A 52,649-nucleotide genomic window follows, 5' to 3' on the forward strand; every position below is an offset into this window, starting at 1 on the left:
CTCGCCAGGCTCAGGCTGCCGAAGCTGCTCGTCGCTTCGTCGAGCGTGATCGCGGCGGCGTTCAGCGCCTTGAACGTCGCCGCACCCGTCACCGTCAGCGGGCCGTCGTCGCTGATCGCACCCCCGGCGGTCACCGCGAGATCGCCACTGACCGTGGAGCTGCCGAGCGCCAGCGCGTTGGTGTCGCGCAGCGACACACCGGCGGCCGTCAGCGAGACGGCACCACCGAAGTCGTTGGTCGACGTCGTCAGCGTGACGTCGCTCGCCCCGGCGTTGGCGCTGAACGATGCGGTGCCGCTGACGACGAACTGCCCGCTCTGGATGATGTCGCCGCCGCTGGTGACGACGAGTCCGCCGGCACCGATGCCCGACGCGCCGAACTGCAGCGCGTTCAGGTCATTCAGCGTCGCCCCTGAAGCCGTCAGCGAGATGGCACCGCCGAAGTCGTTGCCCGCGGCCAGCGTGATGCTGCTCGCCCCGCCGTTGGCGTTGAACGATGCCGTGCCGGTGACGCTGAGCGCCCCGCCCTGCGTGATGTTGCCGCCGCTGGTGACGACCAGGCCACCGGCGCCGATGGTCGAGGCGCCGAGCGACAGCGCGTTCACGTCGTTCAGCGTCGCACTCGAAGCCGTCACCGAAACGGCACCGCCGAAATCGTTGCCGTTGCCGAGCGTGACGGTCTGCCCGGCAGCCGAGAAGCTGCTGGTGCCGAGGATGTTGAGGATGTTCGACTGCGTCACCGCACCGCCGGCCGTGACCGAGAGGCTGCCCGCCGCCAGTGCGCCCAGGCTCACCGTGCCGGTGTGGTTGAGCGTCACGAGCCCCGTGGTCACGATGCTGCCGGGGCTGGCGAAGGTGGTGCCGCTGCTGCTGAAGCTGCCGCTGCCGAGCGCGAGCGTGCCCCCCACGCTGACGCCCGCGCCGGCGCTGAGGATCAGGTTGAGCGCATCGCCCCCCGGCACGGAGTCCTGGATCGTGCCGTTCAGGCTAATGCTGCCGGCCGCCGACAGGGTCAGCGCACTGGTGCCCTTGCCGTTGAAGTCCAGCGTGGCGCCCGAGCCCCAGACGATATTGCCGTTCTGTGTGCCGGTGCTGCCGGTATTGACCGTGACGCTCACGCCGTCGCTCAGCGCGTCCCTGATCAGGTCGACGCCGAGCGGAGCGTTGTCGGCCGTCGGCGAAAAGGTGAAAGGGTCGGAGTTGTCGATGTTGGTACTGGAGGAGCCGGCGACGATGAACACGTTGTGCGGGTCGAGCAGCCATGCCCCGCCCGCCCCGGCGGGCGCCGACAGGTCGGGCGTGCGGGACACGTCGAGCAGCTCCTTGCCCGAGGTTTCGACGAAACCGCCGTCACCGCCCTCGGCCCCGCCGTGGGCGGCGATGCCGCCGTAGACGCGCGCGACCTCGTCGGCCCAGACGATCACCCGCCCGCCGTTGCCGTTCTCCAGCGCGCTGGCGTCGATCGTCACCTCGGGGCCGACGTAGGTGCGCCTGGCGTTCGGTACCGCCGCGTTGCTGCCCCGGTAGTCACCGCCGATGCGCACCTGGCCGCCACCGCGGGCGCCACCGGCATCGAGCCTGGCCTTGTCCATCAGGCCGACGCGCTCGCCGAGCACGTCGATCTGGCCGCCCTTGCCCTTGGGCGCGCGCGCGTCGAGCCGCGCGTTGCCGGTGACCAGCGTGTCGCGGTCGGAGCGCAGCTCGATGCGCCCGCCGTCGCCGGCACCGCGCGCGGCGGCGTCGAGCGTGCCGCTGTTTTCGACCTTGCCGCCGCTGCCGACCAGGCGGATCACGCCGCCGCTGTCGTCGATGCGCCCGGCACGGACCACGCCGTCGTTGTTGACGACCTTGGCGAACACGTCGCGCGCGGCGCGCGCCGTCAGCAGCACCTGCCCGCCCTCGGCCTGCACGCTGCCGGTGTTGTTCACGGCGACGGCGCTGCCGGGGTTCTTCAGCACGTCCTCGGTGACGGCGAAGCGCATCAGCCCGTCGCCGTCGAAATCGAGCGTGGCCTGGCGACCGGCGGCGAGCGTGACGCTGCCGTAGTCGGCGACGATCGCCCCGGTGTTGGCGACGGCGCCGCCGACCAGCACCACCTCGCCGCCGCGCGCCGCGGTGATGGTGCCGGCATTGACCACGGTGCCACCGGCGCCGCCGTTCGCCGCGGCGAAAGCGAGCCGCCCCTGCATGAACGCCGACGGGTCGACGTCGAGCCCGCTCGCCACCAGTGAGCCGACGTTGAGCCGCGCACCGGGCGCGAAGTAGATGCCGCTCGGGTTGACCAGGAACACCCGGCCGTTGGCGTTGATCGCGCCGAAGATCTGGCTCGGCTTCTGGTCGAGGATGCGGTTCAGCGCCACCGCCCGCGCGCCCGGCTGCTGGAAGTTCACCCGCTCGTTGCCGGCGACGTTGAAGCTCTGCCAGTCGACCGCGAGGCGCTGCGAGGCCTGGCGCACCACGGTGGTGGTGGCGTCGGGGCGCAGCACGCTGCCGCTGCCGCCGACGATGCGCTCACCCTGCGGCCCGGCGAGGACCGCGCTGGGCAGCGTCAGGCCGCCGGCGAGCACGGCGCGCAGCGCGAGCCACAGCGGGTGCGCTGCGGTGAGGGGGAAAGCGGGGCGAGGACGGCTGTTCTTGTTCATGTTTTGCCCCCTGCGCGACCGGCTAGAAGTTGTAGACGAAATCGAAGAAGTACTGCGGATTGCGGTCGTTGCTCGCGTCGTGCGAGCCGAGCGGCGTCGCCACCTGCAGGCGCGCCTGCCACTCCCCCGGTACCTGGAAGCGCAGGCCGATACCGGCACCGGACAGGCGCACCGGCGAGTCGGACGGCTGCAGCGGCTCGTTCAGCCAGCCCTTGGCGTAGTCGGCGAACAACGACAGCTGGAACACCTGGCCCCACTTGAGGTCGCGGAACGCCGGCTCGTCGGCGAAGCCGGGCGCCGGGATCGACCACTCGGCCGACACGAACACGCCCTTGTCGACCAGGAACTCGGCGCGCGGGTAGGCGCGCACGCTGTCCGGCCCGCCCATGCTGAACTGTTCGAGGCTGGTCAGCGGGTCGGCCGAGTACTGCGAGTCCAGCCGCAGCAGCAGTTGCTGCCCGGCGAAGGGCAGGTTGTGGACGCGCGCGAGGTGCAGCTCGAACTTGTCGAAGTCCGACCCCACCCCGCTGCCGTCCGCCAGCTTGCGGCTGGCATCGAGTGAATCGCTGGGCATCGCGCCGAGGAAGTCGGGGAGGCCGTGGCTCCAGCGGAACTGCGCGACGTTGATGCCGGCGGCGTCGACGCGGTCGTAGTCGAGCTGCAGGCTCAGCACCGAGAGGTTGTCGATCTGGTCCGGCTGGTCCTCCTGCTCGGTGACGGCGTGCTTGCGCGCAAGCCCGAGGCGGCCGGTGAAGTTCTGCTGGCGGCTGCGCACGAACTTGCGCGCGACGAACAGTTCGGCGATGTCGCTGATGCCGGAGATGCCGAGCGCCTGGAACTCGCCGCCGACGTCGTACTGGTTGTGCGAGACGTCGACGCCCCAGTAGGTCGCCGCGTCGAAGATCGGGCGCTGGTAGACGAAGCCGCCGAACAGGCTGTTGAGGGGGTCGAAGGTCTGCAGCAGGCTGAGGTCGAGGCGGTCGGCGGCACCGGTCGGGTTGTTCCACGACAGGTCGCCGCGCAGGCGCCACTCGCCGCTGACCTCGGAGCCGCCGTTGTCCAGCGTGACCGTGCCGATCCAGGGCCTGTCGCCCTGCGGCTTCACCACCAGCTCGGTCTCGCCGGTGCGGCTGCCGCTGCGGAAGATGCCGAGGCCGTCGAAGCCCGGGTAGTCGCGCAGCAGCAGCAGGCCGCGTTCGAGCCGGTCCTTGTGCACCACCTGGCCGATGCTGTCCTCGAAGGGCCTGCGCAGCAGTTCGTCGGAGTAGCCGGTCTCGGTGCCCTTGTCGACCGTCACCCGCCCGAGCCGGCCTTCGAGCACGGCGATCTCGACCTCGCCGTCCTTCACCTCCTGCGCCGGCACGTAGGCCTGCGCGACGATGAAGCCGCGTTCGCGGTAGAGCTTGGTGACGCGGTCGGCGACGTCCTCCAGGTCGCCGATGCCGAAGCCCTCGGGCTTGGCCTGGCGCGCGGTTTCGAGCAGCTCGCGCACTTCGTCGAGGCGCAGCCCCTGCTCGGGATGGTCCTCCGCCCCGGTGAGCTTGAACGCGCGCACCGGCACCCGCAGCTGCCCGGCCTCGACGCTGCCGCGCTCGGGCACCGCGGGCACCGTGTACAGCTCGGCCGGCACCGCCTCGGGCAGCGCCAGCGCCGGGCGCTCGGGCATCGCCCCGCCGGGCGTGGCCGCCCCCGGCAGCGACGGGGCGGCGGCGACGGCAGCGGTGGGGTCGAATCCGGCACACAGGGCGTACGCCAGGGTGAACAGGCGGCGGCGATCCATGATGCGCTCCGTATCGGGAAGGTTCGTGATGACGCGGGTTCGCGGCCTCGCACCGGCACGACCGGCCGTGTGCCACGCTGACACGCAGTCTCAGAACTTAGCAGGCCGCTCGGCGCTTCGCCGGCATGGGCACTGGCGCACCGTCACCGGCCGCCGCGCTGGCCGACGTGGATGGTGGCGGCAACGCCCCGCGGGAGGGGCCATGCGCCATGGAACGCCCGTGGACGCCGGCCCGACGCGGCGTCTACTTGAGCGCGCGGGCCACGCGCAGCCCGGTGCTGTCGGCGTCGGCCGCCTTCGACAGGCTCGCCGAGCAGGTCGAGAAGCTGTCGGTGAACGCCCCGCCCATCGCCGCGCCGCCCTTGACCAGTTCCTGGGCGTTGCCGAGCACGTTGACCAGCCCCCAGCCGTTCGACTGCCCGGTGCGCGCCGGCAGCAGTGACTGCCCCTTCAGCACCTTGGTACCGTCGGACAAGCGGCAATTGTAGTCGGCCGGCGGTAGCCCGCCGGCTTCGGCGGCGAAGCGCCACTCCGCCGCGCTCGGCACGCGGTAGCTGAAGCCGCTCTGCTGCGACAGCCACTGCACGTAGCGCTCGGCATCGCGCGCACTGACCCCCACCGCCGGCAGCCCCGGCCCGCCCTTCACGCTGCAGCCGGCGCTGCGGCAGAAGGCGCTCATCTCCTCGTAGCTGACTTCGTACTTGCCGATCGCGAACGGCGTGCCGTTGCCGCCGCCCGCCGGCACCACCACCAGGTCGGGGCCCTTGCCGCCGCCGTTGAGCGCGTCGGTGCACACGCCGTAGGGGCGGCGGCCCTGCCCGGCGAGGCGCGCCTGGCAGGGGTCGGCCCCCGGCGGCGCCGGCTTGCCGGGGGCGGGCTTGGCCACCTCGGGCGCTACCGGTTGTTCCTCGGGCTTGGCCTGCAGCGCCTGCTGTTCGCCGAGCCAGGTGGTGTTGTCGACCCACAGCGCCAGCGCGGCGTCGAGCTGCTGCTTCGCGGTGTCGAGCTCCTTGCGCTTGAAGGCGCGCAGGTAGGCGTCGTGGGCGGCCTCGGCCTTGTCGCGCTTCTGCGCGATGGCGTCTTCGAGCGCCTTGAGCTCCGGGTGGTCGCCCTCCGCCTTGCGCCCCTGCGCGAGCACGCGGTCGGCCTCGCCGAGCTTGCCGGCGGCGACCAGGTCATTGCCGCGCGGCGCGAACTTCGACGGCTGCACCTGCACCGTGATGGTGATCGCGGCGAGCTCCTTGGCGTCGGGGAAGAGCTTGCGCCCGGCGTCGAGCAGCGCCAGCGCGCCGCCCGGGTCCTTCTCGGCCTGCTTGTTGACGCGCTTGGCGAAATCGCGCGGCCAGTCCGCCGCGCGCCGCGCGTATTCGTCCGGGAACAGGCGCTGCGCATCGCGCAGCTTGCGGTCGAGGCCGGCGAGCGCGTCGGGTGCGCCCTTGTCGAGCGCGTCCTCGATCTCGCCGAAGGCGCCCTCGCGGCGGTACTCGTCGACCTTGGCCTTGAGCTCCGCCTGGTCGGGGAAGGCGTCGAGGCCGCGGGCCAGCGTGGCCAGCGCGCGGTCGTAGCGCTTGCGGTCGGCGTCGCGCGCGGCCAGGCGCAGGTAGGCGTCGATCAGGTCGCGCGGCGCCTGCTGGGTCAGGAACGGGTCGGTCGCGGGCAGCAGCGGCCCGAGCTGGGCGAGCGTCCTGCGCGCCGCCTCCGGGTCGTTGGCCTTGATGCGGGTGGCGAAGTCCTGGCGCAGGCCGTCGATGGTGGCCTGCACGCGGCGCTTCTCCTGGTCGTCACGGAACGCCGTCTCGGCGCCGTCGATGCGCGTGCGCAGCGCGGTGAGGTTGGCCTCCGGCAGCAGCCGGCCGGCTTCGGCGAGCTGGCTGCGGGCGTCGCTGAAGCGCTGCGCGGCGAGGGCGGCGTCGATCGCCGCGGCGTAGGCCTGCAGCAGCTGCTCGCGACGCCTGGCGAGCTCGGGGTCGCCGGCGGCGACGCGGCTTTCCAGCTCACGCAGGTCGGCGTACACCCCGCGCCCCCAGTCGGTACCGCTGAAGGGCTTGGCCAGGCGCGTGTCGAGGCGCGCGTAGGTATCGCTGATACGCCGCGCCTCCTCGGCACCACGCGCCGCCTGGCGCGCACGCTCGACCTGTGCCTGCGCCTGCACCAGGCGTTCGGACTCCGGCAGCAGGCGCAGGCCGTCGCGCAGCGACGCCGCCGCCGCATCGAGTGCGCCACTGTCGACCTGCGCCTGGGCGAGCTCGGCGAGGCGCCCGGCGATGCGCTCGCGGCCGCTGCTGACCAGCGGGTCGGTGGGTGCCAGGCGGGCGAGATCGTCGAGTGCGGCCAGCGCCTCCGACGCCCCGCTGCCGCCGCTCTGGATCGCCGTTACGGCACTGTCGAAGCGCGTGCGGGCGGCGTCGAGCGCCTGCGCGCGGGTCTGCTCCAGGCGCTGGCGTTCGGCCTCGGCGAGCTGCTGGCGCGCCGCCTGCTCGGCCTGTGCCACGTCTTCGGCTTCGCGCGCCAGCGCCTCCGACAGCGCCGCGCCCGGCGACAGCTCGCGCGCCTGCGCGAGCGCCTGGCGCGCGGCGTCGAAGCGCCGCGCGGCACGGTGCTGGCGCGCGCTGTCGAGCCAGCCACGGGCGATAAGGTCGCGGGTACGCTCGATCGTCGCCGCCGGGGCGGCTTCCGCCACCAGCCGGTTGAGGCCCTCGCGCGCGGCGTCGAACCGCCCGCCGCCGACCTGCCGGCGGATGTCCTCCTCCAGCGCGCCGAAGCGATCGCGCAGCGCGTTCTCGGCGTCGCTCAGGGTGCGCGCGCGCTCGGCGAGCCAGCCCTGCGTGAGCAGCGGCTCGTACTCGGCGAGCAGCGCCCGCGCGCCCTGCCAGTCGCGGCTCGCCTGCGCGGCCTTCAGCGCGGCGTCGAGGGCGTTCTGCAGCGCGGCGTCGAGCGCCTGCCGGCGCGGGTGGTCGGGGGCGAGGCGGGCGAGGCGGATCAGGTCGTCGCGGCGGCTGAGGAAGTCCGCCAGCGTGCGCGGCTGGAAGCCTTCGAGCGAGGCGACCAGGTTCGCCACCTGCTGGTCGCGCAGCGCCCGCTCGGTGGCGAGCCGCAGCCGCCCGCCGATCTCGGCGAGCGCCGGATCGTCCGGCACCAGCGTCGCCGCCTCGGCGAGCAGGTCGCGGGTCAGGTCGAGGTCGTTGCGCGCCAGCGCCGCCTCGGCCGCCGCGGCGTAGGCCGGCGCGATGCGCGGGTCCTTCAGCAGCGGGTGGGCGGGGTCGACGCCGGCGAGGCGCTCCAGCACCCCCTTGACGCCGTCGGGCCCGGCTTCGGGGCCGAGCAGGTTCTCGTCGAGCGCACGGGTGAAGGCCTGGTTCAGCTCGTTCAGCAGGCGGTCGCGACGCTCTTCGAGCGCACGGCTGCGCTGCACCAGGTCGGCATCGCGCGGGTACCACGCCAGCGCCTGCTTGAGCCGCGCCGCGGCGGCATCGAAGTCGTAGCGGCCGGCGGCCTCGTCGACCTCGGCGTCGGCCTGCGCAAGCACCAGGCGGATCAGTTCGTCGCGCAGGGCGTCATCGGCGAGCACCTGCCGGCGGGTGTCGTCGGACAGCTCGGCGAGGCTCGCCAGCGCCGCCTCGGCGCGCCCGTCGCCGGCGGCGATCTCCTCGCGCAGGGCGGCCACGCGCCGCTCGTTCAGGTAGTTCTGCAGCGGCCCGGTGGCGACCAGCGCGATGATCGCCACCCCGGCACCGGCGGCGCCGATGATCAGGCCGCGCCTGCTGCCGCCGCCATGACGCTGGACGTCGCCGTCGAGCCCCTGCAGGAAGGCTTCGCAGGTCGGCGTGCGCGCGGCACGGTCGAGCGCCAGCCCGCGCTCCAGCGCCTGCCACTGGCGCTTGCTCAGGTGCTTGATCGGCAGGGGCTTGAGCCCCGCCTCGCGCACCTTTTGCGCCGACTTGCGCTCGAACGGATGCCTGCCGCCGAGCAACTCGTAGCTCACGCAGGCCAGCGCGAAGATGTCGTCGCGCGGGTCGGGCTCGGCTCCGTCGAACATCTCCGGGCTGGCATAAGCCGGGGTGCGGGCACCGAGCCCCCCGGCGTCGAAGGTCTCGCGCCGCGCCTGCTCCTCGTTCGCGATGCGCGCAATGCCGAAGTCGAGCACCTTCACCTCGCCCTTGCGGGTGATGAAGGCATTGCCCGGTTTGAAGTCCGAGTGCACCAGACCGCGGCGGTGCGCGTAGCCCAGCCCCTCGGCGAGCGCGGCGATGATCGGCCGCGCGGTGGCGTAATCGAGGCCCTCGCGCGGCACCTCCTGCTTGATGTAGCGGTCGAGCGGCTCGCCTTCGAGCAGCTCCATGGTCATGAAGCTGATCGTCGGGATGCGCGTGGTGTCCTGATCGAAGTCGTAGACGCGGATGACATGGTCCGACGCCAGGTTCTGGACCTTCTTGGTTTCGCGCTGCAGCGTGATGACGGCGTCGGGATGGCGCGAGAACTCCGGCGACAGCACCTTGACGGCGACGTAGGGATCGATGTCGCGGGCCGCCTCGCGGCGCATGTCGAGCGCCTTGAACACCTGTCCCATGCCCCCCTCGCCGAGCTTGGCTTCGAGCAGGAAGCGGTCCTTGAGGACGTCGCCGACGTCGAGCGGGCGGTCGTTGAACACCGGCGCACCGGCGTAGCCGCCGCCGCTGCGCGAGCGCACCTGGGTGCGGTCGGCGCCGGTTCCGGTACCGCCGGAGATCGCCGACGCGCCGCCGACGCCCCCGCTCACGCCGCTGCCGGAGATGGCCGAGGTGCCACCGGTACCGCCGGTGCCGCCGGTCAACGGCGAGCCGAAGCTGCGCCCGCTGATCGGCGCCGCCGGGTGCGGCGCGAACACCACGGTGATGTCGTCGCCGCCGGCCGGCGGTGGCGTCTCGGCCGACGCCGGCGGCGCCGGGGTAGCGCCCGGCAGCACCACGGCCGGGCGCTGGCGGGTGGGCGCATCGCCAGCCGTGGCGCCTGGCGGCGGCGGCGGCGCGTCGGGGCGCGACACCACCGCTTGCAGCGGGCGGGTCGATGCGCCGACATCCGCCGCCGGCGGCGTAGCCGGACGCGGTGGGGTGAACGCGGTCACGCCCCCATCCACCGCCGGCGGCGTCGGTGGCGGGGTCGGTGATGCCGGGGCGGGAGCCGGCGTCACCGCGGGCGGCACGGCGATCAGCGTCAGGTCGGGCTCGGGCTCACCGGGTGACGGCGGCACCGGCAGCGTCGGCGCGCGCGCAGCCGACGGGCCCTCGACCGCCTGCAGCACGGCAGCGGGCACGCGCGCGCGCAGCAGCGGGCCGAGCTCGGGGTCGAGCTTGCCGGCGGCGATCGCGCGATCGAGCAGCGCGAGCATCGGCCGCAGCTCGGCACCGGCGGCGCGATCGGCATCGAACGCGTCGGCCAGGTCGCGCGGATCGGCCTGGCCGAGCAGATAGGCCCTGAGGGCTTGGTCGAACGCGGCTCCCAAGACGTGTGGCTCCTGGTGGTCGGCCCCGCGCACGGCGGCACGGGGCGGTATTCGGGCGTCGCCGTGCGCGGGGCACCTGCGCCTGGCGCTACCTCAGAGTCAAGCACAAGACGGTCGCCGGCGGCCGCGGGCTACAGCGGCGGTGGCGGCGCCAGCGGGCGGCCGGCCACGGCGGCGCGGCGGCACGCCTCCCAGCGCGATTCGAGGTCGAGGCGGCGCAGCGTGTCGGCGTCGCAGCCGGCACTCAGGTCGAAGCCGCGGCACCAGCGGGTGCCGCCGCGCAGGCGCTCGGCGTCGCGCGCCCACACCGCGCGCGCACGGCCGCCGTCGGGCAGCGTGACCTCGTCGGCGAACTCGGCGGCGAAGGCATCGTCGGGGTCGTGGTCGGTGCAGCGCGCGCGGCGCTCGCCGCGCACGTCGACCCCGGTGAGCTTGGTGAACGCCGCGCCGGCGGCGGCGGCGAGGCGCGGATCGGGGACGACCATCGCCGCGATCAGCAGCTCCACCACGGCGGGGTGGCCGTAGGCACCGAGCAGCCCCGGCCCGTCGGCGCCGAGCGCCGGCTGCGCGGCGAGGTGCAGGATCTCGTCGCGCGCCTGCGGCCCGGCGAGCACCGCGAACAGGCGCACGGCCTCGCGCTGGGCCGCCGGGGCGGCGAGCGCGAGGCGCCGGCACACCTGGAGCAGCCAGGGCTGGCCGGTCCAGGCCGCGGCTTCGAGCGCAGCGGCGCGTACCCCCGGATCGTCGCCGCGCAGCGCGGATTCCCATGGCCGCGGCGGCACCCTGCCCGGCGGGTCGACGCGGGCGACCACCGCCCAGGCCTGCGCGCGCACGCCGGCGTCGGCGTCGTCGAGCAGCGCCTGCAGCCGCGGCGCCAGCGGGTCCATCGCCTTGTGCGCGGCGAGGGCGGCGGCGGCGGCGATCGCGCGCGGCGCCGTGCCGGAGGCGAACTGCTCGCGCAGCGCGATCACCGTGAGGTCGACCGGCGCGGTGGCGAGGGCGTCGCGCAGCCCGGCGAGCGCCGCCCCCCCGGCCTCGGCGAAGGCGGCGGTGACCTGCGCCGCGGCGCGCGGCTCGCGCAGGCGCAGCAGCGGGAAGGCGGCGGCGAAGGCATTGCTGCGGCGCGGTTCGAGGAGTTCCGGCGCAAGCAGCTCCGGCAACATGGAACGCGCCAGCAGCAGGCCCTGCACGTGCGCCTCGATGCGCTCGTTGAGTTCGGCGACGTCGCGCAGCGTGTGCACGCTCGAGTTCAGGCGCGCACAGCGCTGCGCCCAGAGGAATTCGAGTTCCTCGACGTGCTCGACCAGGATGTCGTGGATGAACAGGGCGCGCGGGGCGCTCATGCCGGTGGCGCTCCAGGCGGCTGCCTCAATTGATCGATACCGTGCCGGCCTTGATGCGCTGCGTGCGCTGCGCGCGCAGCAGGATGTCCTCGCCGCGGATCGCGAGCTTGCCGTCGGCACGCAGCTCGACGGCAGCCTCGCCGCACTTGAGCACGAGTGACTGACCGGCCTCGATGACCACGCGCTCGGGCGTCGCCGGCGGCTGCGGCGCGCGGTAGCGGCCGATGCGCCCGAGCACCACGCCGGGCGCATCGCCGGCCGGCGGCTGCACCAGCAGGCGGTCGCCGGGGGCGAGCTCGATGCCGGCGGTGGCGGGGCCTTCGAGCCAGTCGCAGAGGCTTTCGCGGCCGTCGGCCAGGCGCACGCGCAGGCGGCCGTCGGGCTCGATGGCCAGCAGGGCGGCGGGCTGCGCCGTCGCCGACGCGGGAAAGTCGAGCAGCGGGGTGGTCTGCGCTTCGGCGCTCATGCGGTCTCTCCGGTTCAACCGGCCCAGTCGGCGGGCACGGTGAAGCTCAGGCTGTCGATGCCGGCCGCCTCGACGGCCTTCCTGACGGATTCATGCACCACGATGCCGCTGACCGACTCGGCGAGGCGGAACATCAGCGCGCCGCGCGCCCGCGCCGCGTCGAGCGCCAGCGAATCGAAGTCCACCGACACCATCGGTCCGTCGGGCGCGACATAGATGGATTTCGCCAGATCCGCCGCCGCGATCACGCCGATGATGTTGAAGGCCAGATGGTCGGCGTGGATCTGGCCGCTGTCCTCGTCCTTGATCTCGGCCCGGTAGACGTCGAGGTTGCTGACCCCGGCTTCCTGCAGCGCCCGGTGCAGGCGGGCGCTCATCAGCGGCAGCGGCACCTTCACCAGTTCGGTCAGCACGCTCTTCCTGCGCATCTTGACCGTCGCCCGCACCGGCTCGGGCATCGGCGGATCGAAGCGGCGACCGAGGATCCAGCTGCGACCGGGCCGATCGGGCCGGTAGGTGACCATCGCCGGGTAGTGGCCCGCCGGCGCCCGGCAGTCGAGCATGTAGTACATCACGCCCCTCCCGCGCAGCCGCCGGCCCGCACCGCGCACCCGCTCATCCGCCGCCCCCCTGGCGGTTGCGCACGTGGGCGAGCACCCAGTCCGAGGTGTAGAGCTTGTCCGACCAGCGCCCGCCGCTCAGGTAGCCGCGCAGCGAGGCCGACAGCCCGTTCAGCCGCGCCACCAGCCCGAACGGCGTGGGGACACCGAGATCCTTGATCTTCTTGGCTTTCTCCTTGCAATCCGGACAGTTCTTCTCGTCCACCTGCTTTTCCTTCAGCAACAGGTAGTTGGCGTGGATCTTCTCGAGGTGCTCGAGGACGTAGTTGCTGTAGGGCTCGTGACGGTCGTGGAACTGCGCGCGCGTCAGCTTCATCGCCAGGCTGACGTAGCGCCACTTGCGGTTGTTCGGGTCGGCCTGGAAGTTGGCGCCGCTCAGGCGGTTGGAGCTCGGCGCGCCGTCGATGATCGGGCCGCCGTCGGCGAGCCCGTCCATCGCACCGACCGCCCCTTCGTTGAGATCGACATCGACGCCGACGTCGTCTGGGTATTCGACGTCGTCGTCCTCGTTGCTGTCGTCCCCCTCCCACACGCCCATGCCGCCGCGCCCACCGCCGACCGCGTAGTTGCCGGGCAGGAAGACGCCGTTCTCGACGCCATTGACGTCATAGCCGACGTCCGCCCACACCACGCCGTTGCTGAAGCTGTCGTCCTTGAGGTCCTCGCTGTCGTTCTTCTTGACCATGAACTCCAGCAGCTGCGAGCGCTTGAGCGATTCCTGCGCGGGGATGCAGTGGTGCGCCGCACAGGTGACCGGGTAGGCGTGCTGGTAGAGCTTGCTGGTGGCGTCCTTGCGGATGTTCAGCAGCACCGGCCGCGGCTTGCGCGAGCCCTTCTTGTGCAGCGCATGGCCGGGGATGTCGCGCGGATTCAGGATCGGCGACTGGTCCTCGCGCAGTTTCGAGTACAGGTGCGTGCTGGAGCCGTTCTTCATCTTGCGCGCGAGCGTGCCGCCGACACCGATCAGGTCGTTGTCGACCTTCGGCGGCGTCGGCGTTTCGTGGTCGAAGGGACACTTGGTCTCGTCCTCGTTGACCATGCCGATCGCCACGCCCTCCACGACCTCGGTCATCGCCGCCTCACCCGCAGATGTTCTTCTTGTTGTGCCAGAGCATGTCGCCCATGCGGCAGACGTTCTTGCCTTCCAGCATCACGTTGAACGAGTACAGCAGGAACTCGCACTCCTGCTTGAAGGTGCTGCTCATCACCCCGCCGGCGACGCCGGCCTCGTCGCCGGCGCTCATCATGTACTTGGCACCCTTGACCATGATCATGTTGCCGCCGTCGGCCTCGACCGTGGTGGTGCCGCCGCTGGTGTCGGACGACTTGCCGATGTTCGGGTAGGGGATCGGCACCGGCGGCGCCGGCGGCGCCGGCGTCTTGCAGACGTCGGGGAACACCATGCTCATGCCGCCGCTGCCCTTGTGGGCGAAGCCGGTGATGTTGTGGACGGTACACGGCATCGGCGGGGGCCTCCTGCGTCAGGGATATCGCGCAACGCGCCTGAGTCTAGCCCAGCCGCCCGAGCAGCGCGGCGGCGCGGTCCTCGCGATCGGAGGAGGCGTACACCAGCACCGGGCCGCGCCGGTAGCCGTGGCGCAGGCCGTGCGCGGCGAGCGCGAACATCACCGCGCCATGGGCGGCGCCGAGGTCGCCGAAACCCTCGGCGGGGTGCTCCATCTGGTGGTCCTCGGCGAAGGCCGCACGGTTGCGCAGGAAGGCGGTACCGAACTCGCGCCCCCAGTAGCGCTCGCCGTTGAAGCTCGCGTACACGCAGCCGATCGGCGCCGGCGGCGGCGCCTCGGCGAACAGCGCGGCGAAGGCCGCGGCGAGCCCCTCGCCGAGGTACGGCGCCTCGGCGTAGAGGTGGCCGGGCTCCTGGCCGACGCCGTTGCCGAGCACCTGCGCCAGCGGTGCGAGTGCATGCCGCTCGGCGGCGCGGCGGCTCGCCAGCAGCGCGAAGCCGGCGCCCTCGCCGGGAGTGAAGCCGTCGCTGACGGTATCCCCGCGGATGCGCCCTTCCAGGTCGAGCGTGCCGAGCACGTAGAGGTCGACCAGCGAATCGACGCCGCCGACCAGCACGAACTCCGCCTCGCCGCGGGTGATGCGCGCGCACGCCTGGCGCACCGCGGCGAGGCCGGCGGCGCGCCCGCGCGCGACCGCGACGCTGGCGGCGATGTCGAGCGGGATGCCGGCCTGGCGCGCGAGGCGGCTGAGGAACTGCGGCGGGCGCAGCGGCTGCGTGGTGTGGTGCTCCGGCAGGCCGAGCAGCAGCGGCACGCGCACGCCCGCGGGCAGGGCGGCGAGCGTCTCGGCGAGCGCGACGTGGCCGAGGCGCAGCATGCGCGCCTCGCGGTACTGCAGGCGCTCCCCGGCGAAGGCGGCGTCGAGCGGCGGCAGGCCCTCGTCGGGCACCACGGCGACGATGAAGCGCTCGAAGCGCCGGTCGCGCCATTCGATCGCGCGCTGGCGGGCGATGCGCGCGCGCGCCGACATCGCGGTTTCGGCGAGGCTCAGGCCGATCGACGTCACCACGCCGGCGCCGACGACCAGGACCGCTTCGGCCATCGCTCAGCCCTCCCCGCCGTGGCCGTACTCGGCGCAGCGCACGTGCACCTCGCTGAGCCTGAGCGCGTGCTTGTCGACCGGCTGGCAGGCGCGCCACACCAGCTGCAGCCGCGCCAGATCGGGTTCGAGCACCACGGTGTCGAGCGCCGCCGGCTGCGGGATCTCGCGCCCGGCGAAGTGGAACACCGTCGCCAGCGTGCACACCGGCAGCTTGAAGCGCAGCGGCGCCTCGGCCGTGACGCCGCTCAGTTCGACCGGCTCGCCGCCCTGCAGGTAAGCCGGCGCGACCAGTTCCGGCGCCGCCACGTTGAGGAAGCGCGGGTCGAAGTCGAGCGGCAGATAGGGCGCGCGCGTGGCCTGCCAGGCCGCATCGTAGGTGCCGGCGTAGGCGCGCCGCGGCAGCCAGGCCGGGGCGACCGGGGCGACGCCCGCCGGCGGCGGGCGGTCCTGCGGGCGGGCGATCAGCGCGCGCGGGTCCTCGATGTTCGGCAGCGGCCGGCCATCGGGGTTGCGCAGCGTCGGCCCCGCCAGCAGGCCGCGCCCGACCGGGTTGCGCGGCTCGGACTCGGGCGGCTTGCCCTCGTCGGCCGCGGCGATGCCGCCGAAGGCGAGTTCCCAGCGCAGCGGCAGGCGCTCGAAGGGCTCCGGCGCCGAGATGCGCGCGCCGTCGCCGGCGCCCTCCCAGCGGCGCTCGCCGAACACGCGCAGCGTCCGCGCCACCGGCCCGACCCGCAGGCCGACGTCGAGCACGCGCACCGGGCGCGCTGCGACCGCGTGGCCGAGCAGCATGATGTCGGTGGCGGGCTTGGTGAGCGTGAAGTCGGCCGCCGCGCGCAGGCCGCTCGTCGCCGGGTCACCCCAGTAGACGTCGGCCGCGAGCAGCGGCACCGGCTTCGGCAGCAGTTCGGGGCCCTGCGGACCGAGGCGGAAACTCGCCTTCACGGTGAGGTACACGCACTCGATGCCGGCGGGGTTCGGGAAGACGGCGATCGCCGCCGCGAACGGGGTGTGATTGCGCAGTTGCAGCACGAGGCATCAGTTCTCGGCGATCTTCGAGCCTTTCAGCACCATGTCGCCCGAGGCCTTGACGCCGATCTTGCCCGAGCCGGTGATGGTGATGTCCTTGCCCTTGATCTGGATGGTGCCGTCCTTCTTCATGATGATGCTGGCGTCGCCGGTCTTCAGCGTGATCTCGTCGCCGGCCTCCAGGTAGAACTTCTTGGACACCTGCAGCTTGTCGTCCTTGCCGATCGAGGTCTCGCGGTTCTCGCCGACCTCGCGCGTCTCGTTCTTGGCGACGCTGGTCTTCAGGTGCTGGCCGATGTCTATGGTCTCGTCCTTGCCGACGCTGTGGGTGCGGTTCTGGCCGACGGTGAGCGCCTCGTCCTTGCCGACATCCATCGTGCGGTTCTCGCCGATGCTGACGGTCTCGTTCTTGCCGACGCTCTCGGTGCGGTCGACGCCGATGCTGATGGTTTCGTTGTGGTCGACCGACTCGGTGCGGTCGTGGCCGATGCTGACGGTTTCGTCGTTGTCGACGGTCTTGCTGCGATTGTGGCCGACCCAGTGGCCTTCGTCGTTCTCGACCTCGATGTCCTGGTTCTTCTCGGCATGGACCAGCAGGTGCTCGGAGCCCTTCTTGTCCTCCATGCGGATCTCGTTGCAGTTGGCCGCCGCCCCCTGCAGCGTCGAGCGGCTGCGCAGGCCGCTCTGGGTCTTGTTGTCGGGCAGCGCGAAGGGCACGGCGTTGGTGCCGTTGTAGACGCGCCCGGTGATGATCGGCCGGTCCGGATCGCCCTCGAGGAACTCGACGATGACCTCCTGGCCGATGCGCGGGATGTGCATCGCGCCCCAGCCCGCGCCCGCCCACACCTGCGACACGCGGATCCAGCACGAGCTGTGCTCGTCGCTCGCGTCATGGCGGTCCCAGTGGAAGTGCACCTTCACGCGGCCGTACTCGTCGGTCCAGATCTCCTCGCCGGAGGGGCCGACCACGATCGCCGTCTGCGGGCCGTACACCAGCGGCTTGGGGGTTTCGAGCGCGGCGCGGAACGGCGTCTGCGCGTCGATCGCCACCAGCGTGACGTCGAAGGTGGCGTCGCTGCCGCCGCTGCGCTCGCCGACCTCGTAGCTCGGCAGGCGCAGCGCGTAGCGCGCCTCCACCGCCAGGTGCTCGATGTTGCGCTCGCTCGCCGGGCAGCCCTTGATCTCGAACAGGTCGCCGCAACCGACGGCGCGCGCGTTGCCGCGCAGCACCACCTGCTCGCCGCGGGCGTTGACCGCCTCCAGGCGCGCCCGCGCGTACTGCTCGCCGTCGGCGTTGACGCTGTACTCGCCGGGGTAGTCGAACAGCTCGAACTGGCTCGCCGTCGCCTCGCCCTGCGACACCGCGTCGAGCGGCGTCGACGGCGTGATGAAGTGGAAGTCCTTCAGCGCGACCGCCGCGGTCTGCACCTCGTTCTCGACCGACCAGGCGTAGAGGTGGTCCTCCTTGCGCCGCTCGACGTTGTCCTGGGGAAAGTACGGCAGCACCCCGCCGCCGGCGGGGCGCGCGTGCGCGCTGACGCCGTCGGCGAGCACCAGCGTGTGCTTGCCGGCCTCGTGGCGGAAGAAGTAGTAGATGCCCTCGCCTTCCAGCAGCCGGTTGACGAAGTTGAAGGCGGTCTCGCGGTACTGCACGCAGAACTCCCACGTGCGGTAGCTGCCGTTGAGCTCGATGCTGACGTCGCTGAAGCCGTGGTCGTCGAACACCTGCTTGACGATGTCGGGGACGGTCATCTCCTGGAAGATGCGGCAGTCGGCGCTGCGCGTCAGCAGCCACAGCCACGGCCGCAGCCACGCGCGGAAGGCGGGCAGCCCGGCGTCGTTGCCGACCCGCACGAAGCGCACGACGCGACCGTGGAAGTAGCGCGTGCCGCCGGCGGTGGTCAGCTCGACGCAGAGTTCCTTGCCGAACACGTCGGCGAGCGCCAGCGCGGCGTTCTCGCTGACCAGGTCGAGTTCGTACTCGAACGGCGTCGACAGCCGTTCGCGCCCGCTCATGCCGCGCAGCAGCAGGGTGCCCTCGGCCAGGTCGGGCGAGGTGACGGTGGCGAGACGATGGGTTTGCGTGATCGGCATGTCCGTTCGTCCGGAGGTCTCGGCAGGGTCGATCGCAACGCGGGGACAGGGCGGCCACCGGCGGGTGGGCCGCGCCCGGCACGGGCGCCGCAGGGCGCCCAGCAACTATAGCCGGCGGCCGCCGCGCTGCGCGCGGCGCCGTTCAAACCGCGCCCGGCACCCGCGCGCGCACCAGCCAGCCCGCGACCGGCCGGCCGCGCTCCACGCGCAGCACCGTCGGGGTGAGCTCCGCGGCCTCGAAGCCGGCATCACACAGCACCGCGCGCACGTAGTCGGCCGCGTGGCTGTAGCGGCCGTGCGGGTTGATGCGGTAACCCCCCGCCAGCGCCTCGTCGGTCCGCTCCACCGTGAAGCCGAACCAGCCCCCCGGACGCAGCGCCCCGCGCGCGGCGCGCGTCACCGCGCCGAGCTCGCCGAAGTAGCACAGCGTGTCCGCCGAGGCGATGACGTCGTACGCCCCCGCCTGTGCTGCGCCGAGGAACGCCGTCAGCTCCGCCTGCTCCAGTTCGTCGTACACACCGCGCGCCCGTGCCTTCTCGAGCATCCCGCCCGACAGGTCCACGCCGACCAGCCGCCGCGCCCACGGCTTCAGCAGCGGGCCGCACAGCCCCGTGCCGCAGCCGGCATCGAGCACCTCCAGCGCGGCCTGCGGTGCGCCGAGCACCCCGCCCAGCGCCTCGGCGAGGCGTTTGGGCACGTCATAGCCGAGCCGCCCGCACAGGTGCGCGTCGAAATGCTCGGCGTAGCTGTCGAACAGCCCGCGGACGTAGGCATCGTCGCAGCGCGCCGGCGCAGGCGCGCCGCCGCAGGCGGCCAGGCGCGCCTGCGCCAGGGGGTGGCCGGGTTCGCGTTCGAGCCAGGCGGCGTAGGCCTGCGCCGCCTCGGTGAAGCGTTCGAGCTTGCTCAGCACATGGCCGAGCGCGCGCAGCGTGCCGAGATGCCGGGGTTCGAGCGCGAGCGCGCGGCGGTATTCGGCGAGCGCCGCATCCCATTCGCGGCTGCGCTCGAGCAGGCTGGCGAGGTTGTAATGGTCGTCGGCGCTGCGGGCCTCGAGTTCGAGCGCACGGCGGTAGGCCGCCACCGCCTCGCGTTCCCGCCCCTGCGCGCGCAGCACGACGCCGAGGTTGTTCCACGCCGCGACGTGCTCGGGCGCGGCATCGAGGGCGGCACGGTACTCGGACTCGGCGGCCTCGGGCTGGCCGAGCGCCTGCAGCACGTTGCCGAGGTTGCTGCGCAGATCGGCATGCCCGGGGGCGAGGCGCGCCGCGGCCCGCAGCACGGCGAGCGCGCCGTCGCCGTCACCGCGCTGGAAACGCAGCAGGCCGAGGAAGTGCAGCGCATCGACGTGTCCCGGGCACTGCGCCAGCACCTGTCGGTAGATGCTCTCGGCGGCATCGAGCTCGCCGGCACGCTGCCAGCCGACCGCCAGTTCGAGCGCCTGCGCCGGCGTCAACCGGCGCTCGACCTCATCTTCGTCGACGGGCATCGCTCACGCCTGCAGCGGCAGGCGGTCGAACGCCGTGCCGAGGCCGGTGGGCGGCACCGGGCGGCCGGCGCCTCCGGCGGCCGGCCCGGTCGCACGCATCCGCCCGCGGCGGCAGGGCGGGGTCGCGTCGACCGCAACGGCGGAATCGGGCATCGGGCCCTCCGGGTACGGGTCGGCGGGGCTCACGCGAAGCTCACCGAATAACGGCCGGCGGAATCGCCGTAGGAGGCTCTGGCGCCGGGCTCGGCCCAGTCCGGAAAGAAGCGCGGGCAGCGGACCCGGATGTGGCCGATGGTCGCGCCGAGGAACAGCCCGAGCCCGTTGCCGTCAGTGCTGACCTTGCCGTAGTCGGTGCCGTCCATGCCCTGGACCTCGAATTCGAACTCGCCGGAGTCGTCCTTGTACGGGCTGTAGACGCAGATGCGGGTCGCCGGAAAGGCGCTCCAGAAGCCGTTGACGGCGCCGTCGATATCGCGCATCTGGTCGACCTGGTCGAAATCGGCCTTCAGCGTCTGGTCGTTCTCGATCTTCGGCGCGCCGAAGATCGGCTGGGCCGCCGCCACGTCGGACACGTAGCGCTTCGGGTAGCGCCCCTTGTTGTGGTTGGCCTGGCCGCTGCGCGCGCACTGCTTCCGGGCCAGATTGAGCTTGTAGTCGAAGGCGTAGACCAACTGGTTGCAGACGACCTGCGGGCCGTTGATGGCCACCTGCCGGGTCGCCGTGCCGCGGGTCGTGTAGTGGAAATCGCCGTCGCAGTCGGCGTTCGCAGCAGCCCGGGCGAGCTGGAGGGTCAGGTGATCGAACGCCGGCCGGTTCCAGGCCGGGTTCGTCCATTTGTAGACCCACTGCTGCGGATTCTGCTGGGCCTGCCGGGCCCAGGCACCGACGACCGGGGGATAGAACATGGGGGGCTCCTTGTGCGTGGCTCGGACCGGCGGGCGATGGCCTGGCGCCGGCGGCGGCCGGGCGCGCGGCTAGCCGGAAAGCGTAGCTGAACGCCCCGCACCCGCCGCGTTCAATCGCGGCGCAGCGCTCACACCGCCGGCGGCACGCGGGCGAGCACGACCCAGCCCTGCACCGGCTCACCGATCTCCAGGCGCAGCACCGCCGGGGTGAGCTGCGGCGCCTCGAAGCCGGCATCGAGCAGCGCCGCGCGCACGTAGTCGGCCGCGTGGCTGTAGCGCCCGTGCGGGTTGATGCGGTAACCCCCCGCCACCTCGCCGTCGGCCCGCTCCACCGTGAAGCCGAACCAGCCCGCGGGGCGCAGCGCCCCGCGCGCGGCGCGCGTCACCGCGCCGAGCTCGCCGAAGTAGCACAGCGTGTCCGCCGAGGCGATGACGTCATACGTCCCCGCCCGGGCACCGAGGAACGCCGCCAGCTCCGCCTGCTCCAGGTAGTCGTACACACCGCGCGCCCGTGCCTTCTCGAGCATCCCGCCCGACAGGTCCACGCCGACCAGCCGCCGCGCCCACGGCTTCAGCAGCGGGCCGCACAGCCCCGTGCCGCAGCCGGCATCGAGCACCTCCAGCGCGCCCGCCGGTGCGTCGAGCACCCCGCCGAGCGCCGTCGCCAGCAGGTCGGGCGCGTGATAGTCGAGGCGCTGCAGCAGCATCTCGTCGAAGCTCTCGGCGAAGGTGTCGAAGGTGCTGCGGATGTAGTCGTCGGAGGCGCGCGCGGGCACGTCCTCGCCGCTGCACGCCGCCAGCATGTGGCGGGGGATCGGGTTGCCGGGTTCGACCTCGCTCCAGGCGCGGAACACGCCCGCCGCCTCCTCGTGCTCGCCGACCAGATAGAGCGTGTAGCCGAGCAGGTAGTGCGCCCGCGCGTGGCGCGGGTTCAACGCCACCGCGTGGCGATAGGCGGCGAGCACTTCGTGCACCTGGCCGCAGACGCGCAGCGCGTTGCCGAGGTTGAAGTAGGCCTCGGCGTAGCTCGGCGACAGCCTCAGCACGTGCCTGAACGCCTCCACCGCCTCCTCGGCGCGCCCGTGCACGCGCAGCAGGATGCCGAGGTTGTTCCAGGCCCCGCCGTGCTCCGCGTTGAGCGCGAGCGCGCGGCGGTACGCCTCCTCGGCCTCGGCGAGGCGCTCGGATTCCTTGTACAGGTTGCCGAGGTTGTTCCAGGCGTCGACGTACTCCGGCGCCTCTTCGAGGGCCCGGCGCACCAGCGCGATGCCCTCCTCGGTGCGCCGCTGCTGGTGGCGCAGCACGCCGAGGAAATGCAGCGCGTCGGGCTGGTCGGGGATCGCTTCGAGCAGGCGCAGGTAGATCGCCTCGGCCTGTTGCAGTTCATCGGCCTTGTGGTGGCGGATCGCCAGTTGCAGGGCCTCGGCGGCGTTGATGTCGACCATTTTCTTCTTGTGGCTGGCCGCGGTGCGGCGGGAATGACGGTTCATGGAAACCTGCTCCGAACTTCGACGGGCGCAGCACGTCGCTGCTCCAGACGCCCGCCCTCAGCCCGCCCTGGGGTCACGGGGCGGGAGTGCGGCCGGCACCGGACGGCGGCCGCGCGGTTCATCCCGGATAAGCGGGCAGTCAACCGAAGTCGTAGGCGAACTCGCCGTCCTTCACGCTCACCGCCACGCGCGACACCGTCCCGCCCTCGATCATCCGCACCAGGAACTCGCGGCTGATCTCGGGCAGCAGGGTGTTGGTGAGGATGGCGTCGATCATGCGCCCGCCCGACTCCACCTCGGTGCAGCGCGACACGATCAGCTTCACCACGTCTTCGCCGTACTCGAACGGCACCTTGTGGTGCTCCTCGACGCGCTTCTTGATGCGTCCGAGCTGCAGGCGGACGATGCGCGCCAGCATCTCGTCGGTGAGCGGGTAGTAGGGGATCACCACCAGGCGCCCGAGCAGCGCCGGCGGGAACACCTTCAGCAGCGGCTCGCGCAGCGCCTTGGCGATGGCATCGGGCTCGGGCATCAGCTCCGGGTCGCGGCACATGCCCATGATCAGGTCGGTGCCGGCGTTGGTGGTGAGCAGGATCAGCGTGTTCTTGAAGTCGATCACGCGGCCTTCGCCGTCCTCCATCCAGCCCTTGTCGAAGACCTGGAAGAAGATCTCGTGCACGTCCGGGTGGGCCTTCTCGACCTCGTCGAGCAGCACCACGCTGTAGGGCTTGCGGCGCACCGCCTCGGTCAGCACGCCGCCCTCGCCGTAGCCGACGTAGCCGGGGGGCGCACCCTTGAGCGTGGAGACGGTGTGCGCCTCCTGGTACTCGCTCATGTTGATGGTGATCACGTTCTGCTCGCCGCCGTACATCGCCTCGGCGAGCGCCAGCGCGGTCTCGGTCTTGCCCACGCCCGAGGTGCCGGCGAGCATGAACACGCCGATCGGCTTGTTGGGGTTGTCGAGGCCGGCGCGCGAGGTCTGGATGCGCTTGGCGATCATCTGCATCGCGTGGTCCTGGCCGATCACGCGCTTGCCGAGGTTCTCGGCGAGGTGCAGCACGGTCTCGACCTCGTTGCGCGCCATCCGCCCGACCGGGATGCCGGTCCAGTCCGCGACCACGCTGGCGACGGCCTGGTAGTCGACCGTCGGCAGGATCAGCGGCTCGTCGCCCTGCAGCGCGTGCAGCCGCGTCTGCAGTTCGCGCAGTTCGTCGAGCTTGGCGGCGCGTGCGGGGTCGTCGGCGACGGGCGCGGCGGCGGCGGCGGCGCGTTCGAGCGAGGTGCCGGTGCCCTCCACCGGGCCGAGGGCGCCACGCAGTTGCGCGCGCAGGTCGAGGATGCGGTCGACCAGCGCCTTCTCGTCGGCCCAGCGGGCCTCCAGCCCCGCCAGCCGCTCGCGCTCGGCGTGCAGTTGCGCCGCCGCCGAGTCCTCGCGCGCGGCGGTGTCGATGCCGATCGCCGCCTCGCGGGCGATGATGCGCAGCTCCGTTTCGAGCGCCTCGATGCGCCGGCGGCAATCGTCGACCTCGGCCGGCACCGCGTGCAGGCTCACCGCCACGCGCGCGCTGGCGGTGTCGAGCAGGCTCACCGACTTGTCCGGCAGCTGCCGCGCCGGGATGTAGCGGTGGCTCAGCTTGACCGCCGCCTCCAGCGCCTCGTCGAGGATCTGCACCTGGTGGTGCTTCTCCATCATCGAGGCCACGCCGCGCATCATCAGGATCGCCTTGTGCTCGCCCGGCTCGTCGACCTGCACCACCTGGAAGCGGCGGGTCAGCGCCGGGTCCTTCTCGAAGTACTTCTTGTATTCGGCCCAGGTGGTCGCCGCCACGGTGCGCAGGGTGCCGCGCGCCAGCGCCGGCTTGAGCAGGTTGGCGGCATCGCCGGTGCCCGCGGCGCCGCCGGCGCCGACCAGCGTGTGCGCCTCGTCGATGAACAGGATGATCGGCTTCGGGCTCGCCTGGACCTCCTCGATGACGTTGCGCAGGCGCTGCTCGAACTCGCCCTTCATGCTCGCGCCGGCCTGCAGCAGGCCGATGTCGAGCGTGCGCAGGCTGACGTCCTTCAGCGACGGCGGCACGTCGCCGGCGACGATGCGCTGGGCGAAGCCCTCGACCACCGCGGTCTTGCCGACGCCGGCCTCGCCGGTGAGGATCGGGTTGTTCTGGCGCCGGCGCATCAGGATGTCGACGACCTGACGGATCTCCTCGTCGCGGCCGACGATCGGGTCCATCTTGCCGCTGCGCGCCTGCTCGGTGAGGTCGACGGTGAAGCGCTTCAGCGCCTCCTGCTTGCCCATCGCCGCCGGCGGCATCGCGCCGCTGGCCTCGCCCGGCGCCGCGCCGCCGCCGACCTGGAAGCCGTCGGTCGCCGACAGACCCTCCTCGGGCGAGCCGCTGACCACCTCGGCGAAGCGCTCGGTGAGGGTGTCGGCCTTGACCTTGTCGAACTCGCGCGAGATGCCGAGCAGCGCGTTGCGCAGGCTCGGCGTCTTGATGCAGCCCACCACCAGGTAGCCGCTGCGCACCTGCGACTCGCCGAACATCAGGCTGCCGTACAGCCAGCCCTCCTTGACCGCCTCCTCGACGTGCGAGGACAGGTCGGTGATCGAGGTCGAACCGCGCGGCAGGCGGTCGAGCGCCTCGGTGATGTCCTTCACCAGCACCGCCGGGTTGACGTTGAACTGCTTGACGATGCGGTGCAGGTCGGAATCGGGCACCTGCAGGAGCTGATGCACCCAGTGCACCAGCTCCACGTAGGGGTTGCCGCGCATCTTGCAGAACACGGTGGCGGCCTCGATGGCCTTGTAGGCGAGGCTGTTGAGCTTGCCGAACAGGGCGACGCGACTGATTTCCGCCATGGGTACTCCTTGGGCCAAGAGGGTTGGGAGGCGCGCCGGCGCGCGCCGACTGCCGCAGCCTAGTCGACGGGCACGGCGTTTTCGCGTCGCGGCGGCGGCTGCAGGTGCAGGTCGCGCGGATCGTCCGTGCGCGTCCGCGTGCCGCCGAGCCAGCTCGTCCAGCCCAGGCGGCCGGTGCCGCCGAGCGCGAGCCGCGGCACCTCCGCGCGGGCGAGGATCAGGTTCACGTCCCAGGCGAATTCGTCGCCGACGTAGCTCTGCACCCAGGCGCGCAGGCAGTCGAGGCCGTCGCCACCGGGCAGCAGGCGTTCGTAGTCGGCGAGCGTCAGCGGCCCCATGACGATGCGGAACTTGTACTGGCGGTCCCACACCCGCGCGCCGATGCAGGCGTTCATGCCGAGGGTGCCCGAGGCGCGCGACTCACCGAGCCGGCAGCGGCTTTCCTCCGGCAGTTCCAGCCAGTGGCCGACGTATTCCTCGATGCGCACCGGCAGGCGGAAGTAGTCGGCCAGGATCGCGCACAGCCCGTCGGGGTGGCGCGCCGGCGCCGCCAGCAGCCCGGCGAAGTGCAGCCGCGGCCGGTGCCCCAGCGTGTCGCGCTCGCGCAGGCCGGGCGTGCCGTAGCCGCACAGCGCGCCGGCGTAGGTCGCGAAGCGGTCGCGCGCCGGCCGGTCCAGGCTCACGGTGGGCTCGGCATCGGCCCAGGCGCGGTACAGCAGCGACATCATCCGGTGGTGGAAGATGTCGGCGAAGCGCGCGAAGGTCGGGTCGGCGTTGTTGCGCGTGCGGTCGCGGGCGTACTCGGTCAGGTGCAGCGGCAGCGGCCCGTTGGGGCCGAACAGCCCGTAGGCGTAGACCTCGAGCCGCGGCGCGCGGCCGTCGTGACCGGGCCTGAGCGCGGCGAGCGTGGTCTGGGCGAAGGTGCAACTCGGCTGCTGTGCGAGCCGCACCGGGTCGTCGGCCACCCGTGCCGACTCGCCGAGGCGCGGGCGCTCGGCATAGGCGCATTCGAGCCGGCGCAGCGCCTGGAACAGGTCGAAGTCGTAAGGCGCGCGCGCGAGCTCGGCCAGCAGTGCCTGTGCCGGCGACGGCTCCGCCGCCGGCACCGCGCCGGCGGGAGTCGCCGCGGGCGGCGGCGCTACAGCGTCGGGCGCCTGCCCATCCGCACCGGCCATCGCATCACCTCGCCGCGCTCGTGCGAGCGCACCACGGTCTGGGTAAAGCTGTTCAGCGACGCGTAACGCGCGACGAAGTGTTCGAGCACCGCGCCGAGCAGGAACACGCCGGTGCCGCCGAAGGCGGCATCCTCGAACAGCAGGTCCACCTCGGCGCCGCGCCCGAAGGCGATCGGGCCGGGCAGCGGGATGCGCCGCGTCGCCGGGCGCGCGCGCACCGACAGCAGGCCGTCGATCTGCTTCTGCACCGCGGCATCGTTCGGGTCGCCGTACAGGCGCAGCAGTTCGCGCAGCGCCACCGCCCCCTGCTCGGGGTTGCTGTCGGCGAGCGTCAGGTAGTTGAGCGACAGGTGGCTGATCAGGCGCCAGGCGTTCTCGCCGTCGGCGAGGCTCGGCCGCGGCCGGCTCGGCCCCGCCACGCAGCGGATCGCCGCCACCGGGGCGCCGGTTTCCAGCACGAAGTCGGTGCGCCCGCTGCCCACCGGCATCTGCATCGGCAGGTCGCGGTTGGTGCACAGCAGCCGCAGCGACAGCTGGCGCAGGTCGTGGCGATAAGGCGCGGCGCGGGCATCGACCAGCGCGATGAACACCTCGTGGCCGATGTAGCCCGAGCGCGGCCCGCGCAGCCGCGCCTTGGTCGACAGCACCCGCTTGACGCGCCGCAGCGTGTAATAGGCGCTGTCGCCGCTGCGCCGGATCAGATCGTGCGAGGCGTAGAAGGGCAGGAACGGCTGCTCGCCGTCCTCGGCGGTGCCGTGGCCGGTGATGCCGTCGACGCGGTAGACCTCGAAGTCGAGCGGGCGCGTGCGGTCGGGCACCACGTGGTACTCGGTGGCCTTGTCGTTCAGGTGGATGCGATCGGCGCGCCGCGGGAACAGGTTGACCGCCGGTGCGCAGTACAGCGCGAAGTGGCTCGGACCGAGCACCCCCTCGAACAGCGGCTCGACGCGGTCGAACAGAACGATCAGTTCGAGCTCCTCGCCGCGGCTGCGGCGCATCGCCGGCGCGAGCCCGCCGAGCTCGACGAACAGGTAGCGCTGCGGGAAGGCGAAGTACTCGCTGAGCAAGCGGTAGCCCTGGAAGCTCGGCGGCGCCGGCGGCAGCAGCGCCTCGTCGTCGGTGAAGCCGAGCGCGCGCAGCGCCCCCGGCTCCAGCCACTGGAACCACGGCGACGGCCGCCCCGGCGCGCGCGCGAGCACCGCCACGCTGTGTCCGAGCAACTGTTCATAGAGCCGGAACGGCAGTTCGTCGGCGCCGCGCAGGAACAGCGGCAGGCGCTCCAGCGGCAGTTCGGCGAGTCCGATGCCGCCGGTCGCGCGCAGGCGCAGGCGCAGCCCGGCGCGGGCCCGCGGCGCCGAACTCGCCGCCGGCCCGAGCACCGCGGTGACGTTGACGAAGTACTCGGCCTCGGTCAGTTCGAGCGGCCACAGCGTCACCGGATGGCCGGTGCGGTACTCGCAGGCGGTGGCATCGCCCTTGCCGAGCGGGCTGCGCAGCCCGGTGCCGCGCGGCACCACGAAGCCGGTGTTGAGCGAGCCCTCGTTGGGGTTCGGCTGGAACTGCACCACCGCCATCGACGGCACCGGCGCCAGGTAGTGCGGGTAGACCATCTCCAGCAGGTGCTGGGCGAAGGTGCCGTGGGCGGTGTCGAGCTTGAGCTGCACCCGCGCGGCGAGGAAGGCGAAGCCCTCCAGCAGGCGCTCGACGTAGGGGTCGGCGCACTCGAAGCCGGTCAGGCTCAGGCGCCCGGCGATCTTCGGGAACTCGTCGGCGAACTCGCCCGCGCTGTCGCGCAGGTGCTGGAGTTCGCGGTTGTAGTAGTGCAGCAGCCGCGGGTCCATCGGAAGTCGTCAGGTGCTCCAGGGTTCGACGTGCACGGTGCCGGACTCCAGGTCGAGTTCGGTCTTCAGCCAGAGCTTCAGCGGCACCGGCTGCGCCCACAGCTCGCCCTGGATCTCGAAGGCGATGGCGTTGTGACTCATCTGGTCCGACACCAGTGCGCGCACGCTCACGGTATGCGCCAGGATGCGCGGCTCGAAGCGGCGGATCGCCTCGACCAGGGTCTGTTCGAGCTGGTCGATGTTGACGCCGCTGGCGGTGTTGCCCGCCAGCGCCGGCAGGCCGTAGTTGAGCACCGAGTTGGCCACCTGCGGCAGGGCATCGAGCGGCACCGCGCTGGCGAGGTCGGTGGCGTTGAACAGCCAGGCGAGGTCGCGCAGCACGCTCTCGCGCAACTGGCTCATCGACAGCACGCGGTTCTCGCGCGACTCGCGCGGGTTGTGCGGATCATCGTCGGTGAGGCGGTCGAGCAGCGCCGGCTGCAGACGCTCCTGCGGGGTGAGTTCGGCCACGCCGCGCCCTCCGCTCAGCCGTCGGCGGGCGCCGCCGCGGCGGCGCCACCTTCGACGTCGAGGGCGATCTCGCGCACGTTGAGCAGCGGGTACTCGCCGGCGTCGGTCGCGAACATCCGCTGGCCGTGGGCGAGCACCAGCCCCTCGGCGGTCTCGCTCCAGTCGGTACGCCGTGCCAGCTGCAGCGCGCCGTCGGCGGCCGCCTCGGCACCGGGATAGCGCGTGGGGATCAGCGCCACGGTCGTGCCGCCGTTGGCGAAGGTGAGCTCCGCCGGCGCCCACACCAGGTCGCGCAGGTCGGCGGGCGGCTCGATGCGCACCGCGGCGAGCCGGACGAACGGCACCCAGTAGTAGCGGCCGTTGACCACGGCCTCGAGCACCGGGCCGAGGCGCCCGTCGCTGTCGGCGATCCACGCGAAGGCCTCGCCGTCGATGCGCCCGGTGCTGGCCGGCGCCTGCTCGAAGGCCTGCGCACGCAGCGCCTGCGCCGCCGCCGGCGCGGTGGCATCCTGGGCGAGCGCCTCGATCAGCCAGGCGAGCCATGGCGCCGGGTCGCCGAACACCAGCGGCGCGCGCCGGCCGGCGAAGACCTCGCGCCGCAGCACCTCGCAGCGCAGCGCCTCGCGGTAGGTCTGCACCATCGGCATCGCCGTGCCGTCGAGTTCGCCGACCACCTGGAGCTGGTTGAGCGCGCGGTCCCACTGCCCGTGCACGGCGAGCAGCTGGAACAGCAGGATGCGCCAGCGGACGCTGCCGGGCTCCTTGCGCACCTGGGCCTGCAGTTCGGCCAGTGCCTGCTCGGTGTTGCCCTCACGCAATCGCTCTTCAACGCTCATCGTCCGCCCCCCGAGATTCCCGGCCCGCGGGCCGCCGCCGCAAACGAAGGGCCCCGCCGCGACCGCGTCGGGGCCCGTGGCACCGCTTCACGCCGCCGCGGCGGACGTCAGATCTTCGCGTTCTCCTCGATGTTCCACTTGAACTCCTTCGCCGTGTCGCCGGTGCCATCGTCCTTCTGCTCGGTGTAGGCGAAGTTCACCTTGGCGAAGTTGAGGGTGACGTTCTCGGTCAGCCGGTCCTCGCCGCCGCTGCCGCCGGTCGACACCGAAGTGACCATGACCTTTTCCATCTTGATCACGATGTACTCCAGCGGCGCCTTGCCGCCCGCCTTGCGCACGTACAGCGTGGCGTCGTCGATGTGCGTGCCGTTGGCCAGCGCGTCCATCAGCGCGTAGCTGGCCACGTCGACCCACTTGGTGACCGATACGTCCTGGAAGTTGGCCTTGCCGGCGCCGCCGCCGCCGCCGGTGTGGAAGGTGCCGCTCTGCGACATGCCCCAGCTCCAGGCGAGCACGTCGATCTCCTTCGGATGGGTCTTGTCTTTCGATTCGCCCTTGATGTTCGCCGAATCGGCGAACTTGAGAAACATGTCGACAGCCATCGTTCAACTCCTGCGCTTGCGCACTCGATCTACGAATCCGGCCGCGGCCGGAACCCTCAATGCAAACGGCCGCCCGCGCCGCGGGCGGCCGCCCCTCACCCACCCTTGGCCGAAGGCAGCTTGGACACCAGTCGCAGCGACACGGTGAGCCCTTCGAGCTGGTAATGCGGCCGCAGGAAGAACTTCGACGTGTAGTAGCCGGGGTTGCCCTCGACCTCCTCCACGACGACCTCCGCCGCGGCGAGCGGCTTCTGCGCCTTGGTCGTCTCGCTCGACCGCGACGGATCGCCGTCCACGTACTGCTTGATCCATTTGTTGAGCCACACGGCCATGTCTTCCTTTTCCTTGAACGAGCCGATCTTGTCGCGAACGATGCACTTCAGGTAATGCGCGAAGCGGCAGGTCGCGAACAGATAGGGCAGGCGCGCGGCGAGGTTGGCGTTGGCGGTGGCGTCGGGGTCGTCGTACTCGGCCGGCTTCTGCAGCGACTGCGCGCCGATGAACGCCGCGAAGTCGGTGTTCTTCTTGTGGATCAGCGGCATGAAGCCGTTCTTGGCGAGCTCGGCCTCGCGCCGGTCGGAGATCGCGATCTCGGTCGGGCACTTCATGTCGACGCCGCCGTCGTCGGTCGGGAAGGTATGCGCCGGCAGCCCCTCGACCGAGCCGCCCGACTCCACGCCGCGGATGCGCGAGCACCAGCCGTAGAGCTTGAACGAGCGGTTGATGTTGACCGCCATCGCATACGCCGAATTCGCCCAGGTGTACTTCGAGCTGTCGGCGCCGGCGGTGTCCTCCTCGAAGTCGAACTCGTCGACCGGGCTGGTCTTGGCGCCGTAGGGCAGGCGCGACAGGAAGCGCGGCATCGCCAGCCCGATATAGCGCGAATCCTCCGACTCGCGCAGCGACTTCCAGGCGGCGTATTCCGGGGTCTGGAAGATCTTGGTCAGGTCGCGCGGGTTCGACAGCTCCTGCCAGGAGTCCATCTGCATCACGGTCGGTGCCACTGCGCTGATGAACGGCGCGTGCATCGCCGCGCAGACCTTGGACATCTCGCCGAGCAGCTCGACATCGGGCGGCGAATGGTCGAAGTAGTAGTCGCCGACCAGGCAGCCGAAGGGCTCGCCGCCGAACTGGCCGTACTCCTCCTCGTACATCTTCTTGAAGATCGGGCTCTGGTCCCAGGCGGTGCCCTTGAACTTCTTGAGCGTCTTGTGCAGATCGCCCTTGGCGATGTTCATCACCCGGATCTTCAGCAGCTCGTCGGTCTCGGTGTTGTTGACCAGATGGTGCAGCCCGCGCCAGGCGCTCTCCAGCTTCTGGAAGTCCGCGTGGTGCAGGATCAGGTTGACCTGCTCGGTGAGCTTGGCGTCGATCGCGGCGATCATCGCCTCGATCGATTTCAGCGTGTCGGCCGAGATCAGGCTGGTCGACGCCAGCGCCTGTTCGGCCAGCGTGCGCACCGCCTGCTCGACGGCTTCCTTCGCCTTCTCGGACTTGGGCTTGAATTCCTGCAACAGCAGTGACTGGAAGTCACCGCCTTCAGCGGTGGCGACGGCGCCCTGCGCCTGCGCTTCGGGGTTCAGTTCAGCCATGGACTCGCTCCTGGACGGGGGTCATTCCTGCGGGGCGCCTTCGGCCGGTTTCGGGGCCGAGGCCAGCGCCTGCAGCAGCGTCGGGTCCTGCAGGACCTTGCCGATCAGTTCCTCGGCGCCAGTCTTGCCGTCCATGTAGGTGAGCAGGTTCGAGAGCTGCGTACGCGCCTCGAGCAGCTTGTTCAGCGCATCCACCTTGCGCGCGATCGCCGCCGGCGTGAAATCGTCCATGCTCTCGAAGGTGATGTCGACGCTCAGGTTGCCTTCGCCGGTCAGCGTGTTCGGCACCGGGAAGGCCACGCGCGGCTTCATCGCCTTCATGCGGCTGTCGAAGTTGTCGACGTCGATCTCCAGGAACTTGCGGTCGGCGACCGGTGCCAGGGGCTCGGCGGGCTTACCCGAGAGGTCGGCCATCACGCCCATGACGAAGGGTAGCTGCACCTTCTTCGAGGCGCCGTACAGCTCGACGTCGTACTCGATCTGCACGCGCGGCGCGCGGTTGCGCGCGATGAATTTCTGACTGCTGTCTGCCACGGTGTAACCCCTCCAGATGAAGAGCCGGTGAATCTCGATTGAGCGGGCCGCGCGCTGCCCCGTTGGTTATCAGCCCGCGCCGTCCTCCGGCCCGCGCAGCACGTCGAACGCCGGCAGGCTGTCCGGCGCGAGGTTGCGCATGATGTCGAGAAACCCCATCGCCGCAAGGCGTCGTGCCCGCACCAGCAGGATCGGCACCGGGCTGGACGGCTCGCAGCGCTGGTAATACTCGCAGACGGCGTCGAGCGCCCGGATGACTTCGTCGCGATTGTTGATCCGCCCCGGCACGCCGCCTCCGCCCCGTCCACTGCCCGCCGCCGGCTCCTCGCCGCCGGCCTCGACGGCTGCCGCGGCCGTCTCGTCGGTCGCCGGCACCGCCACCACGCCCCGCCGCGCGAGGCGATCATCCAGCAACTGCCCGGCCTGGCGCAGCAGCGTGCGCAGCGGCGAGAAGTCGACCGCCCGCCCGGCGCCGACCGCCGAGGTCAGCGACTGTTCGAGCCCGGTGACCGCGTCGAGCCCGACCCGTGCGCCCTGCGCCGCCGCCTGCAGCGCCGCGATGTCGCAGTCCAGGAACACCGCGTCGTAGACGTCGGTGGCCAGCACCGCGGCGCCGCTCATCATCCCGGTGTGGATCAGGTGGTCACGCAGCGTCGCCACGCCCAGCGTGCGCGAACGCGCCAGCGCCGCCTCGCGCACCTGGGCGATCACCGCGGCGTCGACGAGGGTCGCGAGCACGTTCACGCGCAGCGTCGGGTCGTTGTCGTCGTCGGGGTCGAGGCGGGGATGCACGTCGGCCCAGAAGCGCTCGATCAGGCCGCGCAGCAGGACCAGCCCGTCGGCGAAGCCGGCCAGACCGTCGAGGGCGAGTTCGGCGCGGGCGAGCTGCAGCGCGATGCGCAGGTCGCGCGTACGGGTGAGCAGTTCGAGCGCCTTGGTGCGCACGCCGCGCCAGTCGGGCGGCTCCGCCGGCAGCACCGTGGCGCCCATCTGGCGCTCGGGCTGCCCCTGCGCCAAGCGTTCCATCTCCTGAAAACCCGGATCGTACTCGAGGTCGTCCCCGCACGGCGCCTCGGCCGAGACCTCCGCCAGCAGCTTCTGCACATCCACCGACACATCCACCTCCCGCACCGGGCCTCGTCCGGCGCGCAGAAGCATAGACGACACGGGCCGCCACACGCGCCCGCCAATGCTGGAAGCGTAGCCGCCCGCCCACCAAACGCCAGCCGGCGATTGCGGGGCGCGACGCGGCTGACTAAAGTCCGAAGGCACTTCGAGCGCCCGCCCCGCGGACGCCACCCCGCCGCCGTCGCCCCGGACCCCGCTGCAATGCCGCTCACGCTCACGATCACCAGCTACCAGAAGCTCACGCCGGGCGTCGAGGCCGTGCGCACGCTCGCCGAGGGCACCCTGAGCATCGGCCGCGCCGTCGGCAACGACTGGGTGCTGCCCGACCCCGAGCTGGTGATCTCCGGCCGCCACTGCCTGATCCAGGCGCACGGCGGCGATTACTACGTCACCGACACCAGCACCAACGGCGTCTTCATCGGCGGGCGCCGGCTCGGCCGCGGCAACAGCCAGCAGCTGCGCCAGGGCGACGCGCTGACGCTCGGTGACTACGAACTGCGCGTCGATCTCGCCGCCGCCGCGGCGGCGCCCGCACCGGCGCACGACCTCTTCGCCGACCTCGGCAAGCCGGCGGCGGGCGCCGACCCCTTCGCCGGCCTGGGCACGCCGACGCCGGCCGCCGACCCCTTCGCCGGTCTCGGCACGCCGACGCCGGCCGCCGATCCCTTCGCCGGTCTCGGCACGCCGTCGGCCGACCCGCTCGCCGGGCTCGCACCCGGCGGTGCCGACCCCTTCGCCGACCTGCTCGGCCCGCTGCACGAGCCGGTGCGCAGCGACCCGCTCGCCGCGCTCGGCCCGGCGGGCAGCGACGACGTGCTCGGCATCGGCAAGCCGGCCGGTGCGGCGGCGGATTTCGGCCTGTTCGACGTGCCGCGCAAGCCGGCCCCGGGCCCGGCCACGCCCGCCGACCACCTGCCCTCGGAGCAGCAGGCGTTCGTGCCACCGTCGCCGGTGATCCCCGACGACTGGGACGATCTCCTCGGCCCGGTCGCCACCCCCGCGCCGACGCCATCGGAACCGACGCCGACACCGACTCCCGCGACGGAACCCGAGCCGGCCGCGCCGGCGCCCGTCGCCGATCTCGGCGCGCAGCCCGAGGCAGTCGCGGAGCGCGCCGAGGAAGCCTTCGCGGCGCTGCCCGAGATCGAGCTGCCGAGCACGCCGTTCAGCGACGTCACGCCGACGCCGATCCCAGCGGTCGCGGAAGCGCGCACACCGACGCCCACGCCGGTGCCTCCGGCCGTCGCCCCGGCCGCCCCGCACGTGGCGCCGGCGCCCCCCGTCGGCAGCGGCAGCGGCAGCGGCAGCGGCGGCGGCGCGGCGGCGGTCGAGGCCTTCCTCGCCGGCGCCGGGCTGTCGCACCTGCAGCTCGGCGGCGAGCAGCAGGAGGCGCTGATGCACGCGCTCGGCCTGAGCTACCGGCTGATGGTGCAGGGGCTGATCGACGTGCTGCGCGCCCGCGCCAGCCTGAAGGGTGAGTTCCGGCTGTCGCAGACCACCATCCGCCCGATCGAGAACAACCCGCTGAAATTCGCGCCCAACGTCGAGGAGGCGATGGCGCTGCTGCTGATCCACCGCGGCAACGTCTACCTGCCGCCCGAGCGCGCCATCGGCGAGGCCTTCCAGGACCTCAAGGTCCACCAGATGGCGATGATGGCCGGCATGCAGGCGGCGCTGGCGCTGCTGCTGAAGCGCTTCGATCCGGCCGCGCTGGAGGCGCGCCTGGGCGACAGCGGCGGCGGCATCGGCGGGCTGCTCGGCGGCGGCCGCAAGGCACGCAACTGGGAGCAGTTCACCCAGCTCTACCAGGAGATCGCGCGCGAGGCCGAAGACGACTTCCAGGACCTGTTCGGCCGCGAGTTCGCCCGCGCCTACGAAGAGCAGATCGCCCGCCTGGGGCGCCGCTGAGCGCCCCGGCGCGGGCGATGTCGGCCGCGGACCGTACTGGCTCTACACTGTCGGCGACGCCGCCGACGCGCCCCATGGAGATTCCGGATGAAACCGCTGCACGCCCTGCCCGCGCTGCTCCTGCTCGCCATCACCGCCTGCGCGCCGACGCCCCCGCCGCCGGCGCGCGTCGTCGGCCAGCTTCAGGCCGTGCCGGGGCTGAACCCGTCCGGCAGCGGCAAGCCGCTGCCGCTGCGGGTGCGCATGTATGAGCTGAAGGCACCGGGCACCTTCCAGAACGCCGATTTCTTCTCGCTGTGGGACAAGGCCCAGGGCACGCTCGGTGCCGACCTGACCGGCAGCGAGGAATGGGTGGTGCAGCCGGGCAGCACGCTGACGCTCGACCGCCAGCTCGACCCGGCGACGCGCCACGTCGGCGTGATCGCCGCCTACCGCGACATCAACGGCTCGACCTGGCGCAAGCTGGTGGCGGTACCGCCGAACCAGACCACCCGGCTGAGCATCCAGCTCGGCGCCACCGCGCTCAACGTCAGCGCCGGGCCCTGAGATGCACCCGCCCCGCCCCCGCCCGCGGGCGGCGCGCGTACCGCCGTCATTGAAGGAGTCGGCATGACCTGGAACAGCAAGGTCGTGTGGTCGGAGGGCATGTTCCTGCGGCCGCAACACTTCCAGCAGCAGGAGCGCTATCTCGACAGCCTCGTGCAGAGCCGCTGCGCGCCGCTGACCGCGTGGCCCTGGGGCTTCACCGAACTCGCGCTCGACCGCACCGCGCTCGGGCTCGGGCGGCTCGCCATCACCAGCGCGCGCGGCATCCTGCCCGACGGCACGCCGTTCGCGATCCCCGACGACGACGCCGCGCCGCCGCCGCTCGCGATCGACGACGAACTGCGCGACACCGCGATCTTCCTGGCACTGCCGCTGCGCCGCCCGGGCCTGCGCGACACCGGCCGCGACGAGGACACCGCGCACATCGCGCGCTACCGCGCCGAGGCCACCGACGTGCGCGACGACAACGCCGGGCTGGAAAGCCTCGCCCCGGTGGAGATCGGCCGGCGCAACCTGCGCCTGCTGACGGCGCGCCAGGACCTCGGCGAATACGCCTGCCTGGGCGTGGCGGTGGTGATCGAGAAGAAATCCGACCAGGCCGTGGTGCTCGACGAACGCTACATTCCGCCGATGCTGGCGAGCCTCGCGCAGCCCAACCTCGCCGCCTTCGTGCGCGAGATCGAGGGGCTGCTGCACCAGCGCGGCGAGGCGCTGGCCGGGCGCGTGGTCGCCTCCGGGCGCGGCGGCGTCGCCGAGATCGCCGACTTCCTGCTGCTGCAGGTGGTCAACCGCGCCGAGCCGCTGTTCGCGCACTTCGCGCGCCTCGGCATGCTGCACCCCGAGGCGCTGTACCGTGAACTGCTGCAGATCGCCGGCGAGCTCGCCACCTTCACCCGCCGCGAGAAGCGCCCGGCGAGCTTCCCGGCCTACCGCCACGAGGACCTGGCCGCCACCTTCGCGCCGGTGATGGCGGAGATCCGCCAGTCGCTGTCGATGGTGCTGGAACAGACGGCGATCCAGATCCCGCTGCAGGAGCGTGCCTACGGCGTGCACGTGGCGGCGCTCACCGACCGCACGCTGCTCGGCAAGGCGAGCTTCGTGCTCGCGGTGCGCGCCGACGTGCCGAGCGAGATCCTGCGCGCGCGCTTTCCGACGCAGGTCAAGATCGGCTCGGTCGAGCACATCCGCGACCTGGTCAACCGGCAGCTGCCGGGCATCGCGCTCAACCCCCTGCCGGTGGCGCCGCGCCAGATCCCGTATCACGCCGGCCTCACCTACTTCGAGCTCGACCCGGCGAGCGAGCACTGGAAGCTGCTGGCCAACTCGGGCGGCTTCGCCTTCCATGTCGCCGGGCAGTTCCCCGGGCTCGACATGACCTTCTGGGCGATCAGGGGATAAGCGCATGGTCGATCCGAACGATCCCTTCGCCGGTCCCGGCGGCGACGCCGGCGACCGCACCGTCGTCAAGCCACGCCCCGGGGGCCGCGCCGGGGGCACCGGGCAGATGCCGAGCTTCAACGTGCCGGGGCCGGCGCCGGCGGCCCCGCAGCGCGCCGCCGCCGAACCCGTCGAGCTGCCCGGCGGTGGCGGCATCAACCCGCTGGAGCGCGCCGCGGCACCGCTGCTCGCGCTGGTGCACCGGCTGCGCCACAGCCTGAGCCACCCCGATCCGGTGGGGCTGCGCACGCAGATCGCCGCCGAGATCCGTGCCTTCGAGGGGCGCGCGCGCGAAGGCGGGGCGACGCCCGAGCAGGTGTTCGCGGCGCGCTACGTGCTTTGCACCCTGCTCGACGAGGTCGCGATGGCCACGCCGTGGGGCGCGACCTCGGGCTGGAGCACGCAGAGCCTGCTGGTGGCCTTCCACAACGAGGCCTGGGGCGGCGAGAAGGTCTTCCTGCTGCTCGAAAAGCTGCTGCAGGACCCGCGCAACAACCTCGACATGCTCGAGCTGATCTACGTCGCGCTCGCGCTCGGCTTCGAGGGGCGCTACCACGTGCTGCCCAACGGCCGCAGCCAGCTCGACGAACTGCGCGAACGGCTGTTCCGCACCCTCCGCACGGTGCGCGGGGACTTCGAGCGCGAGCTCGCGGTGCGCTGGCGCCCGGCGCCGGTGCAGCGCAACCCGCTGACGCAGTACGTGCCGCTGTGGGCGCTCGGCGCCTTCGCCGGCGCCGTGCTGCTGGGGCTGTTCCTGTACCTGCGCGGCGACATCAACGCCCAGGCCGAGCCGGTGTTCACCAACATCCACGCCCTCGGCGAGAACCTCGGCGCGCTGGTCACGCGGCCAGCGGCACCGCCGGCCCTCGCCGCACCGGCCGTGGCCGCCGCCACGCCGGCACCGTCCCCGCTGGCGGCGGCGACGAAACCGCTGGCGGCCGCGCCCAGGCTCGCGACCTTCCTCGCCGAGGAGATCCGCCAGGGCCTGGTGACGGTCGACGACCGCGCCGACCGCAGCGTGGTCACCATCCGCGGCGACGGGCTGTTCGCCTCGGGTTCGGCCACGGTCAAGGACAACTACCGGCCGCTGCTGTCGCGCATCGCGCAGGAGCTCAAGAAGGTGCCGGGCGACGTGCTGATCACCGGCCACACCGACAACCGCCCGATCGCCACGCTGCGCTTCCCGTCGAACTGGAAGCTGTCGCAGGAGCGCGCGCAGTCGGTGCTGCTGCAGCTGTCCGCCGAGACCGGGCAGGCCGAGCGCTTCACCGCCGAGGGGCGCGCCGATACCGAACCGGTCGCCCCCAACGACAGCAACGACAACCGCGCGAAGAACCGCCGCGTGGAGATCACGCTGTTCGCGCCGGGCACCCGCTAGGGCCGGGCGCCCGCCCACCACCGGCGCCATACGAGACGACCGATGAAGGACTTCCTGAAAGGCTGGCTGATTCCGCTGATCGCGCTCGCCGCACTCGCCGCGCTGATCTGGTTCGTCGGGCCGCTGCTCGCCATCGGCGACGTCGAGCCGCTCGACCCCGAGATCAACCGCATCGGGCTGATCGGCCTCAGCGTGCTGATCTGGCTGGGCTTCAAGCTGCGCGCGCTGCTGAAGACCCGCCGCGACGAGAAGAAGATGCTCGACGGCCTGGTGGCCGCCCCCCCCGACGCCACTGCGCAGGAATCCGCCGAGGAGATCGCGGCGCTGCGGAAGCGCCTGGAGGAAGCCCTCGGCGTGCTGCGCAAGGCCCGCCTCGGCGGCAAGGCCGGGCGCCAGTCGGTGTACCAGCTGCCCTGGTACATCCTGATCGGCCCGCCGGGCTCGGGCAAGACCACCGCGCTGGTCAACTCGGGGCTCAACTTCCCGCTCGCCAACCAGTTCGGCAAGGACGCGATCCGCGGCATCGGCGGCACCCGCAACTGCGACTGGTGGTTCACCGACGAGGCCGTGTTGCTCGACACCGCCGGCCGCTACACCACGCAGGACAGCCACGCCGCGGTCGACAAGGCGGCGTGGGAAGGCTTCCTCGACCTGCTCAAGACCCACCGCCGGCGCCGCCCGATCAACGGCGCCCTGGTCGCGATCAGCATCGCCGACCTGATGCAGACCTCCGAGGCCGAGCGCAGCGCGCACGCCCGCGCCATCCGCGCCCGCGTGCAGGAACTGCACGAGCGCCTGGGCATCCGCTTCCCGATCTACGTGCTGCTGACCAAGGCCGACCTGATCGCCGGCTTCACCGAGTTCTTCGACGACCTCGGCCGCGAGGACCGCGAGCAGGTCTGGGGCGCAACCTTCCCGGTCGACGAGCCGGGCGCCGCCGAGGCGCCGGTGGCACGGCTGCGCGCCGAGCTCGACGCGCTCGAGGCACGCCTGTCGGCGCGCGTGGTGGAGCGCCTGCAGGCCGAGCGCGACCCCGCCCGGCGCGCGCTGATCTACGGCTTCCCGAAGCAGTTCAGCGGCTTCCGCGACGTCGCCGGACGCTTCATCGAGGAGGTGTTCCGCCCCAGCGCCTACGAGGAGCGCGCGCTGCTGCGCGGCGTGTACTTCACCAGCGGCACCCAGGAAGGCACGCCGATCGACCGCCTGATGGCCTCGATGGCGGCCACCTTCAACCTCGGCCGCGCGCAGTTGAGCGCGTTCTCGGGCACCGGGCGCAGCTACTTCCTGACCCGGCTGTTCCGCGAGGTGGTGTTCACCGAGCAGGGCCTGGCCGGCACCAACCTCAAGCTCGAACGCCGCCGCGCCTGGCTGCAGCGCGGCGCCTGGGCCACGGTGCTGGCGCTGACGCTGGGCGCCGCGGCGCTGTGGTGGACGAGCTACAGCGGCAACCACGAACTGATCGCGCAGGTCGACGGCAAGGTGCAGAACGCCCGCGAGATGATCGGCAAGATCACCCCCGAGCAGCGCGACGTGCTGGCGGTGCTGCCGCTGCTCGACGCCGTGCGCGGCCTGCCCGGCGGCTACGGCGACCGGGACGGCGCCTCGTCGTGGCGGCTCGGCTTCGGGCTCTACCAGGGCGACATGCTCGGCAGCGAGGCGACCAGCGTCTACCGCAAGCTGCTGCGCGGGGTGCTGCTGCCGCGGCTGATCCTGCGCATCGAGGCGCAGCTGCGCCAGCCGGGGGCGAACCCCGACTTCCTCTACGAGGGGCTGAAGAGCTACCTGATGCTGGAGGACCCCGATCACTACGACGCCGGCACCATCAAGGCCTGGATCGTCTTCGACTGGGACGCCAGCCTGCCGCGCGACGTCACCCAGGAGCAGCGCGCGGCGCTGCGCGCGCACCTCGACGCGCTGTTCGAGAAGCGCCCGCTGCCGCTGCCGCTCGCGCTCGACCAGAACCTGATCGCCCAGGTGCGCGCCACGCTGAACCGCATGCCGATGGCCGCGCGGGTGTACGCGCGCCTGAAGCGCAGCGCGCAGAACGACAAGCTGCCGGAGTTCCGCCTGTCCGAGGCCGCCGGGCGCGACGCCGCGCTGGTGTTCTCGCGGCGCAGCGGCAAGGCGCTCAACGAGGCCGGCATCCCGGGGCTGTACACCTACCGCGGCTACCGCGAGAGCTTCGTGCGCAGCGGCACCGAGGCGGTCGCGCAGTTCGCCGCCGAGAGCTGGATCCTCGGCGAGCAGGGGCGCATCACCCCGGCCGACATCCCGCAGCTCGGCACCGACGTCAAGGCGCTGTACCTCAAGGACTACCAGCGCGCCTGGGAGGACCTGCTCAACGACCTGACGATCGCCCCCTTCCCCAACCTCGCCCAGGCGGTCGACGTGCTGCGCGTGCTCTCCGGCCCCGGCTCGCCGCTCAAGCGCCTGCTCGAAGCGGTGGCGAAGGAAACCGACCTGACCCGCGAGGAGGGTCCGCTCGCCGGCGCCACCAAGCAGGCCGAGGGCACCGTCGACAAGCTCAAGGCGCAGCTCGGCGCGCTGATCGGCCAGGCGCCCGAGGCCGCGCCGGCCGCCGCCGCACCGGCCATCGACCCGGTCACCGCGCGCTTCGCCGAGCTCGCGGCGCTCGCCCGCAAGGAGGGCGAGGCCGGGCCGCCGCCGATCGACCGCACGCTCGCCGGCCTCAACGACCTCTACGAGAAGCTCAACACCCTCGCCACCACCAGCGGCGAAGCGCTGGTGAAGACCGCCGCGGCGCAGGCGGTGCAGTCGGCCAGCAAGCTCAAGCTCGACGCCGAGCGCCAGCCGGTGCCGGTCAAAGGCATGCTGCAGACGGTCGCCGACAGCGCCAACCAGATCACCATGGGCAGCGCGCGCGGGCAGCTCAACGCGCTGTGGCGCGCCGAGGTGTTCGACTTCTACAGCCAGAGCCTGGCCGGGCGCTACCCGCTCGCCCGCGGCAGCGCGCGCGATGCCGGGCTGGAGGACTTCGCGCAGTTCTTCGCCCCCGACGGGCGCATCGACCGCTTCTTCCGCAACTACCTGGCGAGCTACGTCGACACCTCCACCAAGCCGTGGAGCTGGCAGCCGAACGCGCCCGAGAAGCTCGGCATCGGCGCCGGCGTGCTGGTGCAGTTCCAGCGCGCGGCGGCGATCCGCGACGCCTTCTTCCGCGCCGGCAGCACCGCGCCGAGCGTGAAGTTCGAGCTGAAACCGGTGGCGATGGACCCCGAGCTGCAGCAGTTCCTGCTCGACTTCGACGGCCAGCAGGTGAGCTACGCGCACGGCCCGGTGCGCGCCACCGCGATGCAGTGGCCGAGCCCCGGCGGCTCGGGCACGGTGCAGGTGACGATCAACCCGCCCGGCAACAGCGGGCGCTCGGGGATCTCCGCCGACGGCCCTTGGGGGCTGTTCCGCCTGCTCGACCAGCAGAGCGTGTCGGCGCAGGGCCCCGACCGCTTCGCGGTGACCTTCAACGTCGACGGCCGCCGCGCCAACTTCGAGCTGCGCGCGGCGAGCGCCTTCAACCCGTTCCGCCTGCCCGAGCTGAGCGCCTTCGCCTGCCCGGAGCGACTCTGATGGGCGCCTGCGGGTTCTACGGCAAGGTCGTGAGCCGCGGTGACTTCGTCACCCGGCGCCTGCCGCGCAGCTTCGTCGAGCCGTGGGACGCCTGGCTGCAGACGGGGCTCGCGGCGAGCCGCGGCGCACTCGGCAACGACTGGCTGGACCGCTACCTGACCAGCCCGATCTGGCGCTTCGCACTCGGCCCCGGCTGCTGCGGCCCCGACGCCGTCGCCGGCGTGATGCTGCCGAGCGTCGACCGCGTCGGGCGTTACTTCCCGTTCACCCTCGCCGCCGTGCTCGACGCCGACACCGCGCTCGCCGCGCTGGCCCGCGACGCCGCGCCGTGGTTCGCGCACGCCGAAGCGCTGGCGCTGCACGCGCTCGAGGACAGCCTCGACCTCGAAGCCTACGACACCGGCGTCGCCGCGCTGCCGGCACCGCACGTCACGCAGACCCTGCGCCTGCGCGAGGCCCCGGCGGTGCGCGCCCTGAGCGACGTCGACGAGGCCGGCGCGGTCGCCGCCACGCTCGCCCGCGAGGCGCTTCCCCCCGACTGGCACGGTGCGGCGCTGTGGTGGACGCAAGGCTCGCAGCACGTGGCGCCCTGTCTGCTGCTAGGCTCCGAGCTACCTCCGGCGAGCGGCTTCCATGCGCTGCTCGACGGCTCCTGGGCCGACGCCGGCTTCGGCGGCGGCCCGACGGCGTGACCTCAGCGCGGCGCGAGACCCCCGGCATGCACGACAACCACCGAATCCGCTTCGTTTCCAGCGCCACCACCCACGTCGGCATGGTGCGCAAGGTTAACGAGGACGCGGTGCTGGAGCTCCCCGACCACGGCATGTGGGCGGTGGCCGACGGCATGGGCGGCCACGCCGCCGGCGACTTCGCGTCGCAGACCATCATGCAGACGCTGACGCGCATCCCGCCGCCACGCGCGATCGGCACCTATGCCCGCGCGGTGCAGGCCGCGCTCGGGCACGTCAACACGCTGCTGCGCGCCGAGGCGGCGCGGCGCGGCAAGGACACCATCGGCGCCACCGTCGTCGTGCTGCTCGCCGCCGGCGACGGGCTCGCCTGCGTGTGGGCCGGGGACAGCCGCCTGTACCGCCTGCGCCGCCACCGGCTGGAGCTGCTGACGCGCGACCACAGCTACGTGCAGGAGCTGTTCGAGGCCGGCGCGATCACCGCCGAGGAGTCGCTGAACCACCCGATGGGCAACGTCGTGACCCGCGCGGTGGGCGCCCACGAGACCATCGAGCTCGAAGCCCGCCCGGTGCTGGTCGAGGGGGGCGACATGCTGCTGCTGTGCAGCGACGGCCTCAACAAGACCGTGCGCGACGAGGAGATCGCACAGATCCTCGGCAGCGGCGAGCCGCGCGACGCCGCCCGCCAGCTGGTGCACCGCGCGCTGCTGCGCGGGGCCCCCGACAACGTCAGCGTGGTGGTGATCCGGGCCGAGTCCGAGGCCGAGACCACCACCCGCCCGACCTTCTGGCAGTGACGCCCGCCGCGGCCGCCATCCCGCCGCCACCCCGTGGAGGCCCCCGATGAGCCCGACCTCCGTACGCCGCCGCGACCTCGTGCTCGGCGCGCTCGTCGCCGATGCCGCCGCGCTCGGCCTGCACTGGCTCTACGACCCGGCGGCGCTCGCCGCGCGCGCGCCCGCCGACGCCGAGTGTGCCTTCCTGGCTCCGGCCCCCTACCCCGCCGGCAGCGGCGCCTTCGCGCACGCGGGCAAGCGGCCCGGCGATCCCAGCCCCTACGGCGTGCACCTGCGCGTGCTGCTGGAGGCGCTGTGCGCCGCCGACGGCGCGCTCGACCTCGCCGACTACCAGGCGCGCTTCCGCGCCGCGTTCGGCTACGGCGGGCGCTTCTGCGGCTACATCGACAAGCCCACGCGCGGCACGCTGGCGAATCTCGACGCCGGCCGCACCACGCCGAGCGGCGTCGACGATGACCAGGTCTGCGTGCTCGCCAAGCTCCCGGCGCTGCTCGCCGCGGACCTGCGCGAGGCCGCGACGCTCGACGCCGCGGTGCGCGTCACCCACACCGCCGACGTGGCCCTGGCCTGGTGCCGCTTCAGCGCCGGGCTGCTCGCCGCGCTGGTCGACGGCGCCACGCTCGCCGACGCGCTGGCCGCGGCCCTGGCGCAGGCGCCGGCAGCACTCGCCACCGCCGCCCGGCAGGGGCTGGAGTGCACGGCCGCCGACCCCGCCGCGGCGCTCGGCCGCGCCTGCCCGCTGGCGCAGGCGATGCCGCTCGCCCTGCACCTGCTCGCGCACGCGCCGGACTTTGCCGGGGGCGTGCGCGCCAACATCCGCGCCGGCGGCGACTCCTGCGGCCGCGCGCTGCTGCTCGGGCCCGCGCTCGCCGCGCTGCACGGCGTCGGCACACCGCGCGGCATACCGCTCGCCTGGCTCGCTCGGCTCGTCGACGCCCCGGCGCTGATCGCCCTCGCCGAGACGCTCGCCGCGCGCTGAGGCGCGCGTCGCGGCAAGCGGGCTTGCCGGCGCCCGCGCAGGCCCGCTGACGTCCGCGCGCGCGACTGCCACACTGGAGCCCGGTCAGCCCCGGACAGCCCGCATGCACATCCACGTCTGGATCACCTTCCTGCTCGCCTCCATCGTCCTCTCGGTGTCGCCCGGCGCCGGCGCGGTCAACACGATGAGCAACGCCCTGAGCCACGGCGTGCGGCGCACGCTGCCGGCGATCCTCGGCCTGCAGGCGGGGCTCGCGGCGACCATCGCGCTGGTCGGGCTGGGGCTGGGGGCGGCGGTCGCGGCGTCGGCGACGGCCTTCACGGTGATCAAGTGGGCCGGCGTGGCCTACCTGATCTGGCTCGGCTGGAAGAAATGGAACGGTGCCACGCACTTCGCCGTGGCCGAGCGCCACGTCGCGCCGCCGGCCGCGCTGGCGCTGTTCGGGCAGGCGACGCTGGTGAACCTCACCAACCCGAAGTCGATCGTGTTCCTGGTGGCGCTGTTCCCGCAGTTCATCGACCCGGCGCTGGCGCAGGGCCCGCAGGTGCTGATCATGGGCACCACCCTGGTGCTGGTCGACATCGTGGTGATGGTCGGCTACGCCACGCTCGCCGCGCGCCTGCGCCCCTTCGTGCAGGACCCGCGACGCATGCGGGTGGCCAACCGCGCGTTCGGCGGCCTGTTCATCGGTGCCGGCGCGCTGCTCGCCGGCGTACGCCACCAGCCCGCCTGAAGGCACGCCGGCGAGCCCCGCCATGTCCCGCTTCCGCCTCCTCGCCCTGCTGCCACTGGCTGGCGCCCTCGGCGGCTGCGTCGGTGCGGTGATCGGCACCACCGCCGACGTCGCCATCGAGGTCGCCAAGATCCCGTTCAAGGTCGGCGCTGCCGTGATCGACGTCGCCATCCCCGACGACGACGGGAAAGCCAAGCCCGAGCCCGCCGCGGACGCGGACGGCGCCCACCCCCGCAGCGACGCCGCCACGCACTGAAACCGTGCGCCGCAGCCGCTGCGGCGCACCCGTCTGGCCCACGCCCGGATGACGGGCCGTCACGATTGTGCCAAAGTGTTGCCCGGTCTTGCCTTGCGGGCGCCAGCCCGATCCGGGGGCGCAATCGACATGCTGCTGCTGTTCGTCTTCGTGCTCGTCGCCATCGCCATCTGGGTGCTCTACCGCCAGCGCGAACCCCGCGCACCGGACACCCGCCCGCTCCCCACGCCGAACGCCACCCCTCGCCCGGCGGGCACCGGCGCAGCGCCGGAACTGCGCCTGGTGCCGGCGCCTGAGCAGCCGCGCAAACCGTGGAGCGCGGTGCAGATCGTGCCCGCGGCCGCCGGCTGCGCGTGCCCGGCGGTGGCGGCGTTCAGCGGCAGGCTCTTCCCGCGCGACCAGCCGCCCCCGCCGCTGCCGGTCGCGGGCTGCGATCGCGCCGTCTGCGTCTGCCGCTTCGAGGTCATCCACGACCGCCGCCGCGGCGACCGGCGCAGCGGCACCGACCGGCGCCAGAGCCTGCGCTTCGAACCCAGCAAGTCCGACCGCCGCGCCGGTCGCGAGCGGCGCCAGGGCGCCCGTTCGTGGGAAGGCGCGATGCTCTGAGCCGGCCGTCACGCCGCCGTGCGGCGCCGCGCCGCGGCGAGCGCGGCGCGCCCGAGCATGCCGCCGCAGGCGGCGAGTTCACGCAGTGACAGGCGCAGCCGCTGCAGGCGCGAGGGCGGCGCGGCGGCGGCGCTGGTGCCGGCGACGGGCGCGCCGACCAGCCGGAAGGCGATCCGCGCCCGCGGCAGGTGATAGCCCTCGGACACCAGCAGCGCGCGCGACCAGCCGCGGGCGCGCATCAGCGCGGCGCTGAAGCAGGCGTTCTCGTAGGTGTTGCGCGACTGCGCCTCGACGACGATGCAGGCGTCGGGCACGCCCGCGGCGAGCGCGAGCTCGCGCATCAGTTCGGCTTCCGCCGGCGGGCGGCGCGGCGCACCGCCGCTCAGCAGCAGCGCGCGGCCGTGGCCGGCGTGGAACAGCGCGACGCCGTGGTGGACGCGGCGCAGCAGCGCCGCGCTCGGGGTGCCGTCGGGCTGCACCGCGGCACCGAGGACGACGATGACGTCGGCCGGCGCCGCACCGCTGTCCGCCACGCGCATCGACGCCCCGCCGCTCAGGCGCGGCGCTTGAACTCGCCGGTGCGGGTGTCGATCTCGATGCGGTCGCCGATCTCGACGAAGCCGGCGACCGACATCTCGTACCCCGAGCCCTTGAGGCGGGCCGGCTTCATCACCTTGCCGGAGGTGTCGCCCCGCGCCGAGGGTTCGGTGTATTCGACCTCGCGCACGATGGTGATCGGCAGCTCCACCGAGATCACCTTGCCTTCGTAGAAGGTCACCTCGCAGACGTCCTCCATGCCGTCGACGATGAAGGGGGCGACGTCACCGACGTTCTCCGTCTCCACCTCGTACTGGTTGAACTCCTCGTCCATGAACACGTACATCGGATCGGCATAGTAGGAGTAGGTGCAGGCCTTCTTCTCCAGCACCACGACGTCGAACTTCTCGTCGGCCTTGTGGACGACCTCGGTGCCGGAGTCGCTCAGCAGGTTCTTCAGCTTGAGCTTGACCACCGCGGCGTTGCGCCCGGACTTGTTGTACTCGGCCTTCTGCACCACGAGCGGTTGGCCGTCGACCAGAATGACGGCGCCGGGCCGGAGTTCCTGTGCGGTTTTCATTGCGATACCCGTAACAGTGGGTGGGGGTTGAAAAAACGGGCGCTCATGGTACCCGGCGGGCGGCGGCGAAGGCCACCAGATTCCCGGCAAGGTCCGTATACACGGACAGGGCGTCGGCCCAGCACGCCGCGTGCGCGGTGAGCGCCGGCAGGGCCGCGACGAAAGCCGGCCACGCCGCGGCGACGCCGCGTTCGCGGTTCCACGCCTGGTGCAGGGCGGCACACGCGGCGGCGGGTTCCGCCGGGGCCCCGGCCAGGTAGCGGACGAGCCAGGCGTCGAGCTTGACCAGGTGGGCATCGGCCTCCTGCCGGTAGGCCTGCCACAGCAGCGGACGGCGCGCCCACTGCGCGCGCACGAAGCTGTCCTCGCCGCGCACCAGGTTGAGGTCGCAGCTCCACAGCAGGCGGTCGTAGCCGTCCTGGTCGAGGAACGCCAGCACCGACACCTGCAGGGCCCCGCGCGCGAACGCCGCGCCGGGGGCGAGCGGCACCCCGCACCAGGCGGCGAGCGGCGCCAGCACCCGCCCCTGCGGCACCAGCAGGTGCCAGCGCCCGGGGCCGGCGGCGAGCGCATCGAGCCACTCGGGCAGCGCGGCGTTGGCATAGGCGAACAGCGACACGCGCCGCGCGCCCGCCACCTCGGCGATCCCCCGCGCGGCGAGCCAGTCCCGCGCCTGCATCGCACCCCACACCGCCCGCGCACGTCGCGCCGCGGCTTCGGCGAGCAGTCCGCCGGTGCCGGCGGTGAAGCCGGGGAAGAAGAACACCTTGTCGGGGCCACCCGGCTGCGGGCTGGACAGGCCGTGGCAGCCAGCCACCCAGGGCTCGGCCGACAGGTATTCGAGGTTGATCCACAACGGGCGCCGCCGCCGCAGCGCCGCGCGCACCGCCGGCGGCAGTTCGCAGGCGAAGGCTTCGATCACCACGTCGCCGAGCGCCACCTCGGCCGCGGCGGCATCCCAGCGCCGCAGGTGCACGCCGGCGACGCTCTGCGCGGCGGCGCTGGCGTCGACCGCCGGCCACAGCCGGGCCAGGCGCTGCGGCGCATCGATCCACAGCGTGACGCGCTGCCCGTACTCGGCGACGAGCTGCCGGGCGAGCCGCCAGCACACCCCGGCGTCGCCGTAGTTGTCGACGACACGGCAGAAGATCGTCCAGTCGAGGGCGGCAGGCATGCGCGGTGCACCGGGGTGGCGGGGCCGCTGATGGTGCCAGAGCCGGCGCTAGTTGCAGGTGCCGGACGGGCAGTCGAGGTTGCGCAGGCGCCCGATGCCCCGCTGCTCGGCCGGTGCCTGCGGCCGCGGCGACGGTTGCTGCGCCGCGTCGGGGGCACGGGCGCGCTGCTGCGCTTCCTGCAGGCGCCGCTGCTGTGCCTCGCGCGCCTGGCCCTGCGCCGCATGCTCGGCCTGACGCTGCTGCGCCTCCTGCAGACGCCGCTGCTGTGCCTGCGCCTCGCGCGCCTGGCCCTGCGCCGCACGTTCGGCGGCCTGACGCTGCTGCATCTCCTGCAGGCGCTGCATCGCCTGGTTGTCACGCGCTCCCCCCTGTGCCGAGCGTGCGGCCGCCTCAGCCGCCTGGCGCTGCTGTGCCTCCAGCAGGCGCCGCTGCTGTGCCTGCGCCTCACGCGCCCGGCCCTGCGCCTCGCGCTCGCTAGCCTGGCGCTGCTGCGCCTGGGCTTCGCGCGCGTGCTCCTGCGCGGCGCGCTCGACCGCTTCCGTCGCCTGGCGTTGCTGCATCTCCTGCAGGCGCTGCATCGCCGTGCCCTCCCGCCCGAGGGCGCGCGGCGACGGCCCGGCCGCCGCAGCATCGCCTCCTCGCGCAGGTGCAGCACCCGCCGCCTCGCCGCGCGGCCCTGGTGCCGCACCGCGGCCGGGCGCCGCGCCAGCATCGCCGCTGCCCGCTGCCGGGCGGTTGCGTCCGTCGGGCGCCGGGGCGCCCGCGCCGTCGCGCGCACCGCCGACGAACGGCGGGCGCCAGCCGCTGCCGCGGCCATCCCCCGTCGGCCGCCCCCCGGCGTCACCGGCTGCGGGCTGCCCCTGTCGCGTGGCGTCGAAGCCGGGCGGCGGCGGTGCGGCCGGGCGGCCGCCGCGGTCGACGCCGAACCCCTCCGGGGCGCGCCGGGACGGCAGTTCACGCGGCATCAGCACCCCCGGCTGCACGACGCGCGGCGCCGGTGCGGTGCGCTCCGGCGCCTGCAGGCCGATGCCGCGCAGGCGCTGGCGCACGTCGTCGGGGGCGCGCGTGTGCACCAGCGGCCGCTCCTCCACCCGCTGCGGCGGCCGCGCGGCGCGCCCCGTCCACGGTGCGAGGCTCACCGGCAGCGGCTGCAGGCGCTGCGGCTGGCGCTCGGCCGGGCGCCAGCGGCGCACCTCGTCGCGCGGCAGCCGCCGCCAGTCGCGGTCGCCGCGCGGCAGGCGGTCGGGCGGTGCGACCACCACGGCGCGATCGATGTCGCAGTTCACGTAGCGGATGTCGGCCGGGCGCAGCCGATACCCGTCGCGGTCGCGCAGCACGCGGCGGTTGACCACGCGCGGGCCGCCCCAGCCGCCCCACCAGGGGCGCCCGACGACGTCGCGCCGCCCCCACCACGGCAGCGCCGGCTCGCCCCAGCCGAGCGCGACCCAGCCCACGCCGGCCGCCCCCGCCGGGCCGAGCCAGCCGACCAGCGCCGGTGCGTAGGCCGGCCGCCGCACCGGCGGGCCCGGCGCCCACATCCAGCGCTCGCGCACGACCACCCAGCGCCCGTAGTGGAACGGCGCCCAGCCCCACGGCGCGTCGTCGACCCAGGTCCAGCCGTAGCCGGGGTCGTAGACCCAGTTGCCGTCGCTGTACGGCGCCCAGCCCGGCGCCACCTGCGCGGGCTCCCAGACCGTCCCGTACTCGGGCACCTCGCGCCAGGCGCCGTAGCGGTCGAGGTCGGCGGCGCCGTACACCTCGGCCGGCACGCGGCGTGCGCTGTCCGCGGCGGCGAGCAGTTCATCGGTACGATCGAAGTTCCAGCGATCCCAGGCGTCGGGCGCGTCGGCGCGATGGCGCTCGACGGTCGGCGTATCGGTACCGGCGAGCAGCAGCGTCTCGTCGCTGCCGAGCGCCGCCGCCAGGCCGTTGGCGAAGGCGATGTCGGCGCGGCCGCCGCGACGCGTGGTCAGCGCGGTCGCGCGCTCGTCGACGTCGAAGCGGTAGTAGCCGGGCGTGCGCAGCGTGTAGGCGCCGTTCGGCGTGCCGACCTCGATGCTGCGCCCGCGCGGCAGCGCGGTGAGGTCGAAGCTCGCGGTGCCGGTGGCGATGCCGACCTGCAGCACGTCGGCGTCGATGCGATCGAAGCTCAGGCGCGTGCGCGGCGCCGCGCGCAGGAAGGCGTTGGGACCGACCTGGGTCTCGACGCGGCCGTCGGCGCCGGTCCAGAGCTCGTCGCCGGCGGCGAACGGGAGGTTGCGCCGCGCCGGCACCCAGTCCTCGGCGCCGGGGCGCCAGAACGAGGCCTCGCCCTCGACCAGCGCAAGCCGCGGCGGGGTGACCGTGGTACTCGCGGCGTGCGCGACCGGGGCCGGGAACACGCCGAACAGCGCGCAGAGAAGCAGCAGCGGGAACAACGAATGAGCACGCATGATCGCACCTCAAAAAGGCCCGCGCGCTGCGCGGACCATGGCATACGTACCCGGTGCGGGGAGGGCCCGCGCGCCGTGCGGCGGCGGGCCTCGATTTATGTCGCATTCGACCGCGCCGGCAGGCATCGGTTGCGTACACCTTTGTCACCGATCGTGACGACGACTCAGGCGGCCGCCTCATTGACAGCGTAGATCTCGACCGAGTCGCTGCGCCCGCGCAGCTCGACGCAGCCCACGCGCCGGATCGCGAAGCCGGGCAGCGTACCAACGGCGTCGTACACCGCGCGCGAGATCAGCAGCGCCTCGCCGAACTCGTTGCACATCGCCTCGATCCGCGCGGCGGTGTTGAGCACGTCGCCGAGGAACGAGATCTCGCGCTTGATCTCGCCCACCTCGGCCACCGTCGCGAGCCCGAGGTTCATCCCGGCCTTGAACTCGGGCATCAGCCCGTAGGTGCGACGGTAGTAGGCCTCGCGCCGCTGCAGCTGCCGGCGGAAGCGGAAGAAGGCGCGCAGGCAGTGGCCGTCGTGCGTGCCCCCGGCGACGTCCCAGCACAGGATGACCTCGTCGCCGACGTACTGGTACACCTGCGCGGCATCGACCATCACCACCGAGAGGTCCTGGAAGCAGTCCTGGATCAGGCGGCTGAAGCACACATGGCCGAGGCGCTCGGCGTGCCCGGTCGAACCCTTGAGATCGAGGAACATGAAGATGCGCTGCTCCTCGCGCGGCTGGTGGTAGGTGCCGAGCATCAGCCGGCGCAGGTTGCCGGGGCCGAACTTGCGGTCCACCTGCTTCAGGAAGTTGATCCAGAAGCTCACCAGGGTCGTGTAGATCAGGATCATCACGCTGTTGGCGCTGCACAGCAGCGCGAGCCAGCGCCCGGTGTCCCAGCCGCCGACGTAGATGCGCACCTCGTTGGCGAACACGCCGGCCAGCACCAGCGACAGCAGCAGCAGGTGGAAGGTGGTCTGCAGCAGGATCAGCCGGCCGTAGGGCAGGCGGCGCAGCCGCGGCCGGTCGAGCACCACGTCGAGCAGGCCGTAGGCGAGCCCGGCCACGGCACCGGCGGCCAGGGACTGCGGCAGCAGCACGCCCCAGTCGCGGCGGGAGCTGTCGACGTCCAGGAACAGGCTGTCCTCCAGCCCGACGTAGCGGATGAGCACGAAGAGCAGGCCCGCGCCCATCCACGCGAGCATCTGCAGCCAGGTGCTTTTCAGGTAGCGACGCAGGTGCAGGTCCATGGCGGAACCCCCTTCGGCATCGACACATGCGATCGGACATGATCGCCGTTCGAGGGTAGCGAATCGCAGGCGCAGTGCCACGCGGCGCACGGCGGCGGCACCGCGCCCGCGCGCAAGGCCCGCGCGGGCGCGGGTGAGAAAATCACTATTGCACTGCAGCATCAACTTGCTATGCTGCATCGCAACACCCTCTCACCCCCTGCCGAGGACGCTGTCATGACCGACTTCACCTTCCCTTCGCTCGCTGACGTCGCCGCCAAGAGCCAGGCGCTGGTCGCCCCGGTGATCAAGGCCAACCAGCTCTCGGTGGCGAACCTCGAAAAGCTGGCCGCCTTCCAGCTGAGCCACCTCGGCGCCTACACCGACCTCGGCCTGTCGCGCCTGAAGGCGGCCGCCGAGGTCGCGGACATCGATGGCCTCAAGGCCTTTGCCGAATCCTCGGCCGAGGTCGCGCAGGGTGTGGGCGTCAAGCTGCAGGACGACGCCAAGACGCTGGCCGAGCTGCTCGCCGGCTTCAAGATCGGCTACGAGAAGCTGGCCGCCGCGACGCTGGCGGAGCTGGGCCCGGCCAAGACCGCCTGATCCCCCCGGCAGCCGACGACGAAGGCCCGCCCGGCGTTCGCCGGGCGGGCCTATACTTTTACCCCGGCGACACCGACCCGTCCGCCCGAAGCAGCGTCAAGCGACCGAAAAAAAAAGGGCGCGGTTGCCCGCGCCCGAAGTGCCCGAGGGAACCCCGGGCCCTGGGAGGACTTAGAAGTCGTGACGCAGGCCGAGGGCGACGGTGTCGGCG

General features: G+C 72.7%; 41 protein-coding genes. 12 read left to right on the forward strand and 29 right to left on the reverse strand.

Translation table 11 applies throughout. The features are described from left to right. The 24 genes from EV699_RS17540 to tssA form a co-directional block, all read right to left on the reverse strand. Nucleotides 1-2,642: two-partner secretion domain-containing protein (locus tag EV699_RS17540; RefSeq protein ID WP_132545225.1), on the reverse strand; the 2,642-nt coding region annotated here is incomplete at its 3' end. Between the two features lie 22 nt (nucleotides 2,643-2,664). Then, nucleotides 2,665-4,422: a ShlB/FhaC/HecB family hemolysin secretion/activation protein gene (locus EV699_RS17545; RefSeq protein WP_132545227.1), complete on the reverse strand. Its 1,758-nt coding sequence runs from the start codon at nucleotides 4,420-4,422 to the stop codon at nucleotides 2,665-2,667. Between the two features lie 244 nt (nucleotides 4,423-4,666). Continuing rightward, nucleotides 4,667-9,901, reverse strand: a complete 5,235-nt coding sequence (locus tag EV699_RS17550) for a protein kinase domain-containing protein (protein WP_132545229.1) — start codon at nucleotides 9,899-9,901, stop codon at nucleotides 4,667-4,669. Nucleotides 9,902-10,032: 131 nt separating this feature from the next. Then, nucleotides 10,033-11,244 carry a hypothetical protein gene (locus EV699_RS17555; RefSeq protein WP_132545231.1) on the reverse strand — a complete coding sequence of 404 codons (1,212 nt, stop codon included), beginning with the start codon at nucleotides 11,242-11,244 and terminating at the stop codon, nucleotides 10,033-10,035. A 25-nt stretch (nucleotides 11,245-11,269) separates the two neighbouring features. After that, nucleotides 11,270-11,710 (reverse strand): hypothetical protein, encoded by a 441-nt coding sequence (locus EV699_RS17560; protein ID WP_132545233.1) that lies wholly within the window; start codon nucleotides 11,708-11,710, stop codon nucleotides 11,270-11,272. A 14-nt stretch (nucleotides 11,711-11,724) separates the two neighbouring features. Then, a complete protein-coding gene (locus EV699_RS17565) occupies nucleotides 11,725-12,282 on the reverse strand; it encodes an imm11 family protein (RefSeq protein WP_132545235.1) in 558 nt (185 codons plus the stop codon). 43 nt (nucleotides 12,283-12,325) lie between these two features. After that, the gene (locus EV699_RS17570) at nucleotides 12,326-13,402 is read right to left on the reverse strand and encodes a hypothetical protein (protein WP_132545237.1); all 1,077 of its coding nucleotides are present in this window, start codon (nucleotides 13,400-13,402) and stop codon (nucleotides 12,326-12,328) included. 7 nt (nucleotides 13,403-13,409) lie between these two features. Next, entirely contained in the window at nucleotides 13,410-13,793 is a 384-nt protein-coding gene (locus EV699_RS17575) for a DUF4150 domain-containing protein (RefSeq protein ID WP_132545239.1), read from the reverse strand. Between the two features lie 46 nt (nucleotides 13,794-13,839). Continuing rightward, the gene (locus EV699_RS17580) at nucleotides 13,840-14,898 is read right to left on the reverse strand and encodes a beta-ketoacyl synthase N-terminal-like domain-containing protein (protein WP_132545241.1); all 1,059 of its coding nucleotides are present in this window, start codon (nucleotides 14,896-14,898) and stop codon (nucleotides 13,840-13,842) included. Nucleotides 14,899-14,901: 3 nt separating this feature from the next. Then, nucleotides 14,902-15,927, reverse strand: a complete 1,026-nt coding sequence (locus tag EV699_RS17585) for a DUF2169 family type VI secretion system accessory protein (RefSeq protein WP_132545243.1) — start codon at nucleotides 15,925-15,927, stop codon at nucleotides 14,902-14,904. 6 nt (nucleotides 15,928-15,933) lie between these two features. Continuing rightward, nucleotides 15,934-18,018, reverse strand: a complete 2,085-nt coding sequence (locus tag EV699_RS17590; RefSeq protein WP_132545245.1) for a type VI secretion system Vgr family protein — start codon at nucleotides 18,016-18,018, stop codon at nucleotides 15,934-15,936. A 142-nt stretch (nucleotides 18,019-18,160) separates the two neighbouring features. Further along, nucleotides 18,161-19,504, reverse strand: coding sequence for a tetratricopeptide repeat protein (locus tag EV699_RS17595; protein ID WP_132545247.1), 1,344 nt, complete (start codon nucleotides 19,502-19,504; stop codon nucleotides 18,161-18,163). Nucleotides 19,505-19,507: 3 nt separating this feature from the next. Continuing rightward, complete coding sequence (locus tag EV699_RS20025) at nucleotides 19,508-19,657, reverse strand: hypothetical protein (RefSeq protein ID WP_165904194.1); 150 nt, start codon at nucleotides 19,655-19,657, stop codon at nucleotides 19,508-19,510. A 29-nt stretch (nucleotides 19,658-19,686) separates the two neighbouring features. Beyond that, nucleotides 19,687-20,409 (reverse strand): hypothetical protein, encoded by a 723-nt coding sequence (locus tag EV699_RS17600; protein ID WP_132545249.1) that lies wholly within the window; start codon nucleotides 20,407-20,409, stop codon nucleotides 19,687-19,689. Nucleotides 20,410-20,537: 128 nt separating this feature from the next. Further along, nucleotides 20,538-21,899, reverse strand: a complete 1,362-nt coding sequence (locus EV699_RS17605) for a tetratricopeptide repeat protein (protein ID WP_243662725.1) — start codon at nucleotides 21,897-21,899, stop codon at nucleotides 20,538-20,540. 139 nt (nucleotides 21,900-22,038) lie between these two features. Continuing rightward, nucleotides 22,039-24,756: a type VI secretion system ATPase TssH gene (gene tssH, locus EV699_RS17610; RefSeq protein ID WP_132545251.1), complete on the reverse strand. Its 2,718-nt coding sequence runs from the start codon at nucleotides 24,754-24,756 to the stop codon at nucleotides 22,039-22,041. Nucleotides 24,757-24,815: 59 nt separating this feature from the next. Beyond that, complete coding sequence (tssG, locus tag EV699_RS17615) at nucleotides 24,816-25,931, reverse strand: type VI secretion system baseplate subunit TssG (RefSeq protein WP_132545253.1); 1,116 nt, start codon at nucleotides 25,929-25,931, stop codon at nucleotides 24,816-24,818. Further along, complete coding sequence (gene tssF, locus EV699_RS17620; protein ID WP_132545255.1) at nucleotides 25,895-27,772, reverse strand: type VI secretion system baseplate subunit TssF; 1,878 nt, start codon at nucleotides 27,770-27,772, stop codon at nucleotides 25,895-25,897. The genes tssG and tssF overlap by 37 nt, the downstream gene beginning before the upstream one ends. A 9-nt stretch (nucleotides 27,773-27,781) precedes the next feature. Next, nucleotides 27,782-28,282: a type VI secretion system baseplate subunit TssE gene (gene tssE / locus EV699_RS20315; RefSeq protein ID WP_243662726.1), complete on the reverse strand. Its 501-nt coding sequence runs from the start codon at nucleotides 28,280-28,282 to the stop codon at nucleotides 27,782-27,784. A 14-nt stretch (nucleotides 28,283-28,296) separates the two neighbouring features. Then, on the reverse strand, nucleotides 28,297-29,118 hold the full coding sequence (locus EV699_RS20320) for a type VI secretion system accessory protein TagJ (RefSeq protein WP_243662727.1): 822 nt from the start codon (nucleotides 29,116-29,118) through the stop codon (nucleotides 28,297-28,299). 107 nt (nucleotides 29,119-29,225) lie between these two features. After that, entirely contained in the window at nucleotides 29,226-29,720 is a 495-nt protein-coding gene (locus EV699_RS17630) for an Hcp family type VI secretion system effector (protein ID WP_132545257.1), read from the reverse strand. 95 nt (nucleotides 29,721-29,815) lie between these two features. Then, on the reverse strand, nucleotides 29,816-31,312 hold the full coding sequence (tssC, locus tag EV699_RS17635; protein ID WP_132545259.1) for a type VI secretion system contractile sheath large subunit: 1,497 nt from the start codon (nucleotides 31,310-31,312) through the stop codon (nucleotides 29,816-29,818). A gap of 21 nt (nucleotides 31,313-31,333) precedes the next feature. Next, the gene (gene tssB / locus EV699_RS17640; protein ID WP_132545261.1) at nucleotides 31,334-31,846 is read right to left on the reverse strand and encodes a type VI secretion system contractile sheath small subunit; all 513 of its coding nucleotides are present in this window, start codon (nucleotides 31,844-31,846) and stop codon (nucleotides 31,334-31,336) included. A gap of 69 nt (nucleotides 31,847-31,915) precedes the next feature. Continuing rightward, on the reverse strand, nucleotides 31,916-32,956 hold the full coding sequence (tssA, locus tag EV699_RS17645) for a type VI secretion system protein TssA (RefSeq protein WP_165904195.1): 1,041 nt from the start codon (nucleotides 32,954-32,956) through the stop codon (nucleotides 31,916-31,918). Nucleotides 32,957-33,175: 219 nt separating this feature from the next. Here tssA and tagH point away from each other — a divergent pair, with 219 nt between their 5' ends. From tagH to EV699_RS17700, 11 genes are all read left to right on the forward strand, one after another. Continuing rightward, nucleotides 33,176-34,882 (forward strand): type VI secretion system-associated FHA domain protein TagH, encoded by a 1,707-nt coding sequence (tagH, locus tag EV699_RS20465; protein ID WP_132545266.1) that lies wholly within the window; start codon nucleotides 33,176-33,178, stop codon nucleotides 34,880-34,882. 87 nt (nucleotides 34,883-34,969) lie between these two features. Beyond that, the gene (tssJ, locus tag EV699_RS17655) at nucleotides 34,970-35,428 is read left to right on the forward strand and encodes a type VI secretion system lipoprotein TssJ (RefSeq protein ID WP_132545268.1); all 459 of its coding nucleotides are present in this window, start codon (nucleotides 34,970-34,972) and stop codon (nucleotides 35,426-35,428) included. A gap of 63 nt (nucleotides 35,429-35,491) precedes the next feature. Beyond that, nucleotides 35,492-36,826 (forward strand): type VI secretion system baseplate subunit TssK, encoded by a 1,335-nt coding sequence (tssK, locus tag EV699_RS17660; protein ID WP_132545271.1) that lies wholly within the window; start codon nucleotides 35,492-35,494, stop codon nucleotides 36,824-36,826. 4 nt (nucleotides 36,827-36,830) lie between these two features. Beyond that, a complete protein-coding gene (locus tag EV699_RS17665; protein ID WP_132545273.1) occupies nucleotides 36,831-38,243 on the forward strand; it encodes a DotU family type VI secretion system protein in 1,413 nt (470 codons plus the stop codon). Between the two features lie 42 nt (nucleotides 38,244-38,285). Then, nucleotides 38,286-41,828 carry a type VI secretion system membrane subunit TssM gene (gene tssM / locus EV699_RS17670; protein ID WP_132545276.1) on the forward strand — a complete coding sequence of 1,181 codons (3,543 nt, stop codon included), beginning with the start codon at nucleotides 38,286-38,288 and terminating at the stop codon, nucleotides 41,826-41,828. Beyond that, complete coding sequence (gene tagF / locus EV699_RS17675; protein ID WP_132545278.1) at nucleotides 41,828-42,520, forward strand: type VI secretion system-associated protein TagF; 693 nt, start codon at nucleotides 41,828-41,830, stop codon at nucleotides 42,518-42,520. The genes tssM and tagF overlap by 1 nt, the downstream gene beginning before the upstream one ends. Before the next feature lie 26 nt (nucleotides 42,521-42,546). After that, on the forward strand, nucleotides 42,547-43,314 hold the full coding sequence (locus tag EV699_RS17680; protein ID WP_132545280.1) for a PP2C family protein-serine/threonine phosphatase: 768 nt from the start codon (nucleotides 42,547-42,549) through the stop codon (nucleotides 43,312-43,314). 46 nt (nucleotides 43,315-43,360) lie between these two features. Beyond that, nucleotides 43,361-44,293 (forward strand): ADP-ribosylglycohydrolase family protein, encoded by a 933-nt coding sequence (locus tag EV699_RS17685; protein ID WP_132545282.1) that lies wholly within the window; start codon nucleotides 43,361-43,363, stop codon nucleotides 44,291-44,293. A 103-nt stretch (nucleotides 44,294-44,396) separates the two neighbouring features. Next, nucleotides 44,397-45,026 (forward strand): homoserine/homoserine lactone efflux protein, encoded by a 630-nt coding sequence (rhtB, locus tag EV699_RS17690; protein ID WP_132545284.1) that lies wholly within the window; start codon nucleotides 44,397-44,399, stop codon nucleotides 45,024-45,026. A 22-nt stretch (nucleotides 45,027-45,048) separates the two neighbouring features. Then, a complete protein-coding gene (locus tag EV699_RS17695) occupies nucleotides 45,049-45,282 on the forward strand; it encodes an NF038104 family lipoprotein (protein WP_132545286.1) in 234 nt (77 codons plus the stop codon). A gap of 129 nt (nucleotides 45,283-45,411) precedes the next feature. Further along, nucleotides 45,412-45,888: a hypothetical protein gene (locus EV699_RS17700; RefSeq protein WP_132545288.1), complete on the forward strand. Its 477-nt coding sequence runs from the start codon at nucleotides 45,412-45,414 to the stop codon at nucleotides 45,886-45,888. An 8-nt stretch (nucleotides 45,889-45,896) separates the two neighbouring features. Here EV699_RS17700 and EV699_RS17705 read toward each other — a convergent pair whose 3' ends face one another. The 5 genes from EV699_RS17705 to EV699_RS17725 all read right to left on the reverse strand — a co-directional run bounded on the left by EV699_RS17705 (nucleotide 45,897) and on the right by EV699_RS17725 (nucleotide 51,856). Beyond that, the gene (locus EV699_RS17705) at nucleotides 45,897-46,427 is read right to left on the reverse strand and encodes a YdcF family protein (RefSeq protein ID WP_132545290.1); all 531 of its coding nucleotides are present in this window, start codon (nucleotides 46,425-46,427) and stop codon (nucleotides 45,897-45,899) included. A 14-nt stretch (nucleotides 46,428-46,441) separates the two neighbouring features. Next, nucleotides 46,442-47,005, reverse strand: coding sequence for an elongation factor P (gene efp / locus EV699_RS17710; protein ID WP_132545292.1), 564 nt, complete (start codon nucleotides 47,003-47,005; stop codon nucleotides 46,442-46,444). 43 nt (nucleotides 47,006-47,048) lie between these two features. Further along, nucleotides 47,049-48,179, reverse strand: a complete 1,131-nt coding sequence (gene earP, locus EV699_RS17715; protein ID WP_132545294.1) for an elongation factor P maturation arginine rhamnosyltransferase EarP — start codon at nucleotides 48,177-48,179, stop codon at nucleotides 47,049-47,051. A gap of 48 nt (nucleotides 48,180-48,227) precedes the next feature. Beyond that, on the reverse strand, nucleotides 48,228-50,612 hold the full coding sequence (locus EV699_RS17720; RefSeq protein ID WP_132545296.1) for a DUF6600 domain-containing protein: 2,385 nt from the start codon (nucleotides 50,610-50,612) through the stop codon (nucleotides 48,228-48,230). A 164-nt stretch (nucleotides 50,613-50,776) separates the two neighbouring features. After that, entirely contained in the window at nucleotides 50,777-51,856 is a 1,080-nt protein-coding gene (locus EV699_RS17725) for an adenylate/guanylate cyclase domain-containing protein (protein WP_165904196.1), read from the reverse strand. A gap of 216 nt (nucleotides 51,857-52,072) precedes the next feature. Here EV699_RS17725 and EV699_RS17730 point away from each other — a divergent pair, with 216 nt between their 5' ends. Continuing rightward, complete coding sequence (locus EV699_RS17730; RefSeq protein WP_165904197.1) at nucleotides 52,073-52,438, forward strand: phasin family protein; 366 nt, start codon at nucleotides 52,073-52,075, stop codon at nucleotides 52,436-52,438. Nucleotides 52,439-52,649 lie beyond the last annotated feature (211 nt).

This window comes from Plasticicumulans lactativorans, from assembly GCF_004341245.1.
Classification (GTDB): Bacteria; Pseudomonadota; Gammaproteobacteria; order Competibacterales; family Competibacteraceae; genus Plasticicumulans_A; species Plasticicumulans_A lactativorans.

What these genes read in the sequence shown, in the direction of transcription:
- EV699_RS17545 (WP_132545227.1), bottom strand. Translation starts at nt 4,422, where the DNA reads ATGGATCGCCGCCGCCTGTTCACCCTGGCGTACGCCCTGTGTGCCGGA.
- EV699_RS17555 (WP_132545231.1), bottom strand. Translation starts at nt 11,244, where the DNA reads ATGAGCGCCCCGCGCGCCCTGTTCATCCACGACATCCTGGTCGAGCAC.
- EV699_RS17560 (WP_132545233.1), bottom strand. Translation starts at nt 11,710, where the DNA reads ATGAGCGCCGAAGCGCAGACCACCCCGCTGCTCGACTTTCCCGCGTCG.
- EV699_RS17565 (WP_132545235.1), bottom strand. Translation starts at nt 12,282, where the DNA reads ATGTACTACATGCTCGACTGCCGGGCGCCGGCGGGCCACTACCCGGCG.
- EV699_RS17570 (WP_132545237.1), bottom strand. Translation starts at nt 13,402, where the DNA reads ATGACCGAGGTCGTGGAGGGCGTGGCGATCGGCATGGTCAACGAGGAC.
- EV699_RS17575 (WP_132545239.1), bottom strand. Translation starts at nt 13,793, where the DNA reads ATGCCGTGTACCGTCCACAACATCACCGGCTTCGCCCACAAGGGCAGC.
- EV699_RS17580 (WP_132545241.1), bottom strand. Translation starts at nt 14,898, where the DNA reads ATGGCCGAAGCGGTCCTGGTCGTCGGCGCCGGCGTGGTGACGTCGATC.
- EV699_RS17590 (WP_132545245.1), bottom strand. Translation starts at nt 18,018, where the DNA reads ATGCCGATCACGCAAACCCATCGTCTCGCCACCGTCACCTCGCCCGAC.
- EV699_RS17595 (WP_132545247.1), bottom strand. Translation starts at nt 19,504, where the DNA reads ATGCCCGTCGACGAAGATGAGGTCGAGCGCCGGTTGACGCCGGCGCAG.
- EV699_RS20025 (WP_165904194.1), bottom strand. Translation starts at nt 19,657, where the DNA reads ATGCCCGATTCCGCCGTTGCGGTCGACGCGACCCCGCCCTGCCGCCGC.
- EV699_RS17600 (WP_132545249.1), bottom strand. Translation starts at nt 20,409, where the DNA reads ATGTTCTATCCCCCGGTCGTCGGTGCCTGGGCCCGGCAGGCCCAGCAG.
- EV699_RS17605 (WP_243662725.1), bottom strand. Translation starts at nt 21,899, where the DNA reads ATGAACCGTCATTCCCGCCGCACCGCGGCCAGCCACAAGAAGAAAATG.
- tssH (WP_132545251.1), bottom strand. Translation starts at nt 24,756, where the DNA reads ATGGCGGAAATCAGTCGCGTCGCCCTGTTCGGCAAGCTCAACAGCCTC.
- tssG (WP_132545253.1), bottom strand. Translation starts at nt 25,931, where the DNA reads ATGGCCGGTGCGGATGGGCAGGCGCCCGACGCTGTAGCGCCGCCGCCC.
- tssF (WP_132545255.1), bottom strand. Translation starts at nt 27,772, where the DNA reads ATGGACCCGCGGCTGCTGCACTACTACAACCGCGAACTCCAGCACCTG.
- EV699_RS20320 (WP_243662727.1), bottom strand. Translation starts at nt 29,118, where the DNA reads ATGAGCGTTGAAGAGCGATTGCGTGAGGGCAACACCGAGCAGGCACTG.
- EV699_RS17630 (WP_132545257.1), bottom strand. Translation starts at nt 29,720, where the DNA reads ATGGCTGTCGACATGTTTCTCAAGTTCGCCGATTCGGCGAACATCAAG.
- tssC (WP_132545259.1), bottom strand. Translation starts at nt 31,312, where the DNA reads ATGGCTGAACTGAACCCCGAAGCGCAGGCGCAGGGCGCCGTCGCCACC.
- tagH (WP_132545266.1), top strand. Translation starts at nt 33,176, where the DNA reads ATGCCGCTCACGCTCACGATCACCAGCTACCAGAAGCTCACGCCGGGC.
- tssJ (WP_132545268.1), top strand. Translation starts at nt 34,970, where the DNA reads ATGAAACCGCTGCACGCCCTGCCCGCGCTGCTCCTGCTCGCCATCACC.
- tssK (WP_132545271.1), top strand. Translation starts at nt 35,492, where the DNA reads ATGACCTGGAACAGCAAGGTCGTGTGGTCGGAGGGCATGTTCCTGCGG.
- EV699_RS17665 (WP_132545273.1), top strand. Translation starts at nt 36,831, where the DNA reads ATGGTCGATCCGAACGATCCCTTCGCCGGTCCCGGCGGCGACGCCGGC.
- tssM (WP_132545276.1), top strand. Translation starts at nt 38,286, where the DNA reads ATGAAGGACTTCCTGAAAGGCTGGCTGATTCCGCTGATCGCGCTCGCC.
- tagF (WP_132545278.1), top strand. Translation starts at nt 41,828, where the DNA reads ATGGGCGCCTGCGGGTTCTACGGCAAGGTCGTGAGCCGCGGTGACTTC.
- EV699_RS17680 (WP_132545280.1), top strand. Translation starts at nt 42,547, where the DNA reads ATGCACGACAACCACCGAATCCGCTTCGTTTCCAGCGCCACCACCCAC.
- EV699_RS17685 (WP_132545282.1), top strand. Translation starts at nt 43,361, where the DNA reads ATGAGCCCGACCTCCGTACGCCGCCGCGACCTCGTGCTCGGCGCGCTC.
- rhtB (WP_132545284.1), top strand. Translation starts at nt 44,397, where the DNA reads ATGCACATCCACGTCTGGATCACCTTCCTGCTCGCCTCCATCGTCCTC.
- EV699_RS17695 (WP_132545286.1), top strand. Translation starts at nt 45,049, where the DNA reads ATGTCCCGCTTCCGCCTCCTCGCCCTGCTGCCACTGGCTGGCGCCCTC.
- EV699_RS17700 (WP_132545288.1), top strand. Translation starts at nt 45,412, where the DNA reads ATGCTGCTGCTGTTCGTCTTCGTGCTCGTCGCCATCGCCATCTGGGTG.
- EV699_RS17705 (WP_132545290.1), bottom strand. Translation starts at nt 46,427, where the DNA reads ATGCGCGTGGCGGACAGCGGTGCGGCGCCGGCCGACGTCATCGTCGTC.
- efp (WP_132545292.1), bottom strand. Translation starts at nt 47,005, where the DNA reads ATGAAAACCGCACAGGAACTCCGGCCCGGCGCCGTCATTCTGGTCGAC.
- earP (WP_132545294.1), bottom strand. Translation starts at nt 48,179, where the DNA reads ATGCCTGCCGCCCTCGACTGGACGATCTTCTGCCGTGTCGTCGACAAC.
- EV699_RS17720 (WP_132545296.1), bottom strand. Translation starts at nt 50,612, where the DNA reads ATGCGTGCTCATTCGTTGTTCCCGCTGCTGCTTCTCTGCGCGCTGTTC.
- EV699_RS17725 (WP_165904196.1), bottom strand. Translation starts at nt 51,856, where the DNA reads ATGGACCTGCACCTGCGTCGCTACCTGAAAAGCACCTGGCTGCAGATG.
- EV699_RS17730 (WP_165904197.1), top strand. Translation starts at nt 52,073, where the DNA reads ATGACCGACTTCACCTTCCCTTCGCTCGCTGACGTCGCCGCCAAGAGC.